The following is a 57,671-nucleotide window of genomic DNA, read 5'->3' on the forward strand; positions in this document are numbered from 1 at the left end:
TTTTACTATAACAATTTATTGTATTGTAGATTTATAAATATATGGATTAAATTTACATTGCCGATATTCTATTGGAGCATATTTTTATAAATAAATGATCTATTGTTATTGTAATCTACCGTGAAATTGCATCTGTAATGAACTATAAAATTTAATGCGGGAATTTACCAAAGTTGTTTGAGAACAACCTGACTCTTCGATATGTTCGAATTCCAAAAAAATCAGTCAGCGGGGATTGTCGCGTCTGACATTCCGCACACAAGTGACGATAGACAATCTTGTGCGCCCGGCGAGCCGGCCCGTTTGCGTGGATGGCTGGGGCGGGAGGATTCGAACCTCCGAATGGCGGTACCAAAAACCGCTGCCTTACCACTTGGCGACGCCCCATCGACGCAAGGCCGCGCGTTGTCTAGACGCCGCGTCGGCCCGTTGCAACAGCCTGTTCGCTCCGGCCGACCAGGAAATGGAGAGCGCGCATGTCGAAGCGGATCGCGATCGTCACCGGGGCGGGGTCCGGGATCGGCCGGGCTGTGTCGCTCGGGCTCGCGCGAGCCGGGTTCGATCTGGCTCTGGCCGGGCGTCGAGGGGGGCCGCTCGATGAGGTCGCGGATGCCGTGCGTGCGATCGAAGTCGAGGCCTTGCCGGTGGAGACCGATGTCGGCGATGCCGCCTCTGTCGAGCATCTCTTCGCAGAGGTGAAGGCCCGGTTCGGTCGCCTCGACCTCCTGTTCAACAATGCCGGCCTGTTCGCCCCGTCCGTGCCGCTGGACGAACTCACCCTGGCGCAATGGCAGGCCGTGGTGAATGCCAACCTCACCGGCGCGTTCCTGTGCACGCAGGGCGCCTTCCGGATGATGAAGGCGCAGAGCCCGCGCGGCGGCCGTATCATCAACAACGGGTCGATCTCGGCCCAGGTGCCGCGTCCGAATTCGGCGCCCTATACGGCCACGAAACACGCGATCACCGGCCTGACCCGATCCACCTCCCTCGACGGACGCGACCACGACATCGCCTGCGGGCAGATCGATATCGGCAATGCCGAGACGGACATGACCAAGCCGATGGCGGCCGGCATCCGCCAGCCGGACGGATCGCTGAAGGTCGAGCCGGTGATGGATGCCCGTCACGTGGCGGATGCGGTGGTCTACATGGCCGGATTGCCCCTCGACGCCAACGTGCAGTTCATGACCGTGATGGCGACGAAGATGCCCTATATCGGGAGGGGTTGAGGCCCCACGCTTTCGCCCGGTCCCCGTTCGCACTACAGACGGGGCACGCACCCGACCTTGTACAGACAAGCCCGCCCCGGCGGACGAGAGAAGCAACCGCCCGCGATGTTGATGCAGACAGAACCCAAGGACGCGACCGGCAAGGATGCCGACAGGGCCAAGGATCCCGTCGCCCGCCGCCGCACCTTCGCGATCATCTCCCACCCGGATGCGGGCAAGACGACGCTCACCGAGAAGCTGCTCCTGTTCGGCGGCGCGATCCAGCTCGCTGGCGAGGTCAAGGCCAAGCGCAACCGCGTCTCGACCCGGTCCGATTGGATGGGCATCGAGAAGGAGCGCGGCATCTCGGTCGTCACCTCCGTGATGACTTTCGAGTACGGCGACTGCGTCTTCAACCTGCTCGACACGCCGGGCCACGAGGACTTCTCGGAGGATACCTACCGCACCCTGACGGCCGTCGATTCGGCGGTCATGGTGATCGACGCCGCCAAGGGCATCGAGGCGCGCACGCGCAAGCTGTTCGAGGTCTGCCGCCTGCGCGACATCCCCATCGTCACCTTCATCAACAAGCTCGACCGTGAGGCGCGCGACCCGTTCGAACTCCTCGACGAGATCGAGAAGACCCTGGCGCTGGATGTGGCGCCGGTCACCTGGCCCATCGGCCGCGGGCGGAGCTTTGCCGGCACCTACGACCTCGGCAACGGCCGCGTGCGTCGGCTGGATGCGGCGGATGACGCCGGCACCGTGGCCGTGTCCGGTGTGGACGATCCGCTCTTCGACCAGTTGCTCACCGAGGAGGGCGAGGTGGCAACGTGGCGCGAGGAGGCGGAGCTCGCCGAATCCGGCCTGAAGCGCTTCGATCTCGAGGCGTTTCGCGAGGGGCATCTCACGCCGGTCTTCTTCGGCTCGGCCCTGCGCAATTTCGGCGTGCGCGACCTCATCGACGGGCTCGCCCGTTTCGCACCGCCCCCGCGCGGGCAGGATTGCGACAAGCGCCTGGTGGAGCCCACCGAGCCGAAGATGACGGGCTTCGTGTTCAAGATCCAGGCGAACATGGATCCCAACCACCGCGACCGCATCGCCTTCATGCGGGTCTGCTCGGGCAGGCTCAGCCGCGGGATGAAGGCGAAGCTCGTGCGCACCGGCAAGCCGATGTCGCTCTCCGCGCCGCAATTCTTCTTCGCGCAGGACCGCGCCATCGCCGACGAGGCCTTTGCCGGCGACGTTGTCGGCATCCCCAACCACGGCACCCTGCGCATCGGCGACACGCTCACCGAGGGCGAGGAGATCGTGTTCCGCGGCGTGCCGAGCTTTGCCCCGGAAATCCTGCGCCGCATCAAGCTCACCGACGCGATGAAGGCCAAGAAGCTGCGGGAAGCCCTTCAGCAGATGGGCGAGGAGGGCGTCGTCCAGGTGTTCCGCCCGCATGACGGCTCGCAGGCCATCGTCGGTGTCGTCGGCGCGCTGCAGCTCGACGTGCTGAAGGAACGGCTCCAGGCCGAGTACGGCCTGCCCATCGATTACGAGCCGACGCGCTTCTCGATCTGCCGCTGGATCGAATCGGATGTGGAAACCGACCTCGATTCCTTCATCGGCTCGCATGGCTCGGCCATGGCGAGCGATCTCGACGGCGCGCCCGTCTTCATGGCGACCACCGCCTTCTCCCTCCGCTACGAGGAGGAGCGCGCGCCGAAGGTACGGTTCACCGACATCAAGGATTACCAGAAGCGCGCCGTCTGAATCTCGGCGGTGCCTGAATGGAAAAGGGCCGCGCGGTTTGCACCGCGCGGCCCTTTCTTGGTTTCAGCCGATGCCGTTGAGGCGTTCAGCGGCCCTGCTGGATCGCCGAGAGGATCCAACGCCCGCCGCGCTCGCGCACGAAGGTCCAGAGCTCCAGGGCCTCCGGCTCGCCGGTCTCGACGGTCTGGTTGGTCCGGAGGTCGACCGTCACGTCGGTGATGGCGTAGCGCATCGCCACGGTGGCGTATTCCATCCGGCCCTCGCTCCAGGCTTCCGACAGGTCGCCCTGCAGCAGCTTCACGTTCGAGATCCGGTTGACGACCCCACGGGATTCGTTGCCGCGGAGTTCTTCGGTGAAGTAGCCCGCCATTTCCGGTGTCGCGAGGTTGCGCAGAGCGGCGACGTCGCCACGTCCATAAGCCGCCTGCACGTCGTTGAGGGCGATCTCGAAGCTCTGGAAATCGCCGGGGCCGATATCGACCTTGCCCACGGTCGGCTGAGGCGCGCCGCGCGGGGTAGCCCCCATCGCCGGCCCAGGACCGGTGGCCGAGCCCGGAGCGGAGCGGTAGTTGCCCGGGGTGGAGTCGCCCTGGAGAGCGGACCGGGACATGCCGGCGGGAGCCGGATTGCCCTGGCGACGGCGGAACCAGCGCACGGCGAAGGCGACGACCATCACGATGAGGCCGACCTGCAGGAGGAGGCCGATCATCGAGGCGATGCCGCCGAGTCCACCGAAGAAGCCGCCGCCGAGGAGCGCGCCGAGCAGGCCCGCACCGAGCAGGCCGGCCATGAAGCCGCCGCCGAAGCGGGGACGCTGCGTGGCGGCGCTGGTCATGCCGGGATTGCCCATGGTCGAGCCGGGCTGCGTCTGCGAACGCTGGATCGGCGCCGCGCCCGGTGCCGTGGCCGTGGAGGAGGGGGCGTTGTACGTCTTCGAGCCGCGCGAGCCCATGCCGCCGCCGCCGCCCGGACGGGCCTCGGCAACGGGCGCTGCGACGGCCAGCACCGCGGCGAGCGCGAAGATGGTCGCGGCGCGGGTGCGACGCGTGGAGGAGATGAACATGAATACGCCTCTGAACGAAGTCTGAGAGAGTCCCGGCGGGAATGCCGGACCTTATATGGTGACGTCCGGCGACAAGTTTTAGTCCGTCTTCGGCGCCGCTTTTGTTCCGTGGACGACGATGGGAAGAGCCGTGACGCCTCAGCCGGCGGCGGGGAAGATCATCCGTACCGTCGTTCCCTCGCCGGGCTTGCTGTCGAGGGAGACGGTGCCGTTCTGGCGCTTCACCAGGCCGTGGACGATGGCGAGCCCGGTGCCGCGCCCGGCCTCGCGCGTGGTGATGAAGGGAGCCAGCGCTCTCGCTGCCATCTCCGGCGACATCCCATGCCCGGTATCCCGCACCGAGATGCCGATGGCGCCGTCTCCCTGCCGGCGGATCGCTGGGTCGCTCGACGGCACCAGGAAGCTCGTGATTTCGACACTGCCGCCGGCCGGCATCGCCTCGCAGGCATTGGCGACGATGTGAGAGAGGGCGAGATCCACCTGGGTCGGGTTGGTGAGGCCGTTGGGTAGATCCGGCGCGGTGTGGACCGTCAGTGTCACTCCGGGCGGAAGCGTCCCGCGCATGCGCGTGCCGAAAGCGGTGATGAGGGCGTTCATGTCGACGGGGCGGACATCCGGCGCGATCCGGCGCGAGAAAGTCAGCAAATGCCGCGTCAGGATCGTCGCCCGCTCCACGGCATCGGTGGACCGGGTCACGGCCCGCTGGATGAAGGGTTCTTCCCGGTCGCCGAGACGCCGCTTCAGCCCATCGATATAGCCGATGAGGATCTGCAGGAAGTTGTTGAACTCGTGGGCGACGCTGTTGGTGAGCAACCCGAGGGCCTCGCGTTGCCGGGACAAAGCGAGCGCCCCTTCCGCGTCCCTGCGCCGGGTCACGTCGACCAGTTGCGCGAGGAGAAGACCGGTATCCGGCAGGGGCACCGCGAAGATCTCGGCCCAGAAGGTCGAGCCGTTTCGGCGCCAGGCCAGTACCTCGATCCCTTCCGGCCGCGTACCCGCCAAGGCCGCGGCGAAAGCGCTTCCGGCGTCCTTATCGGTATTGGCGCCGAGAAGGAGATGGACGTCGCGTCCGGCGAGATCGCCGGTCTCATGGCCGGTGAGCAGCGCGAAGGCTGGATTGGCCGAGACGATCCTCGCCGTCGCCGGGTCGATCAACAGGGCCGGTACGGCGCTGGCCTCGAGGCCCGAGCGAAAATCGATGCGCGAGTCCGGAGGATCGCCTGGTTCGCCGTCCTGATCATGCAACGCCATGCTCTATCCAGGCCTGTCGGAGCGAAACGGGCTCCAGCGTGAGTCGCATCGGGTGCGGGTGCCAGGATCGATCGGCACGGCGGCTCCCGGCGATGGCTATTGCCGCACCCACATCACCCGGGCGATCCAGGCGATCTCGGCCACTTGGACGATGCGTTCGGGGTGGTTCGGGTTGAGAGAGAGCAGCTCGATGGTCCGGGCGGTCTTGCGGCGCAGTTCCTTGGCCAGCACTTCGCCGCTCGCCAGACGCACCACCACGCGGTCGCCCTTGCGGACACTGGCGGTGGGAGAGACGATCAGCACGTCACCGTCGCGATAGAGCGGCTCCATGGAATCGCCCTGCACTTCGAGGGCGAAGGCACGATCCTCGCCGAGATCGGGAAACTCGATCTCCTCCCAGCCCGGGCCGCCCGTTGGCATGCCTTCCTCGGTGAAGAGCCGGCCGGCGCCGGCCTGCGTCATGCCGATCAGCGGCACCATGGCGCGCGGCATGCGTTCCCGTGGCTCGATGAGGCGAAGGAAATCGTCGAGCGTCGCGTTGGTGGCCGCGAGCACCTTCGACACGGATTCGGTGGAGGGCCAGCGCTTGCGCCCATCCGGCCCGATCCGCTTCGAGCGATTGAAGCTCGTGGCGTCGAGGCCCGCACGGCGTGCGAGACCGGAGGCCGAGAAGCCGTGGCGTTCCGCGAGGCGATCGATCGCGGTCCAGATCTGCTCGTGGGACAGCATGGCGAGACTCGATCAGAATGGCTAAGACATCCAGCCTAGCTTTAGGAAAGTAGAACTAAACTACGCCGGAAGCAACGGCACGCCGCCATTATCCAGAAGGTGTAGGAACTCGGAAAGGACGACTTGAGGTAGCGACCGATCGTGGTTGCGACGGATGCCGACCCGTTCTATCGCGTGGACCGTCGAACCGGAAGGCAACGCGCGATGCCCGTGATCTACAAGATTTGCCCGCGCGCCCTCTGGCGCGAGGCGGAGGAAGCGGGGCGGTTCGCGGGTGCGCCCGTCGACGAGGCCGACGGGTTCATCCATTTCTCCACCGCCGACCAGGTGGCTGAAACGGCCGCCCGGCACTTCGCGGGTGTCTCCGATCTCCTCCTCATCGGCATCGAGGCCGAGGCGCTGGGCGAGGCCCTACGCTACGAGCCCTCCCGCGGCGGAGCGCTGTTCCCCCATCTCTACGGCGATCTGCCCCTCGACGCCGTCATATCCGTGACCGAGCTTCCGATCGGGCCGGACGGACGGCATGTGTTTCAAGCTGATCTTATCTCGTCCGCCAGCCCCGCAACCGGAGCATCGGTATGATCGGCGCTCTCTTTCCCCTCGCAAAGCCGATCCTGCACGGTCTCGACGCCGAGACGGCGCACAACCTCACCTTGCGCGGGCTGGGGCTTCTGCCTCCGCGAAAGCCCAGTCCGGATGATTCGGGGCTCGCGGTCACCGTCTTCGGCCGCCGGTTCCCCAATCCGGTCGGCCTGGCGGCGGGGTTCGACAAGGGCGCGCAGGTGCCCGATGCCCTGCTCGGCCTGGGCTTCGGCTTCGTCGAGGTCGGCGGCGTGGTGCCGAAGCCGCAGGGCGGTAATCCGCGCCCGCGCGTGTTCCGCCTGAGCGCCGACGGTGCCGTCATCAACCGCTTCGGTCTCAACAGCGAAGGGCTCGACGTCGTGCGCGGCCGCCTCGCGGCCAGAGGCGGCCGGACCGGTCTGGTGGGCATCAACATCGGGGCCAACAAGGATTCCACCGACAGGATCGCCGATTACGTGGCCTGCACCACGGCGCTGGCGCCCCATGTCGCCTTCGTCACGGTCAACGTCTCTTCGCCGAACACCCCCGGACTGCGCGACCTCCAGGGCGAAGCCTTCCTCGACGATCTGTTGGGACGCGTGGTCGAGGCCCGCGACAAGGCCTCGCCCGAGACCGCGATCCTGCTCAAGATCGCCCCCGACATCTCGCTCGAAGCCCTCGATTCCATCGTCGCCACCGCCTTGCGCCGCAAGGTGCAGGGCCTCGTCGTCTCCAACACCACCATCGCGCGGCCGACCAGTCTCACCGAAGCCTCCCTGGCGACGGAGCCCGGGGGCCTGTCCGGCCGCCCGCTTTTCGAACCGGCGACCCGCCTTCTGGCGGAGGCCTACCTGCGTGTCGGCGGTACCATCCCGCTCATCGGCGTCGGCGGGATCGACTCCGCCGAGGCGGCTTGGACCAAGATCCGTGCCGGAGCGAGCCTGCTGCAGCTCTACTCGGCCCTGGTCTATGCCGGCCCCGGCCTCGTGAGCACGATCAAATCCGGCCTGCTGCGCAAGCTCGGCACGGAGGGTGCGCGCGACCTGTCCGCCATCGTCGGCCGCGATGCCGCGGCTCTGTCCAGGCTCGGCCTCGACGCCAGGTAAGCGAGGGGCGGGCCGAGGGACATGGCGTGACCTGCTCCCGCATCGCGGTGGAAGTCTCGGCAAGGCCGGTTTCGGATCGGGCCGGCAGGTCCGATCCCGGCGCCATTCGCATGCGTCTTCTGCGCTGGGATCGGGGGTGAGTTTAGAACTCCGTAAGACTGCTCGGTTTCATGCCATGACATGTCCACAGGCGCATGACTGGCCCGCGTTTGCCCCTGATTGAGTGACCCTTGTGCGGTGCGATATCGCTGGTGGAATCGACGGTGGCCTCGCCCTGCGACGGCACTGTCCCATCCCTTATTTGCCGAACCAGGATCGTTCATGGATCACCCGGTCGCGTCCCCCAAGCGTTCCTCCGCCGCCGGCGGGTGGGGCGCGCTGAAGAGCTGCGGCAAGCACCTGCTGAGCAGCCGCGCCCCGCTCTCCGGGGCCCGCGCCATGCTCAAGGCCAACCAGCCCGACGGGTTCGATTGTCCCGGCTGCGCCTGGGGTGATCCGGCGCACGGCTCGTCGTTCGAGTTCTGCGAGAATGGCGTGAAGGCCGTCTCCTGGGAGGCGACCGACAAGCGCACGCCGCCGAAGTTCTTCGCCAAGCATACCGTCTCGGAGCTGCGTGGCTGGACCGACTACGCGCTGGAAGGCGAGGGACGCCTGACGCACCCCATGCGCTACGACGCAGGCAGCGACCGCTACCTGCCCGTCAGCTGGGACGACGCCTTCGCCGAGATCGGCGCCACCCTGCGCGGCCTCGACAGCCCGGACCGTGCCGAGTTCTACACCTCCGGTCGCGCCTCCAACGAGGCGGCTTACATCTACCAGCTGTTCGCCCGGCTCTACGGCACCAACAACTTCCCCGACTGCTCCAACATGTGCCACGAGGCCAGCGGCATCGCCCTCCAGGCGGCCATCGGCATCGGCAAGGGCACCGTGCTGCTCGAGGATTTCGAGAAGGCGGACGCGATCTTCGTGGTTGGCCAGAACCCCGGCACCAACCATCCCCGCATGCTCGGCGACCTGCGCAAGGCGGCGACCCGCGGCGCCCGCGTTGTGGTGTTCAACCCCGTGCGCGAGCGCGGGCTCGAACGCTTCGCCGACCCGCAGAACACGGTGGAGATGCTGCGCGGTGCCAGCGCCCCGGTGGCGAGCCACTATTACCAGCCCCGTCCGGGCGGCGACATGGCGGCGTTCCGCGGCATCGCCAAGGCGGTCTTCGCGGCGGACGACGCGGCTCGCGCCGCCGGCCGTCCATCCGTCCTGGATCGCGCCTTCCTCAGCCACCACGCCGAGGGCCACGAGGCCTATCGCGCCGTCGTGGAGGCGACGAGCTGGGAGGCGATCGAGGACCAGTCCGGCCTCTCCCGCGCCGATATCGAGGTGGCTGCCGACGTCTATCTCGGCGCCGACAAGGTGATCTGCACCTGGGCCATGGGCGTCACCCAGCACAAGCACTCGGTGGCGACCATCCGGGAGATGACCAACGTCATGCTCCTGCGCGGCAATATCGGCCGTCCCGGCGCGGGCCTCTGCCCCGTGCGCGGGCATTCCAACGTGCAGGGCGACCGCACGGTGGGCATCAACGAGAAGCCGCCCGCCGCGCTGCTCGACGCCCTCGAGCGCGAGATCGGCTTCGTCGCCCCGCGCAAGCACGGTCACAACGTCATCGGCGCCATCGGCGCCATGCTCGACGGATCGTCGAAGGCCTTCATCGGGCTCGGCGGCAACTTCGCCCGCGCCACGCCGGATACGGCACTGGTGGCCAAGGCGCTCGCCTCCTGCGAGCTCACCGTCCATATCGCCACGAAGCTCAACCACTCGCATCTCGTGCCCGGCCGCGTCGCCTACCTGCTGCCCTGTATCGGCCGCACCGAAATCGACCGGAACTCGAAGGGCAAGATCCAGATCGTCACGGTCGAGGATTCAATGAGCATGGTCCACGGCTCGGGCGGCATCAACAAGCCCGCCTCGCCGGAACTGCGCTCCGAGATCGCGATCATCGCCGGCATGGCAGCCGCCACCGTCGGCTCGGACAAGGTCGATTGGGCGGCCCTCGCCGACGATTACGACGGCATCCGTGCGCTGATCGAGCGGACCATTCCGGGGTTCGCCGGTTACAACGCCCGCGTCCGCCGTCCGCGCGGCTTCATGCTGCGCAACCTCGCCGCCGAGCGCAACTTCGAGACGGTGAACGGAAAAGCGAACTTCTCCGCCGATGCCCTGCCGGAGGCGACCGAGCATCAGCAGGCGAGGGCGATGGGCGACACCTTCGTGCTCCAGACCTTCCGCAGCCACGATCAGTACAACACCACCGTCTACGGCCTCGACGACCGCTATCGCGGGGTCTACGGCGAGCGTCAGGTGTTGTTCGCCCATCCCGACGACCTGGCCGAGATCCGTGCCGTCGCCGGCGACCGGGTGGACATCGTCGGCACCCACGACGACGGCGTGGTGCGGGTGGCCGAAGGCTTCCGCCTCGTGCCCTTCGACATGCCGCGCGGCAGTCTCGCCGGCTACTACCCGGAGCTCAACGTCCTCGTTCCCCTGTCGTCCTTCGGCAAGGAGAGCGACACGCCGACCTCGAAATCGGTGATGGTCTCGATCCGTCGCCCGGCGCAAGCCGCGTGAGCGAGCCGCCCGCCGACGCCGAGACCTTCCTCGCCGTCACCGATTCCATCGCCGATCTCCAGCCCGGCCTCTCCACCCTGGAGGCCGGGTTGCTGGCGGGGCTGCACCTGAAGCTCGCCGCCGACAGCCGCAGCTTCGCGCGGGTGTTCGGCGTGGAGCATGCCCTCGTCCTGCGCGCCGTGGAGACCCTGTCGGGGGAAGCGGAGCTTCTGGCGATCACCGAGCGCAACCAGCGCACCCAGCGGACCCGCTACGAGGCGACGCCGGCGGGGCTCGCCATCCTGGACCACCTGCACGGCTGATCTCGCATTCAGCTTCCGTAGCTCTGGATCAGCGAGCCCGCGACCAGGGTCCAGCCGTCCACCAGCACGAAGAAGATCAGCTTGAACGGCAGTGCCACCGTCGCCGGCGGCACCATCATCATGCCCACCGCCATCAGGATCGAGGCGACGACGAGGTCGATGATGAGGAAGGGGATGAAGAGGAGGAAGCCGATCTCGAAGGCCCGCCTGAGTTCCGAGATCATGAAGGCCGGCGTGACGATCTCGAGGCCGATGGCTTCCGGCCCGGCAGGGGCGGGGGCCTTCGCCATGTCGAGAAACAGCTTCAGATCCTTCTCGCGCACGTTGCGCAGCATGAAGGTCTTGAACGGGGCCGAGGCCCGCTCGAACGCCACGCTCTGCGTGATCTGCCCGGCGATCAGCGGTTCGATGCCGGTCCGGTAAGCCTCCCGCGCCGTCGGCGCCATGACGAAGGCGGTGAGGAACAGGGCGAGGCTGGTGATCACGGCATTGGGCGGCGCACTCTGCGTGCCGAGGGCCGAGCGCAGGATCGACAGGACGACCACGATCCGCGTGAACGAAGTCGCCATCACCAGCACGGACGGCGCGAGCGCGAGGACGGTGATGAGGGCGACGAGTTGGAGCGCCCGCTCCGTCACCCCGCCCTGGCCGAGATCGACCGAGAGGCTCTGAGCCATGGCCGCACCGATGCCGGCGGCCAGGAAACCGCTCGCCGCCAGGACGAGGCGGGCGGTGCGGATCGGGACGGTGACGGATCGGAGGGAGGGTGTCATGGCGGCGGCAACCTGCGTCGAGCCGTGCGCGGGCGCAAGCGATGATGTCCCGCAGATGCCGTCCACAGGCGCACGCATGTCACCGCAAAACCACGCGGGGGCTTTGCGCTCGTTCCCTCCGATGGCTACGTTCCGGCCGAGCCAGCGGCGCACGATTTCGAAGGACGACCATGACGAGCACCACCATCCGGGACATCGGACCGTTCGCGGAGCCTGTATGGGACACGCCGTTCGGCCTGCCGCCCTTCGACAGGATCCGGCCGGAGCATTTCCTGCCCGCCTTCGAGACGGCCCTGGATTCGCACGATGCCGAGATCGCGGCCATCGCCGAGTCTTCGGAGCCGGCGACCTTCGCCAACACGGTGGAGGCGATGGAGCGCGCGGGCCTCGATCTCGACCGCGTCGCTTCCGTCTTCTTCAACCTGAGCGGCAGCAACACCAGCCCGGACCTCCAGGCCGTCGAGCGGGCGATCACGCCGCGTCTCGCCCGCCACGGCAGCGCCATCTACCTCAATCCCCGGCTCTGGGCGCGCATCGCCGCCGTCGACGCGGATGCGGAGACGCTCGGCTCGGAAGAGCGGCGCGTCCTCGACCGCTACCGCACACGCTTTCGCCGCGCCGGTGCCGATCTCGCTCCCGAGGCGAAGACGCGGATGGCCGAGATCGCCGGGCGGATGGCCGAGCTCGGGACGACGTTCAGCCAGAACCTGCTGGCCGATGAGAGCGCCTTCATCCTCCCCCTCGAGGGTGAGGCGGACCTCGCCGGCCTGCCCGAGTTCCTGAGGGCGGCCGCCGCCAGCGCGGCCAAGGACCGGGGCGGCGAGCACGGTCACGTCATCACCCTGTCGCGCTCGCTGATCGAGCCGTTCCTGGTCTTCTCCGCCCGGCGTGACCTGCGCGAGAAGGCCTACGAGGCCTGGACCCGCCGTGGCGAGAGCGGGGGCGCCACGGACAACAAGGGGATCATCGCCGAGATCGTCGCCCTCCGCGCGGAGCGGGCTCGGCTCCTCGGCTTCGACAGCTTCGCTCATTTCAAGCTCTCCGACACCATGGCCGGCTCGCCGGACGCGGCGATGGAACTCCTGCGCAACGTCTGGACGCCGGCCCATGCCCGTGCGGGCGCGGAACGCGACCGGCTCCAGGCGCTGGCGACGGCGGAAGGGGCCGACTTCGCCATCCGCGCCCACGATTGGCGCCACTATGCGGAGAAGCTCCGGCGGTCCGAGCACGATCTCGACGAGGGCGAGATCAAGCCCTACCTGCCCCTGGACGGCGTCATCGCGGCCTCCTTCGACACGGCCTCGCGCCTGTTCCACCTGCGCTTCGAGGAACTCACCGACTTCCCCCGCTACCATCCCGACGTGCGGGCCTGGACGGTACGCAATGCCGACGGATCGGAGGTCGGGATCTTCCTCGGCGATTACTTCGCCCGGTCGTCGAAGCGCAGCGGCGCCTGGATGAGTGCCTTCCGCTCACAGGAGCGGCTCAACGGCCCGATCACGCCGATCATCGTCAACGTGATGAACTTCGCCAAGGCGCCGGCGGGCGAGACGCCGCTTCTGTCCTTCGACGACGCGCGCACCCTGTTTCACGAGTTCGGCCATGCCCTGCACGGCCTCCTCTCCGACGTGAAATACCCGCTTCTCGCGGGCACGGCGGTGGCGGGCGATTTCGTCGAACTGCCCTCGCAGCTCTACGAGCACTGGCTCGAACAGCCGGAAGTGCTGCGCGCCCATGCACGCCATTACCGCACCGGCGAGCCGATGCCGGAAGACCTGCTCACGCGCATGCTCGCGGCGCGTGCCTTCAATCAGGGCTTCGCCACCATCGAGTACACCGCCTCGGCGATCGTCGACATGACGCTGCATCTATCGAGCGGCGGCGAGGACGGGCTCGACGTCCTGGCCTTCGAGGCCGACGCCCTGCAGCGCATCGGCATGCCGGCGGAGATCTCCATGCGGCACCGCTCGCCGCATTTCGCGCATATCTTTTCCGGCGATAGCTATGCGGCCGGCTATTACAGCTACCTCTGGTCCGAGGTGCTGGATGCCGATGCGTTCGACGCGTTCCGCGAGGCCGGCGACATCTTCCACCCCGAGACGGCGGCGCGCCTGCGCAAGTTCGTCTACGGGGCCGGAAACCTGCGTGACCCCGGCGAGGCCTACACCGCCTTCCGCGGCCGCCTGCCGAGCATCGATCCGCTGCTGCGCCAGCGCGGCCTGGCGGCGGCCTGATTCAGGAGAGGTAGTTCGTCAGCGTCAGCTTCGAGAGCATCGAGGTTACCTGGTAGCTCGCCTGAAGCTGGTTCTGGAGCGCCAGGAGCTTCGCTGTCACTTCCTCGAGGGAGACCGTATCGACGCCGTCGAGACTGTCCTGAAGGGTGGCCCTGGCGGCGCGGTTGTCGGCCTTCGTCTCCGTCATGGTCTTGGCCGCGAGGCCGAGATCGCTGGCGATGGCCTGTAATCCCTCGCGCCCGTTGGTGGAGGTGAGAACCGAGCGTGAGCGTTCCGCGACGGCGAGGTAGCGTGCGGCCTCCGACGTTCCGGTCTGCGTGGTGGTGAAACTCTGCACCGCGACCTGCGCGATCCCGGCGAGGACCGCGCGGATCGGCGCCTCGTTGGCCTGGGCTCCGATGCCGATCTTTCGGTCCGAGCCGATCTGCACCGATGCCGTCGCCCGTGGATCGGTGGAGGTATCGTCGCCGGTGTACCAAATGACGGTCGTGGCGCTGGCCCCTTCCGCGTAGCCGTTCCCGTCCGCCGATACGCGGCGCGGCGCAAGACCCTCGGTCTTCGACCCGGCGAAGAAATCCTGGGTGGCGCGCGACGCCGAACTCGCCGAGAGGGTCGTCCCCGCCGTCTCCTTCAGCGCGTTCGACAGGGCGGTGGAGATGTTGGCGGCGACGTCACCGGTCAGCGAGAACTCGGTGGTGGACTTCGCATCCGCATTCGCCTTCGCGGTCAGCGTGATCGTCTGCGTGGTGCCGTCGCGAAGCGCGAGCTTGAAGGTCAGCGTGTCCCCCGCCGCCGGAGGGGTCTTCACGTTGAGCTCCACCGAAGCCGGCGTGCCGGCGCCGAAATTCGCCGCGAGCCCGAGGGAGGCCTTGCCCTGGATGCTGGCAACGGGCTGGCCCTGGAACTTCTTGGTGAGGGCGGCGGCGGTCTCGGCGGCCGTACCGAGCGGGATCGTGTTGGTGGAATCCGCCGGAGGATTGGCGGTGACGATCAGGTCGGTGAAACTCTGGGTTCCGTCGGGCTGGTTGATCGCCACGCGGATGCGGTCGCCTTCCGCCGGCGCATTGGCCACGGAGAAGGTGACGTCCGGGTTCGTGCGCGCCGTCATCGGCCCCGCCGTGATGGCCGCCGGGTTCGAACTCGCCGCAGAGACGAGGCTGAAGCCGAAATTCGCACGCGCCTCCGTGCCTCCGGCTCCGGTACCCTCTTCGCTGACCGTCACGGTGGAGCCCGACACGCTCGTGGCGATGCGGCCATTGCCGTTCGGGCCGAGATCGGCGGCGATCTGCTCGCTCACCACGGTCTTGAGGCCGTCGAGGTTGCGGCTGGGCACGCCGTTGAGGATCGCATCCGACGAGGCGACGGGCGGGGCGTCGGAATCGCGACCGCCGAAGATGTAATTACCGGCGACGTCCTGGTTCAAGGCGTCCACGGCGGCGTCCAGGCTGTTCCTGGCTACCTGCACGGCGTTCGAACCGGACGCGATCGACCCGCTATTCAACGAACCCTGGACGATGCCGCTGAGGTTGGAGAGCTGTGTCACCGCCGAACTGGCGACCGTCACCCGCGTGGTGTTCGCGTTGATCGCGGCATCGTAGCCATCGAGCGCGCTAAGCGAGGCGTGGGCAGAGAGGCTGGTGGTTCGCGCAGAGCCGATGCCGCCATACGTCTCCGCATTGCGTCCGGTGCTGAGCTGGGTCGTCAACGCATCGAGGCGCGCCTTCTGGCTGACCAGATTCGCTGTGTTGCGATCCTGAAAATAGGTGCCTGCCGTGAAGGCGCTGATCGTCATCGTGACCTCGGCGAAAGGGTCTTCACGGGTATGACCGTTGGAAGACGCCGGACAAGTGACCCGAACCGTGGAGCCCACGTTTCGGAAGAACGAAATGCGGAAAGAAGACCTGGAGCAACCTCACGGACAGGAAGTCCGTGAGGAATCTCTAGATCCGGAGAAGCGTGTCCAGCATGTCGCGCGCGGCCGTGAGGACGCGGGCATTGGCGGTATAAGCCGTCTGCAACCCGACGAGCTTCGACATCTCCTCGTCGATCTTGACGCCGGATGTGCCCGCGAACCGACTCTGCGCCGTCGCCAGAGCGATGCTCTGCCCTTCGTCGAGAAACTGTGCGGTCGCGGTGGCGGCGCCCTGGGCGTCGATGATCTTCTGGGTGAAGTCCTGAACCGAGGTCGTGAAGGGGGCGCTGATGCCGCCGATTCCGCTCGCCGCCGAGAAGGTCCGGTTGGCGGTCGTGAGGGCGTTGTGGAGGTATTGCGGTCGCGATACGTCGTTGGCGGGAGTGGATGACGACATCTTCACCAGCGATTCGGTCTTCGCCGCCACCGCCGGGTTCACGCCGATGCGTTGAGCAAAGCCCGTCAGCTGCGAGCCGCCATCGAACGAGCCGGTGAAGAGACGGGCCTGGCCGCCGCCATCGACGAAGAGCGGGATCTGCGGCTTGCCATTCGTCACGTCGTCGGCTGTTTTCGACTGGGTGACGCTGGCGCTGATCCCTTGGATCGTCGTGGTCCCGTTCGCCGGGGTCAGGATTCTGACCGCGCCTTCCTTGCCGACAGTGCCGTTGGACGTCACGGTGAATGACGAGCCGAGGGCAGCGGCGATCGAGGCGCCGAGCTTGGCCGGGTCGCTCTCCAGCGTGAACGGCACGATGGTCGCCAGCGGGTCGGCGACATCGGTCCGGTTCACGGCGGCGGGCGGATTCAGTTTGGACGGAACCAGGATCAGGTTGCGCTGGGCGCCCTTGTCATCCTTGAGGCTGATCGTGATGGCGTTGCCGGCGCTGAGGCCGGTCAGGTCGATGTCAAAACCCGCTCCGGTCGTCGTGGAGGCGGGCGTGCCCACCGCCGACGTATCGGACAGCGACCGCGACAGGCCCGCCGCGAGATCGTCGAGCTGGCGCTGGGCCTGGGGCAGAACCGTGTCGCGCAGCTCGATTCCGGCGGCCAGCGAGCCCGAGCGGATCGCGTTCGAGGCCACCAGATCGATCGTTCCGCCGCCCGGCGTGGTCGCCGTGATGGTTCCGACGCCGCGCTGGGCCGGGTCCGCGGAGTAGCTGTCCTCTGGACCGAGCGTGCCGCGGCCGTCGAAGCTCAAACTCGCCGCGCTGGCCCGGTCCACCAGGGTCATGCCGGAATTGGTCATGACCGTGACGGTCCCGTCGCGCTGCACCGAGGCCTGCACGTCGAGATAGCCGGAGAGGGAATTGAGGGCCTGGTCGCGCTGGTCGAGCAGGGCGACCTTGGACCCATCGTCGCTGGTGGCCGCGATCTTGACGTTGAGTTGGGCGATGGACGAGAGCAGGCCGCTCGCCGCCGACGTATCGTTGGAGAGCTGGCTCTCGGTCGCGGTGCGCAGGGATTGGACCCCCTCTGCGATGCTTCCGATCTTCGTCGCGAGGTTCGATGCCGCCGCGACCACGGCGGAGCGGGCGGGCGCGGAGTCCGGGGCAGCGCCGAGGGTCTGGAGCGCCAGGGTAAAGCTGTTCATCACCCCGTCGAGGGCGCTCGTCGTGCCGGGCGTGCCGTAGAGCTTGTCGAGCTGGGTCCGGACGTCCGCCATCATGCCCGTATAGGACGCGCCGGACGTCTCCAGCCGCAGCTGCTTCAACGAATTCTCGTCGAAGACCCGGTCGATCGTGCCGAGGGCAACGCCGGAATTGCCGGGCCCCTGGGCGACAGTGTCGAGCGAGCGCTTGACATAGCCGGTGGTGCCGACATTCGCGATGTTCTGCGAGACGATGCCGATGGCGGCCTGAGTGGTCTTCAGGCCGGCCATGGCCGTGTTCAGGGCTGATAACGACACGCTTGCCCTCCCTTTACGTCACCGGAAACCTCGGAACTCAGCGGATGATATTGATCAACGAGGACATCATGTCCTGCGCGGTCGAAATGACCTTCGTGTTCGCAGAATAGGCCTGTTGGGTTACGATCATCTTAGAAAATTCGCTCGCAATGTCCGTATTCGACTGCTCGATATTCTGGCCTTCGATCGTCGTGCCATTGAGGCCAACCAGGGGATTCCCTGAATCGAGCGTCTGCCGATAATTTCCTGATGAGTCTGCCTTCAACCCGTCGGGGTTTGTGAACTGCACAACCTTGACTTTAGCAATAGTAACAGAATTTCCGTTGCTGTAGTTAGCAACGACATCTCCATCTTCGCTGATATAGCTGTCTTTGTATGAGCCTGATGTAAATCCGTCCTGATTAAGCTTCGATGTTACAACTTCCCCTTTTCCGAAAGCCGTTAATCCCTGGCCATAATTGATGGTGATCGGTCCGAGAGCCACACCGTCGATCGTCGGCGCGGCGAGCGTGATGGATCCCCCATCTGGCTTCAGGAGCGTGCCGCCCGCGTCGAATTCGAAGGCTGTTCCCGCGTTCTTCCATGAAGAGTCCGCACCGCTCACCGTAGTGTCGTTGGCGTAGAATAAATTCCATACGGCATTCTTTGCGGGAACTGCAGTTGTAGTGCCATCATCGTTCGTAATCGTTGTGGCTGCAGCTGCGTCTTGAATTTTTGTCCATACTGTTTTCAGGTCTACAGGTGCTCCAATGGCGGAGTATGTCGTCAGCATTGGACCTGCCATACTGCCGTCCATGAGTTTTTTTGCCTCAACTCCCGAGGCAACGGTTCCGCCTCCCACTCCCGTCAGTACGATCGGATTAGGGTTGCCAGCAAGGCCCGTTCCAACCAGATCTTTAGAGGGGGCTTGTGGAAGCTCCGCCGCATAGTTGATCGCGCTCGTTGCCTTACCGGGGATAGGCAATTTCGAGATCTGGATCGGACCTTGGCTTGTGGCGTTGCCCGTGATGGGGTTCAGATTGGTCCCGGTGAGGTAGGCGCCGCCACCGTTGCGGAGATAGCCTTCGTCGTCCGGCTTGAAGTCGCCTCGGCGTGTGTAAAGATTTTCCGGCGAGAACGAGGTCTGGCCGTTGACGTCACTGGTCTTCGTCTGCACGGCGAAGAAGCCCGGTCCATTCAAGGCAATGTTGGTCGGTGTCTCGGTCGCGATGATGTTGCCCTGGATCGAGTTGGTCAGGACGGAATTCGCCCTGACGCTGCCAGAGACCTGACGGCTGGGTGCCTGCTCGGCGACGAGGTCGACGAAGCTGGTATCGACCCGCTTGAAGCCCGTGGTCTGCGAGTTGGCGATGTTGCCGGAGATGTTCTCGAGGGAGAAGCCCTGGGCCTTCATGCCCGAGACCGCCGTCTGCAACGCGGAAAACACATCCATGACCGGCAACCTTTGTTGAAAATAATGTGGACCGAGATCGGTTCATGCCATCATCCGCAAGCGGGATGCCAAATCTAACTCATTGAAAATACAAGATTAGTTCTTTAGATGGCCGGCAAGAACCGACATTTGCCTGGAATGCCCCGGCAGCTTTTGCCGGTTTCGTGATAGAGTGCCGGCGTCGTTTACCCAGCGTTATGCCCAGGTCGGTTATCGTCGGGCCGTTGGCGCAACGGAGAGGGATCATGAAGAGCAAGCGGACGACCCTCGTCCATCTCATCTATTTCTCGCGCCTCAATCTCGCCGCCGATGCGGCGGGCCGGACTCGCCAGCTCGGCGAGATCACGCGGCAGGCGCAGAAGAAGAACGAATTCTCCGTCATCACGAGCTTCCTGCTGGTGGAGCAGAATTTCGCCGCCCAGATCATCGAAGGCGAGCGCACCTCCGTGAACGACACCTTCGGACGGATCAGCAACGATACCCGGCATCGCGACGTGCAGATCGTCGAGTGGCGCGAGATCGTGAAGCGGGAATTCGTCAATTCGTTCGTGACCGTCATCCGCAACCCGGCGAACGACGCGATCTTCCAGAAGGCCGGCCTGCTGCCGATGTTTCAGCGCGGCACTCCGAAAGGCGGGGTGATCCATTCTCTCGCCGTTGCCCTGCAGGCCGAATCGCTGGCCAAACAGGGCATCGACCATCTCTTCGTCTGATGCTGCGTCCCAGCCTTCCTGATGTCGGATATCCGACTTTGAGCTTCGAAAGCCCATGAGTGAGACCCCACCGATCCTGATCGTCGACGATCAGGAGAAACTGCTGAAGCTGGTCATCCTGCTGATGACGCGGATCGGTTTCCCCGATGTCGACGGCGTGACCAGCGGTCCCGAAGCGCTGGAGCGTTTGCGCGAGCGCAAATACGCCCTTGTGATCTCGGACCTGATGATGGAGCCGATGGACGGGCTGACGCTCCTGCGCGAGATCCGCGGCGACGACGCGCTCATGAACACGCCCTTCATCCTCACCGAGGCGTCGTTCGATTTCGAGGACATCAACCTCGCGCACCAGGCCGGCGCCGATGCCTTCATCCTGAAGCCGTTCGACATGTCCGTGCTGAAATCGAAGCTGAAACAGGTGATCAACCGCAAGCCGCGCCGGCGCGAGGCGCCGCTGGCCGCCGAATCGGCCTTGAACGTCGATTTCCCGATGCTCGGCAAGTTCTGAACGATTACGGCCGTCGCCCCTGCGGCGGCCCCGCCTGGACAACCACACGGCGTCGTCGTCCGGGCGGGCTTCAGTCCAGCGCCCGTGCCATCGCGACGAAGCCCGAGACTGGCACCTCTTCCGCCCTGGCCGTCTCGGGGATCCCCGCCGCGTCAAGCAGGCGCGCCGGGTCGGGCGTTGCCGCTTTCAGGCTCTGGCGCAACATTTTGCGGCGCTGGCCGAACGCCGCCCGTGTCACCCGTTCGAGTGCCGTCACCGAACAGGGCAGGGGGGCGAGCCTCGGCCTGAGGTGCACGACGCTCGATGTCACCTTGGGGGGCGGCACGAAAGCCGAGGGCGCCACGTCGAACAGGATGTTCGCCTCGGTGCGCCAGCCGCACAGGACGCCCAAGCGCCCGTAATTCGCCCGGTCGGATTCGTCCGCGACGATCCGCTCGGCGACCTCGCGCTGAAACATCAGCGTGAGGGAGTCCCACCATGGCGGCCAGGCCGCTTCGGTGAGCCAGCCTGTCAGCAGGGGGGTTCCGACATTGTAGGGAAGGTTGGCGACGATCCGCACCTTTCCTTCACCGACGAGGGGGCGCGGATCGAATTTCAGCGCGTCGGCATCGACCACGTCGAGGCGGCCCGGATAATGCGCGGCGATCTCGGCCAGCGCCGGCAGGGCGCGGGGGTCGCGCTCGATGGCGACTACGCGGGCGGCACCGGCAGAGAGGAGGGCGCGGGTCAGGCCGCCGGGGCCCGGCCCCACCTCCACCACCGTGACCCCTTCCAGCGGGCCGGCGGCGCGGGCGATCCGCCCGGTGAGGTTGAGGTCGAACAGGAAGTTCTGCCCCAGCGCCTTCTTCGGAGCGAGATCGTGCTTCAGCACGACCTCGCGCAGGGGGGGAAGCCCGTCCTCGCTCATGCCTGTTGCCCCGCGAGTCTGGCGGCGAGCCGCAGGGCGCCCGTCAGACTGTCCGGCCGCGCCACGCCCTTGCCCGCGATGTCGAAGGCGGTGCCGTGATCGGGCGAGGTCCGGATGAAGGGCAGACCCAGCGTGACGTTGACGCCATCGTCGAAGGCGATGGTCTTGATCGGGATCAGGGCCTGGTCGTGGGTCGGCGTCAGCGCGACGTCGTAGGCCGCCCGGGCGCGGGGATGGAACAGCGTATCCGCCGGAAGCGGGCCTCTGATGTCGATCCCTTCGTCCTGGAGCTGCGCCACGGCGGGTTCCAGAACGTCGCGGTCTTCCGTCCCCATCGTGCCGGCCTCACCCGCATGGGGGTTCAGCCCCGACAAGACGAGGCGGGGATGGGGGATGCCGAAGCGTTCCGTCAGGTCCCGCGCCACGATGCGTGCCGTCCGGACCACGAGGTCCTGCGTCAACAGATCGGGCACGCGGCGAAGGGCGACGTGGATCGTCACCGGAACCACCGCCAGCGTCTCGCTCCACAACATCATCACGGGGAGCGGCGCGGCCTTGCCGGGCTCCGCCGCCAGGGCCGCGAGGAACTCGGTATGGCCGGGATAGGCGAAGCCGACGCTGGTCAGGACGTATTTCGCGATCGGATTGGTGACGAGGGCGATCGCTTCGCCGGACCGGACCAGACCGACCGCCGTCATGATCGATTCGAGGGTCGCGCCGGCATCGGCCGCGCTCGGCCGTCCCGCCACGGCGCCGACACGCGTGCCGCTCGGCAGGGGCATGACCGGGAGCGCGCGCGAAAAGACCTCGACCGCGAGATCGGGTCCGACCTCCGCCACCGGCACCTGAAAGCCGAGGCTGCTCGCCCGCGCCTCAATGAAATCGGGATCGCCGATGAGGAAGAACGGCGGAAGCCCGGCCCCTTCGTCCCGGGCCAGCCAGGCCATGAGGGCGATCTCCGGCCCGATACCGGCGGGATCGCCCATCGTGAGCGCAATGGGTCTGTGCACCGTCATGGCCTGCTGTCGTCGCCGGAAGAAGGCGAGGCCGGGTTCTCGCCCGATCTCACCGGGTCGCCGCGATGCCGTCGGCCGTGCTCGCGATGTTGACGTTCTGCCGCAGGTCGACTTCGCCGAGGGTCTTCAACTCGACGCGCAGCAGCACGGTGCGGTTGCGCTCCGTGACGCCCAGGGCCGCGGCCGTCGGAGAGACGATGTAGTTGAGCGAGAAGGTGGTGCACTCGTCCTGATAACCGCCGCCGATGCTCAATCCGGCGAGGTTGGCGCGGCCGGGATTGGTATAGACCGGCGCCGCGCCCACGGGATTGGCGAGATAGGAGGTGTAGGCGTTGGCGAAATTATCGCGCACGTCGAGATAGTGCGTGAGATCGACGAGGGCCGAGCCGGTGACGAACCAGTTCGGGGTAATGTGGTAGGTCGCCGAGGCGGTCAGGCCCTCTCTGCGGTTGTTGAAACCGAGCAGGGGCTGGGCGGCGTAGTAGGAATAGAACATCGACAGGTCGATGGGCGCGAAGGGGTTGAGGCGCGCGATGACGCCCGTCTCCAGGCGGTTGACGGTGAAGTCCCGCTGCTCGAACCGCGCACGGGTGACGAAGCTGATGTTCTGGTTGGGCGAGAGCTGGAAGCGTCCGACATAATCGGATTCCCGGCGCTCCAGGCCGGAATCGAGGCCGACATTGGCCAGATCGCCCCGACGGAACGAGTTGACCCCGGCGACCTGGATGGATTCGCCGAACATCACGTTCGCGTACCAGCCCGACGGCGTCACCACCGAGTATTGCGCGCCGAGATTGGTGCGGACGCCGCCTTCGACACGGTCGTAGCCGGAGAACTTGTCCCACTCGAACAGCGACGTGTCGTCGAAGACGAGGCTCTGCGCGTCCTCGTTGGGCAGGCGGCCGATATGCGTTTCGCTCGGACGGATCACGACCTGCGCGATGGGTTCGAGGGTGTGGACGCCGAGGGGGCCGAAATTGCTCACGAAGGGATAGCGGTAATCGAGACCCACCGCCGGCATCACCCGCCCTGAGAAATCCGAATCCGTGGTGCTGATCGTCTGCGCGAGGGCGTTCTGATAGCCGGAATTGCGCGGATCGACGAAGAAGGCGTCCGTGCGCAGATAGGCGAACGGGGTGAAGACCTGGCCGGCATCGTCGATGAAGGTCCGGCGCCATGACAGCTGCGCGGATGCGCGGGTGTTGCTCCCCGACAGGCCGCGGATGATGCAGGTGCTGCGCGTGAAGGTGGTGCAGGTCTCGTAGAGCGAGTAGGTCGTCCCGTTGACCGTGGGATTGAAGTAGTAGGAGCCCGTGCGCGGAATCGCCTGGAAATCCGTGGCTTCACGGTCGAGATGGGTGATGTTGGCCTCGAAACGCACTTCGCCGCCGAGGAAGCCCGGACCGTTGATGCGCTTGTCGTAATCGATCACCGGCGCGACGACCGGCTGCTCCTTCTGCCAATCGTAGCTCGACAGACCCTTGAAATAGTAGGCGCGCGCCTCGAACCAGGAGCGGTCGCCCTGGCCGATCAGGTAGGCCGTCGAGACCGCCTCACGGAAGTAATCCGTGGTGATGCTCGAATTGCGGACGCGGTAATTGTCGAGGAACCACTTGTCGGTGACGCCGACCACGTCCCAGCCCGTGCGCCACCGGTCGTTGATGTAGAACTGGCCCGTGGTCTCGATCGAACCACGGAAGTCGCGGTCTCCCGCGCCGAGCGGCCCGGGAAGGAAGGCGCTGGGCGTCGTTTGGAAGATGCCGCTGGCGCGGATGGTGTAAGTTCCGGTGTCGAGCCGGTGACGCAGCTCACCCTGGCCGAGGATACCCTGCTCGCTCAGGAAGGACGGCGTCAGGGTGATGTCGAAATTCGGCGCGACGTTGATGAAGAACGGCGTCGAGATGCCACTGCCGAGGGCGGTGGAGGTGATGAAGCGCGGCGTGAGGAAGCCGGTCTTGCGCTTCACCGTCGGGTCCGGCGCCTCGAAATAGGGCAGGTAACCGACGGGGATACCGGCGATCTCGAGGGTCGATTCCTCGAACCCGATCGTGTGAGTCTCGTTGTTGTGGATGATCTTGGCGGCGCGCACCTGCCACAGAGGCGGCGTCTCCGGATTGTTCTTGCACGGCTCGCAGGCGGTGTAGGTGCCGGATTCGAAGGTCGTCTGTTCGCCGTCCACCCGCTCGCCGCGCGGCGCGGAGAAACGCGTGCGGACCGGCTGGCCCCGCATTTCCACGGTCTGCTGGATGCGCAGGGCGTCGACGAACCCGTTCCGGAAATCGTCCGTCAGTTCCATCGTGTCGCCGGTCACGACGGCGCCGGTCTCGTCGGTGAGACGGACGTTGCCCTCGGCGAAGACGCGGCTGCTGGCCCTGTCATAACGCACGCGGTCGGCCTGCAGGGTGCGCGGGCCGTAATGCAGTTCGGCATTGCCGCGCGCCGTGACGGTGTTGTTGTCGTTGTCGTAGATCAGCTCGGCGGCCTCGACGAGGAGCCGCTCGGCCGGCTTGCCCGTGGGGGCAGGAGCGGGCTGCGCGGCGGCCTTGGGTGCCACAGCGGATTTGGGCGCCGCAGCCTTGCGGGCCTGGCCCCTGTCGCTCTGGCCGGCAGCCTGCGCGCTCGCACCATCGGAGCCGAGCGTGAGCGCGGCGCCGGAGACGAACGCCAGTAACCCGGCGAGCTTCGCGATGTCGGAGACTGTACGCAACCCGTGTCCCAACCTCTGCCTCGGCCTCGTTTCGCGTCCCGTCACCGACAACGGCATCAGCCGTCCTCCTGATAGAGAAGCGTGAGCGTACCGAGAAGACTCCCTACCACGGCCGGGAACCATGCCGCCACCGGGGGCGACACGATGCCTGATGCGCCGAGGCCTTCCATGACCTGCCGCGCGACGTAGAGGAAGAACCCCGCCGCCACACCGCCAAGCACAAGCTTGCCCACTCCACCAAAGCGGAAGAACCTTAAGGAAACGCTGGCTGCCACGAGCACCATGGCAACAAAGAGAACGGGCCTCGCCATGAGGACATCATACTGGAGTCGGTAGCGCGTCGCATCCAACCCCGCCCTCTCCGTGCGTGCGATGGTATCGTTCAGTTGCCAGAAAGGCACAGATTCCGGGGGTGTGAAGCGCTGCTTCACCTGTCCGGCGTCGAGGTTCGAGGCGAGAATGTAGGTGTCGTAACTCTCGGGGGGCTGGCCCTTGGTGAGGAGCCGCGCGTCCTGAAGGGTCCAGTATCCGTCATGCAGCGTCGCGCGTGCGGCCTCGATCTGCGACACGAAGACCCCGGCCTCGTCGAACGTATAGACCGACACGCCGGCCAGGGTGGTCGTGCCCTCGATCGCCGTCCCGGCACGCAGGATCGCCTGGCCGTCGAGGCTGTTCTGGCGAATCCACAGGTCCTTGCCGGAATTCGCCTTCGTGGATTTCGCGAAGATCCTCGCCTCGATTTCGGTGGATCGCTGCTTCATCGCGGCGGAGACCGGATTGTAGATCCCCACCGTGAAGGCGCCGATGGCCAGCGCCACCAGGATGCCGGGCTGGAGGAACTGCCAGGCCGAGATGCCCGCGGCCCGCGCCACCACGAGTTCGAGCTTGCGCGACAGCTGGAGCAGCGCCGCCATGGAGCCGAACAGGATCGCGAAGGGCAGCACGCCCTCGGCCACCGCCGGGGTGCGATAGAGCGAGAGCTGCGCCATCAAACTTGTGGACGCGCCCTCCGTGTCGCCCGCCCGGCGCAGCAATTCGACGAAATCCAGCGTGTAGACCAAGGCGAAGACGGTGATGAACACGCCGAGCACCGTGCGCAGGAAGCGCAGGGCGAAGTAGCGTCCGAGGGTGAAGCCGATCATCATGGCGGCGTCCTCACCCGTCGCCGAGGCGCGGTCGACGCATCACGGCGCGGCCGAGATTCGAGAGGGTCCTGGAGACGCGCGCGTTCCAGTCCCGCACCGCGGCACCGTTGAAGACGATCAGGCAGGAAATCGCCAGCGCCAGGGCGGGGGCGGCGTAGATCGCGACGACGGCGCCCTGGCTTCGCACCGCCGCGCTGCTGGCCGCGAAGCCCGCGATGCGCAGGACGATGACGGCGACGACGGCGCCCGCCATGGCGAGGCCGCGCCCCTGGCGCGTGGTGCGCGGGTCGCCGAGTGCCGCGAAAGCGATGAGGGTCAGGGCGAGCGGGTAGAGCCAGGCCGAGAGCCGGTCGTGCACTTCCGCGCGGAAGCGGCCCTTCTGCGACTGGTAATAGGTCTCGGTCGTATCGGGGAAGAGAAGCTGCGCCGTCGACCGTTCGCGCGGCTTGTAGACGGTCTCGCCGTCCGGGGGGGTGAAGGCCGCGAGGTCCACCGTGTAGCGCTCGAAGGTGATGATCGAGGAATCCCGAGAATCCTTCTGCTGCCGGTGGATGCTGCCCTTCTCAAGGGCGAGGTAGCTCTGGCCCTCGTAATCCACAGCCTGACCCTGCTCGGCGAGATAGACCACCGTCTTTCCGGCCTCGCGCTTGTCCTGGATGAAGATGCCCTGCAGCGTTCCGCCCGGGCCGCGCTCGCGGAAATGGAAGGTGATGCCGCTGTCGAGCTCGGTGAACTGGCCCTCCTTCACCACGTTCGCGATGAAGTCGCCGCGCACGCGGGTCAGCACGTCGCGCAGTTCCTGGAACGAGGACGGCATCACCTGGATGGTGAGGAAGGCGACGCCGGCGCTCACGATGAGCCCCAGAGTGAGGAACGGGCGAAGGATGCGCCGCGGCTGCATGCCGGCCGCCGACATGACAATGAGCTCGGAATCGCCGTTCAGCCGGTTCAGGGCGTAGACCACGGCGATGAACAGGGCCACGGGCGCGATCACGGTGATCAGCGTCGGCACCGATAATCCGGTGATCAGGAAGAAGACGATGAGGGTCTGGCCCTTGGCCGTGATCAGGTCGAGTTCGCGCAGGGCCTGCGTCACCCAGATCGTGCCCGTGAGGCCGATCAGGCAAGCGAGGAAGGCCCCGGCCGCGATCCTGAATATGTAGCGCTCGATCTGCGTCATCGGATCTCGTGGCGGGCCTTACGCGCGGCTTGCGTGGGACGCGTCCCACGGGCCTTCCTCATGCCCCCCGGCATCGCACCCGTCCACCGATGTCGATCGCCTTGGGGCGCTTCAAATCAGGCGCTTTCGCGGCGGCCGGATCGCGTTGCGTTCTTCGCATCAACGGGTACACAGGGAGCGTCGCGGCGCCGTGTGTCGGGCCGCACGGACCAATTCAGACCTTCGGAAAGCGTGACTTATGGCGGACGGTATCACGATCGCATTCGGGCCGCTCGGCCCGGTCGGCCACGGCGACATCGTTCTCTTCGTCGGAGATGATCTGGCCCTTTCGCCCACGGTCGCGCAGGCGCTTGGCCGCGGCGCGGCCGACCTGCTGGCGCGCGCCGCCGCGAGCGAGCGGTTCAAGGGCAAGTCGCTGACGTCCCTGGCACTCCCGGCCCCCGCCGGGATCGATGCCGACCGGCTCCTCGTCATCGGCCTCGGTTCGGAGAAGGACCGCGCCAAGATCGATTGGCCGGCTCTGGGCGGCTATGCGGCCAGCAAGGTGAGCGGCCGCCAGGCCCATGTCGCCCTCGATTGGCCAGGCTCCTCGGTGAGCCCCGCGAACGCCGCCGATTTCGCCCTCGGCGCGCGTCTGCGCGTCTACAGCTTCGACCGCTACAAGACGAAGAAGAAGCCGGAGGGCGAGGAAGCCCGCGTCACCGCGCTCACCCTCATGGTCGCCGATCCCTCGGCGACGGAGGCGGCTTCCAAGGTCTCGGAGGCCGTGGCCGGCGGCGTCCTCCTGGCGCGTGAACTCATCAACGAGCCGCCGAACGTTCTCTATCCCGAGGAATTCGCGCGGCGCGCCGAGGAACTGACCAAGCTCGGCGTCGAGGTCGAGGTTCTCGGTCCCGGCAAACTCGAGGCCCTCGGCATGGGAGCGCTCCTCGCCGTCGCGCAGGGCTCCACGCGCGAGGCCCGCGTCGTGGTCATGCGCTGGAACGGCGGCGACGATGCGTCGGAAGCGCCGATCGCCTTCATCGGCAAGGGCGTCTGCTTCGATTCCGGCGGCATCTCGATCAAGTCCGCCGGCGGCATGGAAGACATGAAAGGCGATATGGGCGGCGCCGCCTGCGTCGTCGGCACGATGTTCGCGCTCGCCTCGCGCAAGGCGAAGGTCAACGCCATCGGCGCCATCGGCATCGTCGAGAACATGCCGGACGGCAACGCCATGCGCCCGGCCGACATCGTCACCTCCATGTCCGGCCAGACCATCGAGATCATCAACACCGACGCCGAGGGGCGCCTCGTCCTCGCCGACGTGATCTGGCACGTGCAGAGTGCCTACAAGCCGAAATTCATGATCGATCTGGCGACCCTCACCGGGGCGATCATCGTCGCCCTCGGCCAGGACATCGCCGGCATGTTCTCCAACGACGATGCGCTCGCCGCCAAGATCGCCGCCGCCAGCGAGGCCACCGGCGAGGCGGTGTGGCGGATGCCGCTGATCCCGGCCTACGACAAGGCCATCGACTCGAAATTCGCCGACATGAAGAACACCGGCGGGCGCCATGGCGGCGCGGCCACCGCCGCGTCCTTCATCAAGCGCTACGTCAACGACGTGCCGTGGGCGCATCTCGACATCGCCGGTGTCGCGATGTCGTCGAGCCCCAGCGAGATCAATCGGAGCTGGGGCGCCGGCTGGGGTGTGCGTCTCCTCGACCGGCTCGTGCGCGACAATTACGAGGCGTGATGGCGTCCGGCGGCGCGTCCGCGGTGCTTGTCCCGGCCGCCGCCTCTCCTCCCGCAGCCGCGGCACTGTCTGTCATGGCTGCGGCACTTCCGGTCATCGCTGCGGTGCTCGCGGTCTGCGCCACGGCCCTCGCCGGCCTGAGCCAGGCTTCGGCGCTGCCGCCCGATCTGGCGGCGCGGTTCTACGGGTTCTTCCTGCTGCAATACCCGCTCTTCACCTTCGCGCTGATCTACGCTCTCGCGCGGATCGTCGCGATGGCGGCGACGGGCACGGCGTCCCTGCCCAGGCGCATCGCCGGGGCCTTGGCGGGGGCCGCGCTGCTCCTCGCCCTCGGCCTCTATCCGACCTTCGGCGGTCTCGTTCTCCGGGCGGGCTTCGCCACCGGCGGCATGACCTTCCTCACCTACCAGCCCATGAATGCCGCCTTTGCGATCGGCGCCGCGGCGTCGGCTTTCGTCTTCGGGTCGGCCTTGGCCGTGAGCCGGATCCTGATCGGCGGTGGTGCGTCCGCCCCGTCATGGGGCCGCCGCCTCGCGATCGGTCTCTTCCGCTGCGGAACGGGCTTTCTCGCCCTCTGGTTCGCCTTCGCGGTGATCGGGCAGGCCCATCCGGCCGGTTTCGGGCCATGGCCCCGCCGCGCAATGTCGGCCGGCGAGGCAGGGATGGGCATGTCTCTGGTTCTCGCCGCGTTTCTGCCTCATGCCATACTGGTCTGGCTGGCGCTTCGTGACAGATCGCGTCGGAAGAAACCCGATACACTCTCCGTTGTGGATTGATCCGGTGACAGAGTCGCCGAAAAGATAGTTTACATATGAACAAACGCGGCACAAAGCCGCTGCGCGGATAACAATCTGCCGCGCACATCAGAGGGAGGATCGAGATGATCCAAGGCACGGCCCCCGGGCCGGTTTCCGTGCGCCCATGGCTCTCCATGTATCCGCCCGGCATACCCGCCGAGATCGACGTCGCCAGCCAGCGCACCCTCGTGGACATCCTGCGCCTCAGCACGACGGAATGTGCCGCCCGCCCGGCGATCCGCTGTTTCGGCAAGTCCATCACCTATGCCGAACTCGGCGCCTCCGCCGACGCGATCGCGGCCTGGCTGGTGGCCGAAGGGTTCGGCAAGGGCGACCGGATCGCCGTCATGATGCCGAACGTGCCGGCCTATCCGGCGGCGATCTACGGGATCCTCCTGGCCGGCTGCGTCGTGGTCAACGTCAACCCGCTCTATACCCCGCGCGAACTGACGGTTCAGATCAACGATTCGGGGGCTCGGGCGCTCTTCGTCCTCGAGAATTTCGCCCATACCGTCGCCAGCGCGGGCGCCGATATCGATCTCGGCCGCATCGTCGTCGCCGGACCGGGCGACGGGCTCGGCCTCAAGGGGCGGATCGTCGATCTCGTCTCGCGCCACATCAAGAAGGCGGTGCCTCCCTATCGTCTGCCCGAGGGCAAGACGCTGCGCTTCGAGACGGTCCTGCGCCGCGGCCGAAGCCTGCCGAAAGCGTCGGTGTCGGTCGGGCCGCAGGACCTCGCGTTCCTGCAATATACGGGGGGGACGACGGGCGCCGCCAAGGCCGCCATGCTGACCCATGCCAACGTCGTCGCCAACGTGGCTCAGTGCCGGGTCTGGTTCTGCGTGTCGGAAACCGACGGGGTCGACCGGGTGATGGTCACGGCCCTGCCGCTCTATCACATCTTCGCCCTCACCGGATGCTTCTTCCTGTTCATGAGCATCGGCGGATGCTGCCTGCTCATTCCCAATCCCCGCGACGTGGACGGGTTCGTGAAGACCCTGAAGGGCAACCGCTTCACCCATTTCTCCGGGGTGAACACGCTGTTCAACCTGCTCAACAACCATCCGAAGATCGCGGAGGTGGATTTCTCCAGGATTCATTTCGTCATCGCCGGCGGCATGGCCGTGCAGGCTCCCGTGGCGGCCAGGTGGAAGGCGATCACGGGCAAGTCCATCGTCGAGGGCTACGGGCTTTCCGAAACCTCGCCCGTGGTCTGCGTGAACGACCCTCGGGCGGATTGGACCGGCACGATCGGCTTCCCGGTTCCCTCCACCGATGTGGCGATCCGCGATGCCGAGGGCAGGGACGTCCTACCGGGCGAGCCCGGCGAGCTCTGCGTGCGCGGCCCGCAGGTCATGGCGGGCTACTGGAAGCGGCCGGACGAGACCGCGCGGGCGACGACCGGTGACGGCTATTTCCGCACCGGCGACGTGGCAATCCTCCAGGCGGACGGGCAGGTGCGTATCGTCGACCGGATGAAGGACATGATCCTGGTCTCGGGCTTCAACGTCTATCCGAACGAGGTGGAGGAGATCCTCGTCGGCCATCCCGGCGTGCTCGAATGCGCCGTTATCGGCACGCCATGCGAGGAGACCGGCGAAATGGTCGTCGCGCATGTGGTGCTCAAGGACAGCAGCGTCGGCGTCGAGGCGCTGCGGACCTACGCGCGCCAGCAGCTCACCGGCTACAAGGTGCCGAGGCGCGTGGTCTTCCACGACGCGCTCCCGAAGACCAATGTCGGCAAGGTGCTTCGCCGAGCCCTGCGCGACGCGGCGCCGAGCTCCTGACGAGCCGCCCGATGTAACCGGCGACGGCGTCTCGCCGAACGGTGACGATAAGCCCCGCTTGCACGGATGGGCGGCGGGGCCGATCTTCGTGGGACGAGGCCGCCCTGCGCGGCCATCCCTATTCTTGTTCGAGGACGCCACATGTACATCAAGCGCCGTAGCGGCTGGGAAATGCCTGAGCGCCTCGCCACGCCCGAGAGCGTGTTCCTGAACCGCCGCGCCTTGCTCGGCGGCGCCGCCGGCCTCGCCGCGACGTCCCTCGTGGGCGTCGAGGGCGCCTTCGCCGCCGCCGACCCGACGAGCGGCCTCTACCCGGCCGCGCGCAACGAGGCCTATACGCTGGACCGTCCGCTGACGGCCGAGAAGTTCTCGGCGGATTACAACAACTTCTACGAGTTCGGTACGTCCAAGACCGTGCTGCCGGCGGCCAACGCCCTGAAGACCCGGCCCTGGACCCTCAAGATCGACGGCCTGGTCGAGAAGCCGTTCGAGATCGGGATCGACGATCTCGTCCGCAAGATGACCCTCGAGGAGCGCCTCTACCGCCACCGCTGCGTCGAGGCCTGGTCGATGTCGGTGCCCTGGACGGGCTTCCCGCTCTCGAAGCTCGTGGCCCTGGCGAAGCCCGCATCGGGGGCCAAGTACCTCCGCATGGAAACCTTCATGGACAAGTCCATGGCGCCGGGACAGCGCTCGTTCCTGTATCCCTGGCCCTATGTGGAAGGGCTGACGATGGAGGAGGCCAACAACGACCTCGCCTTCATCGCCACGGGCATCTACGGCAAGCCGCTGGCCAATCAGTTCGGCGCGCCGATCCGCCTCGCGGTGCCGTGGAAGTATGGCTTCAAATCGGTGAAGTCGATCGTGAAGCTGTCCTTCGTCGCCGAGCGGCCGAAGACCTTCTGGGAAGGACTCCAGGCCTCGGAATACGGCTTCTGGGCCAACGTGAACCCGGCGGTCTCACATCCGCGCTGGAGCCAGGCCTCGGAGCGTGTGCTGGGCACCGACCAGCGAGTGCCCACACTGATCTACAACGGCTACGGCGAGCAGGTGGCCGGGCTCTACAAGGGTCTCGAGAACGAGCGCCTGTTCGTCTGAGCGGGCTGCCGGTCAGTAGGTCCAGCGCTGGGCCTTGGCCACGAGGAAGTCGCGGAAGGCCTGCACCCGGGCGACTGAGCGCATCTCCTCGGCATAGACGAGGTAGGACTCCATATGCGGCATCTCGACGTCGCGCAGGACCTGCATGAGGCCGGTCTGCCCCTCCACGGCGTAGTCGGGGAGGATGCCGATGCCGGCACCGGTCTCCATCGCGTTCTGCAGGGCCGCGATGTTGTTCACCGTGAAGTGAATCGTCCTCCGTTCCTGGCCCTCGCGGCCCACCGTCGAGAGCCAGTGGGTCGCCAGCAGGTAGGACGGCTCGTTGCCGCCGAAGGACACGAGGCGGTGGTTGTCGAGATCCGCGATCGCCTTGGGTTCGCCGAACCGCTTCACGTAATCGGCCGAGGCGAAGGCATGGTAGTGGACCGTGAACAGCCGCCGCTGGATCAGGTCGGGCTGGGCCGGGCGCCGCATCCGGACGGCGACGTCCGCTTCGCGCATGGCGAGATCGAGTTCCTCGTTGGTGAGGATGAGTTCGACGCGCACGTCGGGATAGAGGTCGAGGAATTCGGCGACGCGCTGGGCGAGCCACGAGGTGCCGAGGCCCGTCGTCGTCGTCACCTTGAGGTCGCCGCTCGGCCGCTCGCTCGTCTCCACGAGACGCGCCCGGGTGTTCTCCAGGCGCAGCTTCATGTCCCGCGCCGCCCGGAACAGCAGGTCGCCCTGCTCGGTCAGGATGAGGCCCCGCGCATGGCGGTGGAAGAGAGGGGCCTTCAACTCCCGTTCGAGGGCGCTGATCTGCCGGCTCACCGCCGATTGGCTCAGGCCGATATCGTCGCCGGCACGCGTGAAGCTGCCGGCTTCGGCGACGTTGAGGAAGATCCGGATCTTGTCCCAGTCCACGGCGTCCAACCCCCTCACGCAGCCCCGTGCCGATAGCCGGTCGCCAGATGCCGGACCCTGTACGGTCAGGCATCGGCCCTTGCCGTGTCTCGGCGTGCCCGGCCGCCGTTTCATTCGGTTCGGCCGGGCAACATGGGACGCCGAGCCGATGAAACTCGGCTCGTGCTGGTTTTAGGACAACGATCTTGCGATTAGGTTGATGCCCGACGCAAGGCGCCGAACAAAGATTTCCCTATTCCGCTGCAGCCTGCTGTGGGGTTTCGCCGAGTTCGAGGGCCGCGATGTACTTTTCGGCCTCCAGAGCCGCCATGCAGCCCATTCCTGCCGCGGTGATCGCCTGCCGGTAGACATCGTCAGCGACGTCGCCGGCGGCATAGACGCCGGGGATCGCCGTTTCCGTCGTGCCCGGCTTCGTCTCGATGTAGCCGCCGTGACGCATGGCGAGTTGTCCCTCGAAGATCCCCGTCGCCGGCTGATGCCCGATTGCGACGAAGACGCCGTCCGCCTTGAGCTCCGTGATCGCGCCCGAGCGCACGTCCTTCAGGCGCAGATGCGTGACCGAAGGCGGTGACTGGGTGCCGCAGATCTCCTCGATCGCGTGATGCCAGACCACTTCGACGTTGGGATGCTTGAACAGGCGCTCCTGGAGGATGCGCTCGGCACGGAACTCGCCCCGGCGATGCACCACCGTGACCTTCGCGGCGAGGTTGGCGAGATAGAGCGCCTCCTCGACGGCGGTGTTGCCGCCGCCGACGACCACCACCTCCTTGCCGCGAAAGAAGAACCCGTCGCAGGTGGCGCAGGCCGAGACGCCGAAGCCCTGGAACTTGGCCTCGGAGGGAAGGCCGAGCCACTTCGCCTGAGCGCCGGTGGCGATGATGAGGGCGTCGCAGGTGTAGGTCTCGCCGGAATCCGCCTCCAGATGGAACGGTCGCGCCTGCAGATCGACCTTAGTGATGTATTCGGACACGATCTTGGTGCCCACATGCTCGGCCTGGAGCCGCATCTGCTCCATCAGCCACGGACCCTGGATCGGGTCGGCGAAGCCCGGATAATTCTCGACATCGGTGGTGATCATGAGCTGGCCGCCGGGCTGGAAGCCGGAGATCAGCAGCGGCTCGACCATGGCGCGGGCGGCATAGATCGCGGCGGTGTAGCCGGCGGGGCCTGAGCCGATGATGATGAGCTTGGAATGGTGGGGGGCCATGGTTCGGACGTCTCCTACGGCCGCGGCGCAGGTGCCAGCCCGGCGCGGTGCTCGACAAAGGCACGGGCCAGAGCTTCCGCGATGGCCGGTGTCGCGTCGAGGGGGGTGTAATGCAACTCTTCCAGACGACCGGTGAAGGGCTTCAGGGCGCCCGCCATCGCCAGTCCGGCAAAGAGCCGCCTGTGCCGGATGTAGGTCTTCGGGAGATCGAAGAGAAGCACCGGCGCACCGCTGCTCACCGCTTCTCCCACCATGTTGGCGGAATCCGACGTGACCACGATGGCGTCGGCGAGGGCGAGCAGGGAGACGTAGGGGTTCGCCCCCGAGCCGTCCCAGAAGAAGCCGCCCTTCTCCGCGACGAGGCGCTGAAGCGCCGTCCGCAGGGGAGGCGGCGTCCGGCGGGACACCGTGAGCATGAGCGACGATCCGCCATCGGCGAGTTTCGTCAATTTGGCGAGCAGCCGCTTCATGTCGGCTGAACGATAGCTGAGATGGCGGCTGTCGCCGCCGATCAGCACCGCGACGCGAGGCTTCGGCAGTTGCATCAGGCGCGGGTCGGGGGAACGGCGCGCCGCCGCCAGCCGCGCCGCCGTCACCTGATGCGGCGCCGTCAGGGTCGTGAACACGTTCGGCCCGCGAAGGTCGTCGTAATCCGGCACCCAGATGAAATCCGCGGTGTCGTGCCCCGTCCGGGGATCCTTCAGGAAGGCGGTGAAGGTCCGGCCCTTCGATGCCTTGCGGATCGCGCGGAGATAGGGGACCGCGCGGCGTCCCGAGGCGATCACGATCTCGGGAAACGGGCCGGCCAGGGCGCCGCCGCGATGACCGGGTCGGTCGCGCGGGTCGATCGGTCCCCACGGGGCGAGCCAGCCGAAGGGGGGACGGGGCGTGACGCGGTGGATCTCGAAATCGAGGCCGAGGGTTTCCGCGAGGCCGATACACTGGTTCTCGTCACCGGCTTTGCCATCGGTGACGATCCACGCTCCCACATGAGCGAGATCGGGGGCATGGCCGGTGCCGAGTTTCTCTCCAGCAGATCGCATCACGCCGGACGCTCCCGATATCGACATGGCGGCGTCAGTTCGACGGAAATGCCCGGCGCAGCCAGCCGGCATAATGCTGTGCGATCGCGGCGACGCGGCGACGTTCCGAATCCGGATCGTACCACGCCCCGCCCGAGCTCGACGGCAGCGCGGACAGCTGCGGATGCCGGGCCAGCACCTCGCCGCGTCGACCGACGATCAGGGCTTCCCCGTCGAGATAATCGGATTGCGAGCCGCCGCCGAAGCCGCTGCGGCCTCCTTCGCTCCCGGTATAGGGCCGGAGCGACAGGCTCTTGATCCTCACCACGAGAACCGGCCCGGCGCCCCCGATCCTGTCCGCGAATTCGCGGTTCAGCGCGCCGAGGAGATCGTCACGCAAGGCTTCCGCCGGGGCGCCGCCACCTTCCGCCAGGAGCGGCCCCACATCGACGCGGATCGCCGAGAGCCGCGTGGCCCCGAGGGACGACAGACCCTCGGCCAGGGCAGGGGACGTCATGGCCAGGACGGCGACGAGGCCGATCCATGCCCGCCGCCAGCCCGTGACGGACCGGCGAAATACGGTCTGGCGCATGGTCCGAGCCTCGGGCGTCAAACGCCGTACTGTACCGCGACGACCTCGTAGGACTTGCCGCCGCCGGGGGTCGTCACCTCCACCGTGTCCCCGACGCCCTTGCCGATGAGGGCGCGGGCGATGGGGGAGGTGATCGAGACCAGCCCCGAACGGACATCCGCCTCAGGCTCGCCGACGAGCTGGTAGGTCTTCTCTTCCTCGGTATCCTCGTCGACGAGCTTCACCGTGGCGCCGAACTTGATCTTGGTGCCCGACAGCTTGGTGACGTCGATGACCTCGGCCCGGGCGATCATGCTCTCGAGTTCCATCACCCGCCCCTCGTTGTGGGACTGGGCCTCTTTGGCGGCATGATACTCGGCATTCTCCGAGAGGTCGCCGAGCGCCCGAGCCTCGGAGATGGCCTGGATGATGCGCTGACGCTCCACCTGCTGGCGATGCTTCAGCTCGGCTTCCAGCGCAGCGAACCCGCGCACCGTCATCGGAACCTTGTCTATCGTCATCGTCTCGCGCCACAATGAATAGGCCCGGTCGGGAGCGGGACGCTCCCTCCGGGCCAGAGTAAGATGGTCTTGAAGCTTGGCATCTGCCGTGTCCGTCAAGACGGACACCACATCAAATGTTAAGCCGCGAAGTATTCCTGCAAGGCGCGCACCTGGAGATCACCCTCGAGATAGGCCTTGATCCCCTCGGCCGCCGCCATCGCTCCGGCTAGAGTGGTGTAGTACGGCACTTTATGCAAGAGGGCCGCCCGGCGCAGGGAGCGCGAGTCCGCCAGGGCGCCTGCGCCTTCCGTCGTGTTGAACACGAGCTGGATGTCGCCGTTCTTGATCGAATCGACCACGTGCGGCCGACCCTCCAGCACCTTGTTCACCCGCTCCGTCGGGACGCCGTTCTCCAGGAGATAGCGCTGCGTCCCGCTGGTGGCGACGATGACGAAACCGGCCTCAGACAACTCCCGGATGGCCGGCAGGATGCGGGCCTTGTCGGCGTCACGGACCGAGACGAATACCGCGCCACTCTTCGGCACGAGGGTGCCCGAGCCGAGCTGGCTCTTGGCGAAGGCGACGCCGAAGCTCGAATCGAGGCCGATGACCTCGCCGGTGGAGCGCATCTCCGGTCCGAGCAGGACATCGACGCCGGGGAAACGGGCGAAGGGGAACACGGCTTCCTTGACGGCGATGTGGTCGAGGACCTTGGGCTCGAGCCCGAAACTCGCGAGCGGCTCGCCCGCCATGACGCGCGCCGCGATCTTGGCGATGGGCTCGCCGATGACCTTGGCGACGAAGGGCACCGTGCGGGATGCCCGTGGGTTCACCTCCAGCACGTAGATCGCGCCGTCCTTGATGGCGTATTGCACGTTCATCAGGCCGCCGACCTGCAGGGCCAGCGCCATCGCCCTGGTCTGGCGTTCCAGTTCGGCGATGGTCTCGGGCGAGAGCGAGCGCGAGGGCAGCGAGCAGGCGGAATCGCCCGAATGGATGCCGGCCTCCTCGATGTGCTCCATGATGCCGGCGATGTAGACGTCCTTGCCGTCGCAGATGGCGTCCACGTCGATTTCGGTGGCATCCGAGAGATAGCGGTCGAACAGGAGCGGGTTCTTGCCCAGCACCGTGTTGATCTGGCCGGTCTTGTCGTTGGGGTAGCGCGATTTCACGTCCGACGGGATCAGGCTCGGCAGGGTGTCGAGGAGATAGTCGGCGAACTGGACCTCGTCGCGGATGATCGCCATGGCGCGGCCGCCCAGCACGTAGCTCGGGCGCACCACGAAGGGCAGGCCGAGATCGGAGGCCACGAGGCGGCTCTGCTCGACGGAATAGGCGATGCCGTTCTTCGGCTGCTTCATCCCGAGCTTGTCGAGGAGCCGCTTGAACTGGTCGCGGTCCTCGGCGAGGTCGATGGCGTCCGGTGAGGTGCCGAGGATCGGCACGCCGGCCGCTTCGAGGGCGCGGGCGAGCTTCAGCGGGGTCTGGCCGCCGAACTGGACGATGACGCCGTGCAGCGTGCCGGCCTGCCGCTCGGTCTCGATGATTTCGAGCACGTCTTCCTGCGTCAGCGGCTCGAAATAGAGCCGGTCGGAGGTGTCGTAGTCGGTGGAGACCGTCTCCGGGTTGCAGTTGACCATGATGGTCTCATAGCCGGCCTCGGTGAGCGCGAAGCAGGCGTGACAACAGCAATAGTCGAACTCGATGCCCTGGCCGATGCGGTTGGGTCCGCCGCCGAGGATGATGACCTTCTTGGCGTCGGTGGGCTGCGCCTCGTCGACCACGGCGCCGGCGAAGGGCGCCACGTAGGTGGAGTACATGTAGGCGGTGGGCGCCTTGAACTCGGCCGCGCAGGTGTCGATGCGCTTGTACACCGGGCGGACGCCCAGCGCCCGGCGGGCGGCGCGGACGCTGTCCTCGTCGGTCTTCGCGAGCACGGCCAGACGGGCATCCGAGAAGCCCGCCGCCTTGAGCTGGCGTAGGGCGCCGGGTGTGGTGGGGATGCCGTGGGCCTTGACCCGGTTCTCCAGGTCGATGATCGCCTGGAGTTGCTCCAGGAACCACGGATCGATCTTGCACGAGGCGTGGACCTCGTCATGGCTGACGCCGAGGCGGAGCGCCTGTCCCACCTTCAGGAGGCGATCCGGGGTCGGCGTGCCCAGGGCCGCCTTGATGGCGTTGTGGTCGTCGCCCTTGCCGAGCCCCTCGATCTCGATCTCGTCGAGGCCGGTGAGGCCGGTCTCCAGGGAGCGCAGGGCCTTCTGCAGCGATTCGGCAAAGCAACGGCCGATGGCCATGGCCTCGCCCACCGATTTCATCGCCGTGGTCAGCGTCGGCTCGGCGCCGGGGAACTTCTCGAAAGCGAAGCGGGGGATCTTGGTGACGACGTAGTCGATGGTCGGCTCGAACGAGGCCGGGGTCGCGCCGCCGGTGATGTCGTTGGCGATCTCGTCGAGGGTGTATCCCACCGCGAGCTTGGCCGCGACCTTGGCGATGGGGAAGCCCGTGGCCTTGGAGGCCAGCGCCGACGAGCGCGAGACGCGCGGGTTCATCTCGATGACGATCATCCGGCCGGTGGCCGGGTCGATGGCGAACTGCACGTTCGAGCCGCCGGTCTCCACGCCGATCTCGCGCAGCACCGCAAGCGACGCGTCGCGCATCACCTGATATTCCTTGTCCGTGAGCGTCAGGGCTGGGGCCACGGTGATGGAATCGCCGGTATGGACGCCCATCGGATCGATGTTCTCGATGGAGCAGACGATGATGCAGTTGTCGTGTCTATCGCGAACGACCTCCATCTCGTATTCCTTCCAGCCGAGGACGCTCTCCTCGATCAGGACCTCGTTGGTGGGCGAAGCGTCGATGCCGCGCTCGACGATGTCGAGGAATTCTTCCCGGTTGTAGGCGATACCGCCGCCGGTGCCGCCCATGGTGAAGGAGGGGCGGATGATGGCCGGGAGGCCGACCTCGGCCAGCGCGATCAGCGCCTGCCCGATGGCATGCTCGCCGTAGCGCTTGCGCCGGTCGGACTCGCCCGCGTGCCACTTCTTCTCGAACGCGGCGAGGGCGGCCGGACGAGCGGCCTCGTCGGTGGAGGTCTCGATCCGGGCGATCTCGGCGAGGTACTTTTCGCGATCCACCTTCTTGGCGGCGGACGCGTTGGCGACGGCCGATTTCGGCGTTTCCAGGCCGATCTTCGTCATCGCGTCGCGAAACAATTGCCGATCCTCGGCCTTGTCGATGGCCTCGGCCGTGGCGCCGATCATCTGGACGTCGAATTTTTCGAGTATGCCCAGCTTCTTGAGCGAAAGGGCGCAGTTCAAGGCCGTCTGGCCGCCCATGGTCGGCAGCAGGGCGAAGCCGCCGGGAAGGACGTGGCGCTCCTTCTCGATGATCTTGGCGACGATCTCCGGCGTGATCGGCTCGACATAGGTCGCATCCGCCATGTCCGGGTCGGTCATGATGGTCGCCGGGTTCGAATTGACCAGGACGATCCGGTAACCCTCCTCGCGTAGCGCCTTGCAGGCCTGCGTCCCGGAATAGTCGAACTCGCAGGCCTGCCCGATCACGATCGGACCGGCACCGATGATGAGGATCGTGGAGAGGTCGGTGCGTTTCGGCATCGGGCGCCTTGGCTTGCGGACGCGCGCATCCGTCAAGCGCGGCGCCACAATCTGGAGCGGGCCGGATATGGACGCGAGCGGCGTGAATGATCGTTAGCGCTCGCGTCTACACGCGGCGGGAGGGTTTTGGAAGAGCGCCGAGAGGCTTGGCGTCGATTGTGCCCGCCCCGGAGGACCGCCGGTCCATCATCAAGGACAATCAAACTATAATAACTATAAATCTAAGAAGATACGAAATATTGCGCCCTCGATGGAGCCGTGTAATTGAGGCGATCGGCGCCTTGTCGATCTCGAACAAGACTAAATCGAGGATAAGAATGATAAAGCTAGGAACGCTCGTGGGCACGCTGGCCCTGTGCATCGCCGCCGGCCCAGCCGCTTTCGCCGCCGAGATCACCGTGAAGACCCTCAACAGCGGGCCGGGTGGTATGATGGTCTTCGACCCTGCCTTCGTGAAGTTGGCGCCGGGCGACAGCATCAAGTTCGTCCCCCAGGACAAGGGGCACAATGCCGAGCTGATCAAGGGTATGGCGCCCGAGGGAGCGGAGACCTTCAAGACCGTCCTGGGCAAGGAGGAGGTCGTCAAGTTCGACAAGCCCGGGGTCTACGGCATCAAGTGCTCGCCGCATTACCTCATGGGCATGATCGCCGTGGTGGTGGTCGGCGACAAGCCGGAGAACCTCGAGGCGGCTAAGGCGGTGACGCACAACAAGCTCGCCGCCAAGCGGTTCGAGTCCCTGCTCGCCCAGGTTCAGTGACGTGAGAGAGGAGGCGGCGCCAAGCCGCCTCCGACCTCCCGCTTTGTGCCGTCAGAGGCCGATATAGAGGGCGGCCACCGCGCGATCGATGGAGAGATAGAACACGCCGAAGGCCACGGCGGCGGCCGCGGCGAATTCGAGGGCGACGTTGGGCAGGGTCTGCGAGCGGCGCAGGATCTCGCGGCCGAAGAACAGGCTGAGCCAGGCGATGGTGAGGACGACGGGCAGCACGAACAGGAAGGACCAGGTGCTCTCGACGGTCTGGGCGCCGCCGGCCGGGTCGATGAGCGCGCGGATGTTGCGGACCCAGGGGGCGTAGCAGGCCGAATACAGGGCGGTCATCCAGGCGAGGGCGACACCCACGCCGAGATGGAACGTGAAGACCCGATGCAGGCGCGAAAAATCATCGCGCGCGTCGTCGAACGTCATGTGGAAAACCCCGTGCTCATGGCAGCAGGACGATCGTCGCGGCGTCGTCACCGTGCCGATCGTCGTTGGCTTCGGGGAGTGCCGGTCAAAGCCGGGTTTTTTGTGACGGGCGCGGGAACCATTTCGCGAATGCCCCGGCGGCGATCCGCCAGAGCTCGTTGGAAGGCGCAAAAATGCGCCCGGCGCGGTGAGCGATACGGCCCTACGCGGCGGTGGTGGGGGCCGTCTCCGCCTTGCCGCTGCGCATCAGCGCCACGAACCGCTCGAACAGGTAGTGGCTGTCGCGCGGGCCCGGCGAGGCTTCCGGGTGGTGCTGAACCGAGAAGGCCGGGCGGTCGGTGAGGGTGAGACCGCAATTCGAGCCGTCGAACAGCGAGACATGCGTCTCAACCGCCGTCTCGGGCAGGCTGGCCGGATCGACGGCGAAACCGTGGTTCATCGAGACGATCTCGACCTTCCCCGTGGTCTTGTCCTTCACCGGGTGGTTGGCCCCGTGATGGCCCTGAGCCATCTTCACGGTGCGTCCGCCGAGCGCCAGGCCCATGAGCTGGTGTCCGAGGCAGATGCCGAAGGTCGGCACCTTTTCGTTCAGAAGCTCGCGGATCACCGGGACCGCATATTCGCCGGTGGCGGCCGGATCGCCGGGACCGTTCGACAGGAAGACGCCGTCGGGCTTCATCGCCATGATCGCGGCGGCGGAGGTGGTGGCGGGCACGACGGTGACATCGCAGCCGGCCTCGGCGAGCAGGCGCAGGATGTTGCGCTTCACCCCGTAATCGATGGCGACGACCTTGAGGCCCTCGCCGATCTGGCGGCTGCCGTAGCCGCCCTTCACAGCCCAGGTCGTCTGCGACCAGTCGGACGTCTCGCGGCTCGTGACCGGCGGGACGAGGTCGAGACCCTCCATCGGGGCGAGGGCGGCGGCGCGTGCCTTCAGTGCCTCGCGGTCGAACCGGCCCTCCGGATCGTTGGCGATGACGGCGTTGGGCATGCCGTGGTCGCGGATGAGGGCGGTGAGCGCCCGCGTGTCGATCCCGGTGATGCCGACGATGCCGCGTGCCTTCAGCCAGGCGTCGAGATGGCTCGACGAGCGCCAGCTCGACGGGTTGGTGACGGCCGAGGCGATGACCGCGCCGCGCACGCCGGAGGCGGGGGCCGCGTCGAGGCTCTCCAGGTCTTCGTCGTTGGTGCCGGTATTGCCGATATGCGGAAACGTGAAGGTGACGATCTGGCCGGCATAGGAGGGGTCGGTGAGGATCTCCTGGTAGCCGGTCATCGCCGTATTGAAGCAGACCTCGCCATCGGCGGCCCCGGTCTGGCCGATGCCGAATCCTTCGAGGACGGTGCCGTCGGCCAGCACGAGGAGGGCTGTCGCGACGGGCTCGGCCCAGGGTGCGGGCGTGGAGGAGGATTGCGCCGGGGCGCCTTCGTCTTGCAGCATCGTCGCGATCTCGCTTATGTCCGGCCGACCCATCGACGCCGGTGCGACGGCGCGTGCGGGTGGCGCATTGTGCGGCGCTCATAACGAGCGGGCCGTGATGGGGTCAATGTGGCCCCTGTTCCCGACCGGCTCAACCACCTCGGTCGGCCGATCACAGCAATTCGCAGACCATCCGGGCGTCGAGCCCAGCTATGACATTCCGCCAAGGCGATTTTCAGGAGACGACCATGCTGCGCGCGCGCCTCACCACCGAGATGAAGGAGGCCATGAAGGCCGGCGACAAGGCCAAACTCGCCACCGTGCGGATGATCCAGGCCGCCTTGAAGGACAAGGACATCGAGGCCCGTGGCCTCGGCAAGGAGCCGGCCTCCGAGGAGGAAATCCTCGCCCTGCTGCAGAAGATGATCAAGCAGCGCAACGAATCGGCCGGTGTCTACGACCAGGGCGGTCGCCCCGAGCTCGCCGAGACCGAGCGGGCCGAGGCCGCGATCATCGCGGGCTACCTGCCCCAGCAGATGGACGAGGCCGAGACCCGCGCCGCCATCGAGGCCGCCGTGGCCGAGACCGGCGCGGCCGGCCCGAAGGACATGGGCAAGGTCATCGCCGCCCTGAAGGGCAAGTTCGCCGGCCGGATGGATTTCGGCAAGGCGAGCGGTTTGGTCAAGGACGTGCTCAACGCCAAGGCCTGAATGCCGGCATCCATCGAACGGACGGTGATGAGGCCCACTCGTCACCGTCTCGTATCGAGGCGCGAGGGGCGGATGCGTCGAAGCGTTCGGGACTCCTTAAACGCTGTAGGCTAGACTGCCGGCCTGCAAAGGTCTGGTTCACCCGTGCGCTACCCACCCCACATCCTCGAAGAGATCAGGGCGCGGCTTCCCGCTTCCGACGTGGTCGGGCGGCGCGTGCGGCTGAAGAAGGCTGGCCGCGAGTGGCGCGGCCTGTCGCCGTTCAATTCGGAGAAGACCCCGTCCTTCTACGTCAACGACCAGAAGCAGTTCTATCACTGCTTTTCGTCCGGCAAGCACGGTGACGTCTTCACCTTCCTGATGGAGACCGAGGGCCTCAGCTTTCCCGAGGCGGTGGAGCGCCTGGCCGGGGAGGCGGGGGTGACCCTGCCCGCGCCCAGCGCCGATGCGCGGGAGATGGAAACCAAGCGTACCGGCGCTTTCGAGGTCATGGAACTGGCGGCCGCCTATTACGAGGACCAGCTCAAGGGTCGCCTCGGCACCAGCGCCCGCGCCTATCTCGACCGGCGCGAACTCGGCCCCGAGATCCGCTCGCGTTTCCGGCTCGGCTACGCCACGTCGGAGCGCTACGGACTGCGCGACCACTTGGCCGCCAAGGACGTGGACAAGGAGCTGATGGCCGAACTCGGCCTGCTCGTCAGCGGCGACGACATCGCCGTCCCCTTCGACAAGTTTCGCGACCGGGTGATGTTTCCCATCACCGACAGCCGGGGCCGGGTCATCGCCTTCGGCGGGCGCGCGATGCAGGCCGACGCCAAGGCGAAGTACATGAATTCGCCGGAGACCCCGCTCTTCCACAAGGGGCAGGTGCTCTACAACCTGCATGGCGCCCGCAAGGCGGCCCATGATCGTGGGACGATCATCGCCGTGGAAGGCTATGTCGACGTCATCGCCATGACCATGGCCGGACACCCGAACGCCGTCGCCGGCCTCGGCACGGCCTTGACGGAGGAACAGCTGGCGCTGCTCTGGCGCCATGCCGACGAGCCGATCCTGTGTTTCGACGGCGACGGCGCCGGCCAGCGCGCGGCGTTCAAGGCCCTCGACGTGGCGCTGCCGGGCCTGACGCCGGGCAAGTCGCTTCGTTTCGCCCTCCTGCCCCAGGGGCAGGACCCCGACGACCTGCTCCGCTCGGCCGGCGCCTCGGCCATCGACCGGGTGCTCGACGGAGCCCGCCCCCTCGTGGAGGTGTTGTGGTCGCGCGCCACCGAATCGACGCCGACGGATACGCCCGAACGCAAGGCCGGCCTCGCCAAGAGCCTGCGCGAGATGGTCGCCTCGATCCGCGACGAGACGGTGCGGCGGTTCTACAAGGACGAGATCGAGGGACGCCTGCGCGCCCTTTCTCCCGGAGGCGGTGGCGGTGGCGGTGGCCAGCGCCGGACCGGCTACGAGCCCCGGAGCGGAGGAGGCTCGACGTTCCAGCGCAAGCCGAGGCCGGGAGACCCGCCTCCCTCGCCGCGAATCACCACGAAGTTCAATCCGCTCTTCGCCGGGTCGACGAACTCCGGCGGGACGGCTATGTTCAGGGATCGCGAGGCGATGATCGTCTCCAGTCTGCTCGCCCACCCGGAATTGTTGGGGATAGAAGCCGAGGATCTTGCGGCTCTGGAACTCGACGATCCCGACGCGCAGGCGCTGCGGTCCCTCCTGCTGGACCAGGCGGCGGACGCCGATCAGCCCGATGTGGAGGTTCTGGAGAGCCGATTGCGGAGGGCGGGGCTGGACGGCGCGGCCACGCGGCTTGCGACCCATGTTCGTCCGGGAGACCGCTGGACACTCGATTCGCACGCGGACCGGATGCGTCTGGAAGACGCATTGCGTCAGGCCGTGATCTTGCACCGGAAGTCTGGCGCGCTAAATAGCGAACTTCGCGCTGCCGAGAGAGCACTGGCCGAGGAGGGATCCGAGGCCAACTTCGCTTGGCTATGTGACGTCAAGGAACGTATGGCCGTGGTCGCAGGGGCGGAGGCGGACGCCGAAGTGCCAGAATCGGACGATACGGCGGCCGCGTAACTGCGACGAACCGGAATTTAGGGTGCCGCTTGCGGCACATGGTTAACAGTCGGTCAAGCGTAGCGCTTGTAGACCGGGACATGAGATATCGACGCGGTCGCTTCGTGCGCGCCGCACATCAAAGAGAATGGCGGCGTGGACGACGCGGAGTGAGCCGAACGCTCCCGCTCAACGCGACCAGGGCAACAATAGGCGGACCATGGCGACGAAGGCAACGGAACGGGACGAAACGGATGCTGCTCCTGAGCAACAGACGGACGGACCGCTCCTCGATCTGACCGATGCCTCGGTCAAGCGGATGGTGAAGCTCGCCAAGAAGCGCGGCTACATCACCTACGAGGAGATCAACGAGGTGCTGCCCGAGGGCCAGTCCGATCCGGACCAGCTCGAGGACGTGCTGTCGCAGCTCTCCGAGATGGGCATCAACGTCGTCGAGGCGGAAGAGACCGAGGATGCCGGCGGCGAGAAGCCGGCCAACGGCGAAGCCTCCGACGACGACGAGGCCGCCGAGGGGACGGAAGTCGCCGAGATCGCGCCGACCAAACCCCTCGCCGTGCGCGAGACGACGGCCAAGGAGCCTACCGACCGGACCGACGATCCGGTGCGGATGTACCTGCGCGAGATGGGCTCGGTGGAGCTTCTCTCCCGTGAGGGCGAAATCGCCATCGCCAAGCGCATCGAGGCCGGCCGCGAAGCCATGATCGCGGGACTCTGCGAGAGCCCGCTGACGTTCCAGGCCATCATCATCTGGCGCGACGAGCTCGTCGACGGCCGCGTGCTCCTGCGCGACATCATCGATCTCGAAGCCACCTATGCCGGCCCGGACGCCAAGAACGCGCCGCAGCTCACCGAGGGTGAGGACGGCGACGAGGCCGAGGCGGAGGCACCGATCCCCGCCGAGGGCGGCGACGACGAAGACGACATGGAGAACAACGTCTCGCTCGCGGCCATGGAAGCCGAGATCAAGCCGCGCGTTCTCGAGACGTTCGACAACATCGCCAACAACTACAAGAAACTGCGCAAGCTCCAGAACGAGCATGCCGACCTGAAGGCCGGCGGCGGCACGCAGACCTCCGCCCAGAGCCAGAAGCAGTCCGATTTCAAGGACACCGTCGTCGCCGACGTGAAATCACTGTCCCTGAACTCGAACCGCATCGAGGCGCTGGTCGAGCAACTCTACGACATCAACAAGCGCCTCATCAGCCATGAGGGCCGCCTCATGCGCTATGCCGAGAGCCACGGCGTCGCCCGCGACGAGTTCCTGCGCCACTACCAGGGCTGGGAGCTCGATCCGAACTGGATGGAGCGTGTCGGCAAGCTCGGCGGCAAGGGCTGGAAGAACCTCGTCGAGAAGGGCGCCAAGCAGGTCGCCGACCTGCGCGAGCAGATCCTGACGCTCGCCTCCGAGACCGGTCTCGAGATCGGCGAGTACCGCAAGATCGTCAACATGGTCCAGAAGGGCGAGCGCGAAGCCCGTCAGGCCAAGAAGGAGATGATCGAGGCCAATCTCCGCCTCGTGATCTCCATCGCCAAGAAATACACCAACCGCGGCCTGCAGTTCCTGGACCTGATCCAAGAGGGCAATATCGGCCTGATGAAGGCCGTCGATAAGTTCGAGTATCGCCGCGGCTACAAGTTCTCGACCTACGCGACCTGGTGGATCCGGCAGGCGATCACTCGCTCCATCGCCGACCAGGCGCGCACCATCCGCATTCCGGTGCACATGATCGAGACGATCAACAAGATCGTCCGGACCTCGCGCCAGATGCTGCACGAGATCGGCCGCGAGCCCACTCCCGAGGAGCTGGCCGAGAAATTGGCCATGCCCTTGGAGAAGGTCCGAAAGGTCCTGAAGATCGCCAAGGAGCCGATCTCCCTCGAAACGCCCATCGGCGACGAGGAGGATTCGCATCTCGGCGATTTCATCGAGGACAAGAACGTCGTTCTGCCGATCGATGCGGCGATCCAGTCGAACCTGCGCGAGACCACCACTCGCGTGCTGGCCTCGCTGACGCCGCGCGAGGAGCGCGTGCTGCGCATGCGCTTCGGCATCGGCATGAACACCGACCACACCCTCGAAGAGGTCGGTCAGCAGTTCTCGGTGACGCGCGAGCGTATCCGCCAGATCGAGGCGAAGGCGCTGCGCAAGCTCAAGCACCCGAGCCGTTCGCGCAAGCTGCGGAGCTTCCTCGACAATTGAGGGCGGACCGGCCCTCTCCTTCGCGACGAGGGACTGTCTATCGGAAACGACAATGGCGCACCGAAGGGTGCGCCATTGTCGTTTCAGGTCACGTCTTCACGCCAGGGGAGGCTACACGTCGCCCCCGATCCCTTATTGGTTCCCTGCCCGGGCCGGATCGAAGCCGCTCTTGCGCGAATAGATGCTTTCGGCGTCGGGCATGACGGCGCCCGCCACGGGGGTCACGCGCCCGGCGACGCGCTGCTTCTGTCGAGACCCATCCGTCCTGCAACCCGTGCAGAGAGACGCGATGGCCCGTTCCCCGCGACGGGCGATCCGCTCGTTGAAGACCGTCTGACGCCGGCTGCTGGCTTCGTTGGACTCCGAAAAGCTCGACGTCGTCGGAATGCCGGCTTCGTCCCGCGATGCGGGGGGAGCCTGCACGGGTGTATTGGCGGCGGGAAGCAGGAGGGGGCCGGCCTGCGCGGCCCCGGCAAGCGCCATGGCGATCACGAGGGCGACGGCACGGGGTGCGATAGGCATGGGTGGTTCCGATGACGGGAGTAGAATCTCGGCGTCATGATGAGCCGGTATTGGTCATTTTCACCTTATCATGGCACCAATGGGACGATATTGACTGTCGGACCTGGTGACGAACGTGGCGGCACCCGTTGCCGCCCCGCCCCCTCCGACCCACTTTGGCAACATGCTCGATCTTGGCCCGCCTCATCCCTCGCCGACTGCCGAAGCGGATGGGTCGGAGGCGAACGACGTGCCGTTCGGGTCCCTGCAGGAATGTGTCGCCCTGAGGGATTGGCTCCTGATCGAAGGGGCGCGCCTGCCGCAGGCGGACGACCTCCTGGCGGGGATGTCCGAGCGGCTGATCGCCCTCGGCGTTCCGGTCGACCGGGCATCCACCGCCATCGACACGCTTCATTCCGAGTATTCCGGGGTCGGTCGATTCTGGACCCCCGAGAGCGGATCGACCGTGCGCCTGTTTCCGCACGGGGAGGCGTCCGACAAGGCCTATCACGACAGTCCGTTCTTCACCGTCCACGAGACCGGCGAATGGCTGATGGTCGACCTGAACGACGCGGATGATCTGCGATACTCGATCATCGGCGATCTCAAGGCCGGGGGCTACACGCATTACATCGTGGCGCCGCTGTTCTTCACCAACGGGTCGCGCAACGGCATCACCTTCGCGACCCGCGCCCCGGACGGATTCCGCGACGAGGACATCGCCATACTCCGGTTCGTCATGCCGACCCTGGCTGCGGTGATGGAGATGCGGATCGTCAACAAGACGTTGGATCAGGTTCTGCGCATCTATGTGGGCGACGAGCCGCACCGGGCGATCCTGTCCGGCGACATCCGTCGCGGGCAGGTCAAGCGCATCCGCTCGGCCATCCTGTTCGCCGATATGCGCGACTACACCCAGATCTCCGCCGACATGACGCCCGAGGAAGCCGTCGACCTCCTCAACATCTTCTTCGATTGCCTGGTGCCGGCGGTGGAGCGGGAAGGCGGCGAGGTTCTGAAATATCTCGGCGACGGGCTGCTGGCGATCTTCCGCGAGCGCGGCGACGATCTCGGCGGGGCCGCCAAGGGCGCGCTCATCGCCGCCCGTTCCGCCCTCTCCGCCCTCGACGAGGCGAATGCCATCGGGCGTTTCGCGCAGCCGGTCGTTGCCGGCATCGCGCTCCACCACGGGGAGGCGGCCTACGGCAATGTCGGGTCCGGCGCGCGCCTCGACTTCACCGTCATCGGCCGCGACGTGAATCTGGCGAGCCGCCTCGCGCGCCTGAACAAGATCCTCGGCGAACCGCTCCTCATGTCGAAGCCCTTCGTCGATTTCCTCTGGGACGAATCGGAATCCCTCGGCGAGCACGCGCTCGACGGGTTCGCCGAATCGATGGGCGTCTACCGGCCGGGGCGGACACCGGCGGCACTCTGACACCGGCTGGCATATCAAACGGCGTCGGCGGGGATTGACCGGAGCGTGGTCCTTGCCCACATCTGGGGTGTTCCAGGGAGATCCCCGTCAAGGGGCTGAGAAACCGATGAGCGTGGACCTCGAGGTCGCGCGGCGCGGAAATCCTTCGAACCTGAACCGGCTCATACCGGCGTAGGGATTGGACCGTGGGTTTTCTGTTCAAGGAAGCCCGGCACGCTTCGGATCGGAAGCTGAAGGACACCAATCTCTGCGGATCATCGCGGAGGTTGCCCTTGGACGTCTCAGCCACCCCGAATACCCTGTCGCGCCGGTCCACCGGTCTCATCATCGACGGCAACGCTCTGCCCGCACGAAGCGACGTCGTGATCGTCGGCGCCGGTCTGATCGGCCTTTCCGCGGCCTGGCGCCTGGCTCGGGCGGGTCTCACCGTCACGGTGATCGAGCGTGACACCGTGGGCGCCGGGGCGAGTCTCGCGGCCACGGGGATGCTCGCGCCCGCGGCGGAACACGAACCGGGCTCCGATCCCCTGCTCCCCCTGGCCCTCGAGAGCTTGGCGCGCTGGCCCGGCTTTCGCGACGAACTCCAGGCCGCCTCCGGTATCGGCATCGATTACCGGGAGGAGGGGACCCTCGTCCTCGCGATCGGCCGCGACGAGGTGGACCGCCTGCGCTTTCGGTACGATCTTCAGATCCGCTCCGGCCTCACGGCGCGCTGGCTGTTGGGGACGGAAGTCCGTGCCCGCGAGCCGGCCCTTCGTCCTTCGGTCACCGCCGGCTTGTTCTGCGCGGAGGATCATCAGGTCGACCCGCCCCTCGTCATGGCGGCGCTCACCCGCGCGGCCCAGGCGGCCGGAGTGACCATCGTCGAGCGATGTCCGGCCGAAGCGCTGGATTGGGAGGGGGGGCGCGTCCGGGGCGTCGCGACGCCGCGCGGAACCGCATCGGCCGGGACCGTGATTCTCGCGGCGGGCGCATGGAGCGGGGAGGCTGGCCTCCTGCCGGAGGACCTCGCCCTGCCGGTTCGGCCGATCCGCGGCCAGTCGCTGGCGCTGAAGACCACGGCCCGGACGGGCAACCTCTCGCACATGGTGTGGACCGAGCAGGTCCACATGGCCCCGAAGGCCGATGGCCATCTCATCGTGGGGGCCACGGTGGAGGATTGCGGCTTCGTTCCCGGCGTCACCGCCGGCGGTCTCTACGCGCTCCTCGAAGGGGCGCGACGCGTGTTGCCCGGCATCGAGGAGATGAAAGTCGAGGCGGTCTGGAGCGGTTTCCGGCCGACGTCCGACGACGATGCGCCGATCATCGACACGCTGGCGCCCGGCCTCGTGGCGGCCACCGGCCATCACCGCAACGGATACCTCCTGGCTCCCGCCACGGCCGACGCCGTCTGCGCCCTTCTCACCACCGGCGCACTGCCCGATTTCGCGCGCGGCTTCGGCCTCGCCCGGTTCCGGCGGCCCGTGCGGGCCGAGAGGAGGGCTTTCGTATGAGGCTCACCATCAACGGGCACCCGCGCGAGGTCGAGGCGGCGGACCTGTCGACCCTCTTCCAAGTCGAGGCGGAGGAGACGGGGATCGAGAGCCCGCAGGGCATCGCCATCGCGCTGAACGGCACCGTCATCCGCCGTCGCGACTGGGAGACGACCCCTGTCGCCGAGGGCGACAAGGTCGAGATCGTGCGCGCCATGCAGGGCGGATAGTCGAGGGATCGGGATCATGAACGGACACACGATCGAAGCCGCTGCCGACGACGCGCTGGTCATCGCTGGCGTGAGCTTGGGCTCCCGCCTCTTCATCGGCACGGCGGGATATCCCACGCAGAGCATCATGGTCGATGCGGTGGAAGCCTCCGGGGCGGAGGTCGTCACCGCCTCGATCCGCCGGGTCTCCCTCCAGGGCCATGGCTCGGATACGGTGCGGCGCCTGAAGGGGTATCGCTTCCTGCCCAACACCGCCGGCTGCGAGACCGCCCGCGACGCGATCATGACGGCCGAACTGGCCCGCGAGGCGCTCGACACCAACTGGATCAAGGTCGAGGTCATCGGCGACCGCGAAACGCTCTATCCGGACGTGGCCGAGTTGCTGGAAGCCTGTCGCCACCTCGTTGATGACGGGTTCGTCGTGCTGCCCTATTGCAACGACGATCCCGTCGTGTGCCAGCGGCTCGCCGATATCGGCTGCGCCGCGGTGATGCCGATGGGGTCGCTCATCGGGTCGGGGATGGGGGTCGCCAACCCCGCCAATCTCGAATTGATTTGCCGCCGCGCCAGCGTGCCGGTCATCGTGGATGCGGGGATCGGCACCGCCTCCGACGCCGTCGTGGCCATGGAACTCGGCGCCGCCGGCTGCCTCCTTAACACTGCCGTCGCCAAGGCCGACGAGCCCGTCCGCATGGCCCGCGCCATGCGCCACGCCGTCGAAGCCGGCCGGCTCGCCCATCTCGCCGGACGCATCCCCAAACGGGGACGCGCCGAACCGTCGAGCCCGCAGCTCGGACTCGTCGGTTCGTGATGCGTAACCCATCGGGGCTGCTTCTGGTCACCGACCGGGCCGGAAGCCCGATGGGCTTGGTCGAGAGGATCGAGGCGGCGCTGGCGGGCGGCGCCCGCTGGATCTGGTTCAGGGACCGCGACCTCGACGCAGTCTCGCGCCGTGTCCTCGCCGAAGAGCTGATGGGGCCGGTGCGGGAGGTGGGGGCAAGGCTCATCGTCGGGGGAGATGTGGCCCTCGCCCGCGCCATCGGTGCCGATGGAGTCCATCTCGGCGGAGGGGCGATGCCCCCGGACATCGCGGCGGCACGGCGGGATCTTACGCCCGGATGCCTTCTCGGAATCTCGGCCCATTCACCCGTGGAGGTGATCCGGGCCGCCGAAGCGGGCGTGGATTACGCCACCCTCAGCCCCATCTTCGCGACCCTGAGCAAGCCGGGATATGGGCCGGCGCTCGGCCCGGACGTCCTCAAGCGCGGTCCCAGACCGACAATTCCGGTCTTCGCCCTTGGCGGCGTCACTCCGGCGAATGCGGGAGCCTGCCGCGACGCCGGGTTTTCCGGGATCGCCGTCATGGGCGGGGTCATGGGGGCGGTGGATTCACGAGCGGCGGTGGGCGCCTATCTCGATGCCTGGGAGACCCGGAACTGAGCGGGCCTCGCACAGGAATTCGCCGGTTCCGCGTCTTGGAACCGGCTGATTCCCAGGGGCTGAACGAATGGAATCGGCTCAGTGCCCAGCGGGGCCGTAAGGGGGGCGTGGGATGGCCCGGTGCGCTGCGCGCAGGGCCGCGGACCAGCGCTCGCGCAGATCGTGGAAGTAGGATTCTCCCGCCTCGATCCGATGGCTCACTTCGAGGTCGAGCGCATTGCGACGGGCCACGGCGATGTCGATGGGCAAACCCACGCCGAGATTCGACCGCATGGTGGAATCCATGGAGACGAGGCTCACTTTCAGGGCATCGTAGAGGTCGGTCTCGAACTTCACGGCCCGATCGAGGATGGGTTTGCCGTATTTGTGCTCACCGATCTGCAGGAACGGCGCATCGGTGCTGCACTCGATGAAATTGCCCGCCGAATAGATCAGGAACAGGCGCATGGGCTCGTTGCCGATCTGACCGCCGAACAGCAGCGAGATCGAGAACCGGAGATTGGCCGCCTCGAACCCGGCCTTCTCGATGGCGCGGACACGACGGATCGCCTTGCCGATGAGCTGCGCGGCCTGGAACATCGTCGTGGTTTCAGTGAGCTTCAGCGTCGGCTCGCCGTCGTCGCCGGCAACGCCCTCGGCGAGCATGCTGAGCACCGATTGGGTCACGGAGAGGTTGCCGGCCGATGCCAGCATCATCACGCGCTCGCCGGGGACGTTGAAGTGATGCAGCTTGCGGTAGGTCGAGATGTCGTCGAGGCCCGCATTGGTGCGGGTATCGGCAACCATCACGAGCCCTTCCTCGACAAGGAGCCCGACGCAATAGGTCATGATACCGATACCCCTGATGGCCCGAGACTCTCAGGCCATTCTTGATGCTGTGACGGGCTAGACCTGGACGGCGGCCTGAGCCTGTTCGACGCGAAGCTTTACTTCGAGTGTTTCAGTCCCGCCACCCATCCGGCTGCCTCTGATCGGGGCCGCACCTAAATAATCCAGCCCGATGGCGACGCGGATATGCGCCTCCGTCGTAGCGATACCATTGGCCGGGTCGAAACCGACCCATCCCAGACCGGGCACCAGAGCTTCCGCCCAAGCATGCCCCGATCCCTGGTCCTCCTCGCTGTCGGCGTGGAAGAAATAACCGGAGACGTAGCGGGCGGGAATCTCCAGATGCCGCGCTGCGGCGATGAAAATATGGGCAAGATCCTGGCAGACGCCCTTTCCGGCGGCGAAGGATTGCGCGGCGGTGGTGCTGGCGCTGGCCGGACCCGGCTCGAAGGCGACCGTGTCGAAGACGGCGGCGAGGAGACGGTGAAGGCAGGGGAGAACCGAGGAATCACCCTCGTCGACCACGCTCTTGGCGAAAGCCTGAAGCTCGCCATTGGCCGTCGCGAGATCGGAATCGCGCAGATAGAACACGTCGGGCAGGCGTTCCACGGTGCCGCGGACGATGCCGTGCATCTCGTTGGTGTCGACTTCGCCGGTCACCCGGATCGTCAGGGCGTCGGCCGGCTCGTCGGCCGTGAACCAGTGGGTGACGTTGCCGAACCCGTCCTCGCGCTCGCTGATCCGCCCATCCACCGAGGGCTCGATCCGCCAGCGGCGGACATATTGCCCGTCATGGTCGCGCGGTCGAAGGCGAAGGAGTTGGATGAGACCCCGGGCCGGCTGCTCGTAGGTGTAGTTGGTCTCATGGAAGACGCGGATGCGCATGGACGTCTCTTGTAGAACTCGGGATTCGACGAAACCCTACACCAGATATTGCTCGATGACCGCCGCGCCGAGACGATTGTTCTCGACGATGAAGGCGGTCACGAACTCGTGCAGACCCGACCGGAAGACCCGATCGATGTTCTCGCCTTCCAGGCGTGCGAGGGTGTTGCTCGCCAGGCGCTGGCTCGCGCCGCGGCGGCCATAGGCGTCGGCGATGAGATCGAGATGCTCCACCAGCATGCCGTAGCAATTGGTCAGGGAGCGCGGCATCTGCCGGTTGAGGATCAGCAGGTCGGCGACCAGCAGCGGCTTGACGCTCTCGCGATAGACCCAGTGATAGGCGTTGAAGGCCGAGACCTCGCGCAGGATCGTGGTCCACTGGAAATAATCGAGGCTGCCGCCGACCTTCTCCGTGGCCGGCAGCAGGATGCGATACTTCACGTCGAGGATGCGGGCGGTGTTGTCGGCCCGCTCGATGGCGGTGCCGAGCCGCGTGAACCAATAGGCGTCGTTGCGCAGCATGGTGCGGTAGGCCGAGCCGTCGAAGGCGAGGGACACGCCCTTCACCCATTCGAGGAAGCGGCTGAACTCGTCGCGATTGAGATCGCGGCCTTCGTAGTTGCGCAGTTCGAGCCAGGCACCGTTGATCGCGTCCCACATCTCCGTGGTCAGCGCGGTGCGGACGGACCTGGCGTTCTCGCGCGCGGTCTCGATGCAGGAGCGGATCGAGGACGGGTTGTGGGGCGAGAAGGCCAGGAAGTTGCACACCGTCGCTTCGTTGACGCTGTCATAGAGCGGCTTGAACACCTCCGGGTCGCCCGCGGAGGCCAGGGCCGACGCCCATTCGTTGGTCTCGCCGCCACCATAGCTCGAGGGGAGGGCGGCGAGCCGATGGGCCGCATCGAGGATGCGGGCGACGAACTCGGCCCGCTCGGCGTAGCGCGAGAGCCAGTACAGATTGTCGGCGGTCCGGGACAGCATGGGCTTCCGTTAAGGCGATGGGCGAGAAAACGATCCACCCCGCTTCCGGGGTGGGCTTTGACGTAGCGTCAGGCGTCCAGCACCCAGGTATCCTTGGTGCCCCCGCCCTGGCTGGAATTGACGACGAGCGACCCTTCCTTGAGGGCGACGCGGGTCAGGCCGCCGGGAACGATCCGGATCTCGTCGGAGCCGCATAGCACGAAGGGCCGCAGATCGACGTGGCGCGGCGCGACGCCGGACGCGACGAAGGTCGGGCAGGTGGACAGCGCCAGGGTCGGCTGGGCGATGAACCCGTCCGGCGCGTGGCGCAGCTTGCGGCTGAAATCCTCGATCTCCCGCTTGGTGGCGTGCGGGCCCACCAGCATGCCGTAGCCGCCCGATCCGTTGACTTCCTTCACGACGAGGTCGGCGAGGTTGTCCATCACGTAGGAGAAGGCCTCCTTCTCGCGGCAGCGATAGGTCGGCACGTTGTGCAGGATCGGCTCCTCGCCGGTGAAGAACTTCACGATCTCCGGCATGTAGCTGTAGACGGCCTTGTCGTCCGCGATGCCGGTGCCGACCGCGTTGGCGAGGGTCACCGTCCCGCGCTCGTAGGCGTTCATCAGGCCGGGCACGCCGAGCACCGAATCGGGCCGGAACACCAGGGGATCGAGGAAGTCGTCGTCGAGGCGGCGATAGATCACGTCGACCCGGCGCGGGCCTTCCGTGGTGCGCATGTAGACCACGTCGTCCTTGGTGAAGAGATCGGAGGCCTCCACCAGATCGACGCCGAGCTTGTCGGCCAGGAACGAGTGTTCGTAGAACGCGGAATTGTAGCGTCCCGGAGTGAGCAGCACGACGGAGGGGTCGCGCGTCGCCGTCTGCGGGGCGAGACTGCGCAGGGTCGCCAGGAGCGCGTCGGGATAGTTCTCCACCGGCGCCACGCGATGGCGCGAGAACAGTTCCGGGAAGAGCCGCAGCATCACCTCCCGGTTCTCCAGCATGTAGGAGACGCCGGACGGCGTGCGGGCATTGTCCTCCAGCACGAAGAAGTCGTTCTCGCCGGTGCGGACGATGTCGATGCCGGCGATGTGGACGTAGAGGTCGTGCGGGACTTTGAAGGCCCGCATCTCCATCCGGTAATGCGGGTTGCGATAGACCAGATCGGCTGGAATGATTCCGGCCTTGATGCATTCCTGGGCGCCATAGATGTCGCTGAGGAAGGCATTGATCGCGGTGACGCGCTGCTTCAGCCCACGCTCGAGGAAGCTCCATTCCGGCTTCGTGATCACCCGTGGGATGATGTCGAAGGGGATCAGCCGTTCGGTGGATTCGTTGGCGCCGTAGACGGCGAAAGTGATGCCGATGCGCCGGAAGAGCATCTCGGCCTGGCTGCGCCGCGTGTTGAAGTGCTCGGGCGGCGTCGTCTCGAGCCACGATTTCAGGCTGTCATAGGCTTCGCGAACCGAGGCATCGCCCAGGGCGGCTCCCGGTATCCCATTCATTTCGTCGAACGCAGCGAGCGCCATTCGCGCCTCCCCTTTTATCCCGGCATCTTCGCAAGAGGCGCGCCACCAGGACGATGTGCGCTTCGCAGCAGACCGATGGTGTCGTCCGATCGCCGCGAAGCGAACGATCCGCCGCGATCCGATCGTCAGAGTAGCACGTTCACATCAGCTTCAACCCCTTCAGGCTCGCGTGTCCATCCCGGCCGAGGATGACGTGGTCGTGGACGACGATCCCCAGCGGGTCGAGGGTCGCCACGATCTCCCGCGTCATCCTGATGTCGGCCGCCGAGGGCGCCGGATCGCCGGAGGGGTGGTTGTGCGCGAGGATGATGGCGGTGGCCGAGAGTTCGAGGGCGCGGCGGGCCACCTCCCTCGGATAGACCGGGGTGTGATCGACGGTGCCGCGGCCCTGGACCTCGTCGGCGATGAGGTGGTTGCGCTTGTCGAGGAACAGCACGCGGAACTGCTCGCGCGGCGAGAACGCCATGGTGGCGCGGCAATATTCGAGGAGCGCCGCCCAGGAGGAGAGCAGGGGGC

At 66.7% G+C, this 57,671-nt stretch carries 48 protein-coding genes, 1 tRNA gene and 1 riboswitch (1 of these 50 running past the window's edge); of the genes, 22 read left to right on the forward strand and 27 right to left on the reverse strand.

Features of this window, described 5'->3' with window-relative positions; genetic code table 11:
* Window positions 1-312 precede the first annotated feature (312 nt).
* Window positions 313-387: transfer RNA gene (locus tag FV220_RS02210), tRNA-Gln, on the reverse strand.
* An 89-nt stretch (window positions 388-476) separates the two neighbouring features.
* Here FV220_RS02210 and FV220_RS02215 point away from each other — a divergent pair.
* The gene (locus FV220_RS02215; RefSeq protein WP_147829408.1) at window positions 477-1,229 is read left to right on the forward strand and encodes an SDR family oxidoreductase; all 753 of its coding nucleotides are present in this window, start codon (window positions 477-479) and stop codon (window positions 1,227-1,229) included.
* 105 nt (window positions 1,230-1,334) lie between these two features.
* On the forward strand, window positions 1,335-2,969 hold the full coding sequence (locus FV220_RS02220; RefSeq protein WP_147829411.1) for a peptide chain release factor 3: 1,635 nt from the start codon (window positions 1,335-1,337) through the stop codon (window positions 2,967-2,969).
* An 85-nt stretch (window positions 2,970-3,054) separates the two neighbouring features.
* Here the strand turns inward: FV220_RS02220 and FV220_RS02225 are convergent, their stop codons facing one another.
* The 3 genes from FV220_RS02225 to FV220_RS02235 all read right to left on the reverse strand — a co-directional run bounded on the left by FV220_RS02225 (window position 3,055) and on the right by FV220_RS02235 (window position 6,012).
* Entirely contained in the window at window positions 3,055-4,032 is a 978-nt protein-coding gene (locus FV220_RS02225) for a TIM44-like domain-containing protein (protein ID WP_147829413.1), read from the reverse strand.
* Between the two features lie 138 nt (window positions 4,033-4,170).
* Window positions 4,171-5,283, reverse strand: coding sequence for an ATP-binding protein (locus FV220_RS02230; RefSeq protein WP_147829415.1), 1,113 nt, complete (start codon window positions 5,281-5,283; stop codon window positions 4,171-4,173).
* A gap of 96 nt (window positions 5,284-5,379) precedes the next feature.
* Window positions 5,380-6,012, reverse strand: coding sequence for a helix-turn-helix transcriptional regulator (locus FV220_RS02235; protein WP_147829417.1), 633 nt, complete (start codon window positions 6,010-6,012; stop codon window positions 5,380-5,382).
* A gap of 204 nt (window positions 6,013-6,216) precedes the next feature.
* Between FV220_RS02235 and FV220_RS02240 the strand changes: the two genes are divergently transcribed.
* The 4 genes from FV220_RS02240 to FV220_RS02255 all read left to right on the forward strand — a co-directional run bounded on the left by FV220_RS02240 (window position 6,217) and on the right by FV220_RS02255 (window position 10,603).
* Window positions 6,217-6,594 (forward strand): DUF952 domain-containing protein, encoded by a 378-nt coding sequence (locus FV220_RS02240; RefSeq protein WP_056148052.1) that lies wholly within the window; start codon window positions 6,217-6,219, stop codon window positions 6,592-6,594.
* On the forward strand, window positions 6,591-7,679 hold the full coding sequence (locus FV220_RS02245; RefSeq protein ID WP_147829420.1) for a quinone-dependent dihydroorotate dehydrogenase: 1,089 nt from the start codon (window positions 6,591-6,593) through the stop codon (window positions 7,677-7,679). The genes FV220_RS02240 and FV220_RS02245 overlap by 4 nt, the downstream gene beginning before the upstream one ends.
* A gap of 321 nt (window positions 7,680-8,000) precedes the next feature.
* Complete coding sequence (locus FV220_RS02250) at window positions 8,001-10,301, forward strand: FdhF/YdeP family oxidoreductase (protein ID WP_056161893.1); 2,301 nt, start codon at window positions 8,001-8,003, stop codon at window positions 10,299-10,301.
* Window positions 10,298-10,603, forward strand: a complete 306-nt coding sequence (locus tag FV220_RS02255) for a hypothetical protein (RefSeq protein ID WP_018044876.1) — start codon at window positions 10,298-10,300, stop codon at window positions 10,601-10,603. Before FV220_RS02250 ends, FV220_RS02255 begins: the two co-directional genes overlap by 4 nt.
* 8 nt (window positions 10,604-10,611) lie before the next feature.
* On the opposite strand, the gene fliP is transcribed toward FV220_RS02255, so the two are convergent.
* Complete coding sequence (fliP, locus tag FV220_RS02260) at window positions 10,612-11,376, reverse strand: flagellar type III secretion system pore protein FliP (protein WP_056148808.1); 765 nt, start codon at window positions 11,374-11,376, stop codon at window positions 10,612-10,614.
* Between the two features lie 170 nt (window positions 11,377-11,546).
* Here fliP and FV220_RS02265 point away from each other — a divergent pair, with 170 nt between their 5' ends.
* Complete coding sequence (locus tag FV220_RS02265) at window positions 11,547-13,610, forward strand: M3 family metallopeptidase (protein WP_147829422.1); 2,064 nt, start codon at window positions 11,547-11,549, stop codon at window positions 13,608-13,610.
* 1 nt (window position 13,611) lies between these two features.
* Here FV220_RS02265 and FV220_RS02270 read toward each other — a convergent pair whose 3' ends face one another.
* The 3 genes from FV220_RS02270 to FV220_RS02280 all read right to left on the reverse strand — a co-directional run bounded on the left by FV220_RS02270 (window position 13,612) and on the right by FV220_RS02280 (window position 18,860).
* Complete coding sequence (locus FV220_RS02270) at window positions 13,612-15,402, reverse strand: hypothetical protein (protein ID WP_018044873.1); 1,791 nt, start codon at window positions 15,400-15,402, stop codon at window positions 13,612-13,614.
* 148 nt (window positions 15,403-15,550) lie between these two features.
* Complete coding sequence (gene flgK / locus FV220_RS02275) at window positions 15,551-17,428, reverse strand: flagellar hook-associated protein FlgK (protein ID WP_147829424.1); 1,878 nt, start codon at window positions 17,426-17,428, stop codon at window positions 15,551-15,553.
* A gap of 37 nt (window positions 17,429-17,465) precedes the next feature.
* A complete protein-coding gene (locus FV220_RS02280; RefSeq protein ID WP_147829426.1) occupies window positions 17,466-18,860 on the reverse strand; it encodes a flagellar hook-basal body complex protein in 1,395 nt (464 codons plus the stop codon).
* A gap of 245 nt (window positions 18,861-19,105) precedes the next feature.
* Here FV220_RS02280 and FV220_RS02285 point away from each other — a divergent pair, with 245 nt between their 5' ends.
* The gene (locus FV220_RS02285) at window positions 19,106-19,573 is read left to right on the forward strand and encodes a BLUF domain-containing protein (protein ID WP_018044868.1); all 468 of its coding nucleotides are present in this window, start codon (window positions 19,106-19,108) and stop codon (window positions 19,571-19,573) included.
* Window positions 19,574-19,628: 55 nt separating this feature from the next.
* Complete coding sequence (locus tag FV220_RS02290) at window positions 19,629-20,081, forward strand: response regulator (RefSeq protein WP_056148076.1); 453 nt, start codon at window positions 19,629-19,631, stop codon at window positions 20,079-20,081.
* A 70-nt stretch (window positions 20,082-20,151) separates the two neighbouring features.
* Here FV220_RS02290 and rsmA read toward each other — a convergent pair whose 3' ends face one another.
* From rsmA to lptF, 5 genes are read right to left on the reverse strand one after another with little or no spacing between them, the layout of a single operon-like run.
* Window positions 20,152-20,988 carry a 16S rRNA (adenine(1518)-N(6)/adenine(1519)-N(6))-dimethyltransferase RsmA gene (gene rsmA, locus FV220_RS02295; protein WP_056148080.1) on the reverse strand — a complete coding sequence of 279 codons (837 nt, stop codon included), beginning with the start codon at window positions 20,986-20,988 and terminating at the stop codon, window positions 20,152-20,154.
* Window positions 20,985-22,004 carry a 4-hydroxythreonine-4-phosphate dehydrogenase PdxA gene (gene pdxA / locus FV220_RS02300; protein WP_147829428.1) on the reverse strand — a complete coding sequence of 340 codons (1,020 nt, stop codon included), beginning with the start codon at window positions 22,002-22,004 and terminating at the stop codon, window positions 20,985-20,987. The genes rsmA and pdxA overlap by 4 nt, the downstream gene beginning before the upstream one ends.
* Before the next feature lie 49 nt (window positions 22,005-22,053).
* Window positions 22,054-24,711: an LPS-assembly protein LptD gene (locus tag FV220_RS02305; RefSeq protein WP_056148086.1), complete on the reverse strand. Its 2,658-nt coding sequence runs from the start codon at window positions 24,709-24,711 to the stop codon at window positions 22,054-22,056.
* 56 nt (window positions 24,712-24,767) lie between these two features.
* Window positions 24,768-25,856, reverse strand: coding sequence for an LPS export ABC transporter permease LptG (gene lptG, locus FV220_RS02310; protein ID WP_147829430.1), 1,089 nt, complete (start codon window positions 25,854-25,856; stop codon window positions 24,768-24,770).
* 10 nt (window positions 25,857-25,866) lie between these two features.
* Window positions 25,867-27,036 carry an LPS export ABC transporter permease LptF gene (lptF, locus tag FV220_RS02315; RefSeq protein ID WP_056148089.1) on the reverse strand — a complete coding sequence of 390 codons (1,170 nt, stop codon included), beginning with the start codon at window positions 27,034-27,036 and terminating at the stop codon, window positions 25,867-25,869.
* Window positions 27,037-27,274: 238 nt separating this feature from the next.
* Here lptF and FV220_RS02320 point away from each other — a divergent pair, with 238 nt between their 5' ends.
* From FV220_RS02320 to msrP, 4 genes are all read left to right on the forward strand, one after another.
* Entirely contained in the window at window positions 27,275-28,771 is a 1,497-nt protein-coding gene (locus FV220_RS02320) for a leucyl aminopeptidase (RefSeq protein WP_147829432.1), read from the forward strand.
* Between the two features lie 74 nt (window positions 28,772-28,845).
* Window positions 28,846-29,547, forward strand: coding sequence for a hypothetical protein (locus tag FV220_RS02325; RefSeq protein ID WP_246689364.1), 702 nt, complete (start codon window positions 28,846-28,848; stop codon window positions 29,545-29,547).
* A gap of 104 nt (window positions 29,548-29,651) precedes the next feature.
* Complete coding sequence (locus tag FV220_RS02330; RefSeq protein WP_147829437.1) at window positions 29,652-31,355, forward strand: AMP-binding protein; 1,704 nt, start codon at window positions 29,652-29,654, stop codon at window positions 31,353-31,355.
* A 141-nt stretch (window positions 31,356-31,496) separates the two neighbouring features.
* Complete coding sequence (gene msrP / locus FV220_RS02335) at window positions 31,497-32,453, forward strand: protein-methionine-sulfoxide reductase catalytic subunit MsrP (RefSeq protein WP_056148098.1); 957 nt, start codon at window positions 31,497-31,499, stop codon at window positions 32,451-32,453.
* A gap of 12 nt (window positions 32,454-32,465) precedes the next feature.
* Here msrP and FV220_RS02340 read toward each other — a convergent pair whose 3' ends face one another.
* From FV220_RS02340 to carB, 6 genes are all read right to left on the reverse strand, one after another.
* A complete protein-coding gene (locus tag FV220_RS02340) occupies window positions 32,466-33,356 on the reverse strand; it encodes a LysR family transcriptional regulator (RefSeq protein WP_026176123.1) in 891 nt (296 codons plus the stop codon).
* A 232-nt stretch (window positions 33,357-33,588) separates the two neighbouring features.
* Complete coding sequence (gene trxB / locus FV220_RS02345; RefSeq protein ID WP_147829439.1) at window positions 33,589-34,563, reverse strand: thioredoxin-disulfide reductase; 975 nt, start codon at window positions 34,561-34,563, stop codon at window positions 33,589-33,591.
* A 14-nt stretch (window positions 34,564-34,577) separates the two neighbouring features.
* The gene (locus tag FV220_RS02350) at window positions 34,578-35,606 is read right to left on the reverse strand and encodes a mitochondrial fission ELM1 family protein (protein WP_018044855.1); all 1,029 of its coding nucleotides are present in this window, start codon (window positions 35,604-35,606) and stop codon (window positions 34,578-34,580) included.
* Between the two features lie 34 nt (window positions 35,607-35,640).
* Window positions 35,641-36,177, reverse strand: a complete 537-nt coding sequence (locus tag FV220_RS02355) for a hypothetical protein (RefSeq protein ID WP_147829443.1) — start codon at window positions 36,175-36,177, stop codon at window positions 35,641-35,643.
* A gap of 17 nt (window positions 36,178-36,194) precedes the next feature.
* Window positions 36,195-36,671 (reverse strand): transcription elongation factor GreA, encoded by a 477-nt coding sequence (gene greA, locus FV220_RS02360; RefSeq protein WP_187273304.1) that lies wholly within the window; start codon window positions 36,669-36,671, stop codon window positions 36,195-36,197.
* Window positions 36,672-36,796: 125 nt separating this feature from the next.
* Window positions 36,797-40,282, reverse strand: coding sequence for a carbamoyl-phosphate synthase large subunit (gene carB, locus FV220_RS02365; RefSeq protein WP_147829445.1), 3,486 nt, complete (start codon window positions 40,280-40,282; stop codon window positions 36,797-36,799).
* Between the two features lie 317 nt (window positions 40,283-40,599).
* Between carB and FV220_RS02370 the strand changes: the two genes are divergently transcribed.
* A complete protein-coding gene (locus tag FV220_RS02370; protein ID WP_147829447.1) occupies window positions 40,600-41,040 on the forward strand; it encodes a pseudoazurin in 441 nt (146 codons plus the stop codon).
* A 51-nt stretch (window positions 41,041-41,091) separates the two neighbouring features.
* Here FV220_RS02370 and FV220_RS02375 read toward each other — a convergent pair whose 3' ends face one another.
* Both FV220_RS02375 and carA read right to left on the reverse strand, forming a co-directional pair.
* Window positions 41,092-41,469 (reverse strand): hypothetical protein, encoded by a 378-nt coding sequence (locus FV220_RS02375; protein WP_147829449.1) that lies wholly within the window; start codon window positions 41,467-41,469, stop codon window positions 41,092-41,094.
* A 202-nt stretch (window positions 41,470-41,671) separates the two neighbouring features.
* Complete coding sequence (gene carA, locus FV220_RS02380) at window positions 41,672-42,910, reverse strand: glutamine-hydrolyzing carbamoyl-phosphate synthase small subunit (protein WP_147829451.1); 1,239 nt, start codon at window positions 42,908-42,910, stop codon at window positions 41,672-41,674.
* Window positions 42,911-43,137: 227 nt separating this feature from the next.
* Here carA and FV220_RS02385 point away from each other — a divergent pair, with 227 nt between their 5' ends.
* From FV220_RS02385 to rpoD, 3 genes are all read left to right on the forward strand, one after another.
* Entirely contained in the window at window positions 43,138-43,599 is a 462-nt protein-coding gene (locus FV220_RS02385) for a GatB/YqeY domain-containing protein (protein ID WP_027174501.1), read from the forward strand.
* 144 nt (window positions 43,600-43,743) lie between these two features.
* Window positions 43,744-45,675: a DNA primase gene (gene dnaG, locus FV220_RS02390; RefSeq protein WP_147829453.1), complete on the forward strand. Its 1,932-nt coding sequence runs from the start codon at window positions 43,744-43,746 to the stop codon at window positions 45,673-45,675.
* Window positions 45,676-45,874: 199 nt separating this feature from the next.
* Window positions 45,875-47,875 (forward strand): RNA polymerase sigma factor RpoD, encoded by a 2,001-nt coding sequence (rpoD, locus tag FV220_RS02395; protein WP_018044846.1) that lies wholly within the window; start codon window positions 45,875-45,877, stop codon window positions 47,873-47,875.
* Between the two features lie 132 nt (window positions 47,876-48,007).
* On the opposite strand, the gene FV220_RS02400 is transcribed toward rpoD, so the two are convergent.
* Complete coding sequence (locus tag FV220_RS02400; protein ID WP_147829455.1) at window positions 48,008-48,397, reverse strand: hypothetical protein; 390 nt, start codon at window positions 48,395-48,397, stop codon at window positions 48,008-48,010.
* Between the two features lie 163 nt (window positions 48,398-48,560).
* Between FV220_RS02400 and FV220_RS02405 the strand changes: the two genes are divergently transcribed.
* The 5 genes from FV220_RS02405 (at window position 48,561) to FV220_RS02425 (ending at window position 52,953) form a co-directional block, all read left to right on the forward strand.
* On the forward strand, window positions 48,561-49,811 hold the full coding sequence (locus FV220_RS02405; protein WP_056148131.1) for an adenylate/guanylate cyclase domain-containing protein: 1,251 nt from the start codon (window positions 48,561-48,563) through the stop codon (window positions 49,809-49,811).
* A gap of 65 nt (window positions 49,812-49,876) precedes the next feature.
* A riboswitch (TPP riboswitch) is annotated at window positions 49,877-50,007 on the forward strand.
* A gap of 103 nt (window positions 50,008-50,110) precedes the next feature.
* Window positions 50,111-51,304 carry a glycine oxidase ThiO gene (gene thiO, locus FV220_RS02410; RefSeq protein WP_246689366.1) on the forward strand — a complete coding sequence of 398 codons (1,194 nt, stop codon included), beginning with the start codon at window positions 50,111-50,113 and terminating at the stop codon, window positions 51,302-51,304.
* The gene (gene thiS, locus FV220_RS02415) at window positions 51,301-51,513 is read left to right on the forward strand and encodes a sulfur carrier protein ThiS (RefSeq protein ID WP_056148134.1); all 213 of its coding nucleotides are present in this window, start codon (window positions 51,301-51,303) and stop codon (window positions 51,511-51,513) included. The genes thiO and thiS overlap by 4 nt, the downstream gene beginning before the upstream one ends.
* Window positions 51,514-51,529: 16 nt before the next feature.
* Window positions 51,530-52,324: a thiazole synthase gene (locus FV220_RS02420; protein ID WP_056148137.1), complete on the forward strand. Its 795-nt coding sequence runs from the start codon at window positions 51,530-51,532 to the stop codon at window positions 52,322-52,324.
* On the forward strand, window positions 52,324-52,953 hold the full coding sequence (locus FV220_RS02425; RefSeq protein ID WP_147829459.1) for a thiamine phosphate synthase: 630 nt from the start codon (window positions 52,324-52,326) through the stop codon (window positions 52,951-52,953). The genes FV220_RS02420 and FV220_RS02425 overlap by 1 nt, the downstream gene beginning before the upstream one ends.
* A gap of 78 nt (window positions 52,954-53,031) precedes the next feature.
* On the opposite strand, the gene FV220_RS02430 is transcribed toward FV220_RS02425, so the two are convergent.
* From FV220_RS02430 to radC, 5 genes are all read right to left on the reverse strand, one after another.
* The gene (locus FV220_RS02430; protein WP_018044839.1) at window positions 53,032-53,781 is read right to left on the reverse strand and encodes a peptidase; all 750 of its coding nucleotides are present in this window, start codon (window positions 53,779-53,781) and stop codon (window positions 53,032-53,034) included.
* 57 nt (window positions 53,782-53,838) lie between these two features.
* Complete coding sequence (locus FV220_RS02435; protein ID WP_027172321.1) at window positions 53,839-54,666, reverse strand: transglutaminase family protein; 828 nt, start codon at window positions 54,664-54,666, stop codon at window positions 53,839-53,841.
* A 36-nt stretch (window positions 54,667-54,702) separates the two neighbouring features.
* Window positions 54,703-55,647, reverse strand: a complete 945-nt coding sequence (locus FV220_RS02440; RefSeq protein ID WP_018044837.1) for an alpha-E domain-containing protein — start codon at window positions 55,645-55,647, stop codon at window positions 54,703-54,705.
* A gap of 68 nt (window positions 55,648-55,715) precedes the next feature.
* Entirely contained in the window at window positions 55,716-57,155 is a 1,440-nt protein-coding gene (locus FV220_RS02445; RefSeq protein WP_018044836.1) for a circularly permuted type 2 ATP-grasp protein, read from the reverse strand.
* Between the two features lie 139 nt (window positions 57,156-57,294).
* Window positions 57,295-57,671, reverse strand: partial view of a DNA repair protein RadC gene (gene radC / locus FV220_RS02450; protein ID WP_246689365.1) — the 3' portion only. Its footprint extends 343 nt past the window's final position; only the last 377 of its 720 coding nucleotides appear in the window; its start codon lies beyond the right edge, outside the window — the gene reads right to left on this strand; it ends in the stop codon at window positions 57,295-57,297.

Origin of the sequence: Methylobacterium sp. WL19, from assembly GCF_008040005.1 — a bacterium.
Classification (GTDB): domain Bacteria; phylum Pseudomonadota; class Alphaproteobacteria; order Rhizobiales; family Beijerinckiaceae; genus Methylobacterium; species Methylobacterium bullatum.

Coding starts and splice junctions, on each gene's coding strand:
- FV220_RS02245 (WP_147829420.1), top strand. CDS start 6,591: ATGATCGGCGCTCTCTTTCCCCTCGCAAAGCCGATCCTGCACGGTCTC.
- FV220_RS02400 (WP_147829455.1), bottom strand. CDS start 48,397: ATGCCTATCGCACCCCGTGCCGTCGCCCTCGTGATCGCCATGGCGCTT.
- FV220_RS02330 (WP_147829437.1), top strand. CDS start 29,652: ATGATCCAAGGCACGGCCCCCGGGCCGGTTTCCGTGCGCCCATGGCTC.
- rsmA (WP_056148080.1), bottom strand. CDS start 20,988: ATGAGCGAGGACGGGCTTCCCCCCCTGCGCGAGGTCGTGCTGAAGCAC.
- FV220_RS02235 (WP_147829417.1), bottom strand. CDS start 6,012: ATGCTGTCCCACGAGCAGATCTGGACCGCGATCGATCGCCTCGCGGAA.
- FV220_RS02375 (WP_147829449.1), bottom strand. CDS start 41,469: ATGACGTTCGACGACGCGCGCGATGATTTTTCGCGCCTGCATCGGGTC.
- FV220_RS02445 (WP_018044836.1), bottom strand. CDS start 57,155: ATGGCGCTCGCTGCGTTCGACGAAATGAATGGGATACCGGGAGCCGCC.
- FV220_RS02240 (WP_056148052.1), top strand. CDS start 6,217: ATGCCCGTGATCTACAAGATTTGCCCGCGCGCCCTCTGGCGCGAGGCG.
- carA (WP_147829451.1), bottom strand. CDS start 42,910: ATGCTGCAAGACGAAGGCGCCCCGGCGCAATCCTCCTCCACGCCCGCA.
- rpoD (WP_018044846.1), top strand. CDS start 45,875: ATGGCGACGAAGGCAACGGAACGGGACGAAACGGATGCTGCTCCTGAG.
- FV220_RS02370 (WP_147829447.1), top strand. CDS start 40,600: ATGATAAAGCTAGGAACGCTCGTGGGCACGCTGGCCCTGTGCATCGCC.
- FV220_RS02230 (WP_147829415.1), bottom strand. CDS start 5,283: ATGGCGTTGCATGATCAGGACGGCGAACCAGGCGATCCTCCGGACTCG.
- FV220_RS02430 (WP_018044839.1), bottom strand. CDS start 53,781: ATGACCTATTGCGTCGGGCTCCTTGTCGAGGAAGGGCTCGTGATGGTT.
- FV220_RS02420 (WP_056148137.1), top strand. CDS start 51,530: ATGAACGGACACACGATCGAAGCCGCTGCCGACGACGCGCTGGTCATC.
- FV220_RS02220 (WP_147829411.1), top strand. CDS start 1,335: ATGTTGATGCAGACAGAACCCAAGGACGCGACCGGCAAGGATGCCGAC.
- FV220_RS02405 (WP_056148131.1), top strand. CDS start 48,561: ATGCTCGATCTTGGCCCGCCTCATCCCTCGCCGACTGCCGAAGCGGAT.
- FV220_RS02285 (WP_018044868.1), top strand. CDS start 19,106: ATGAAGAGCAAGCGGACGACCCTCGTCCATCTCATCTATTTCTCGCGC.
- FV220_RS02290 (WP_056148076.1), top strand. CDS start 19,629: ATGAGTGAGACCCCACCGATCCTGATCGTCGACGATCAGGAGAAACTG.
- trxB (WP_147829439.1), bottom strand. CDS start 34,563: ATGGCCCCCCACCATTCCAAGCTCATCATCATCGGCTCAGGCCCCGCC.
- lptF (WP_056148089.1), bottom strand. CDS start 27,036: ATGACGCAGATCGAGCGCTACATATTCAGGATCGCGGCCGGGGCCTTC.
- FV220_RS02280 (WP_147829426.1), bottom strand. CDS start 18,860: ATGGATGTGTTTTCCGCGTTGCAGACGGCGGTCTCGGGCATGAAGGCC.
- FV220_RS02325 (WP_246689364.1), top strand. CDS start 28,846: ATGGCTGCGGCACTTCCGGTCATCGCTGCGGTGCTCGCGGTCTGCGCC.
- thiS (WP_056148134.1), top strand. CDS start 51,301: ATGAGGCTCACCATCAACGGGCACCCGCGCGAGGTCGAGGCGGCGGAC.
- FV220_RS02250 (WP_056161893.1), top strand. CDS start 8,001: ATGGATCACCCGGTCGCGTCCCCCAAGCGTTCCTCCGCCGCCGGCGGG.
- FV220_RS02355 (WP_147829443.1), bottom strand. CDS start 36,177: ATGCGCCAGACCGTATTTCGCCGGTCCGTCACGGGCTGGCGGCGGGCA.
- FV220_RS02385 (WP_027174501.1), top strand. CDS start 43,138: ATGCTGCGCGCGCGCCTCACCACCGAGATGAAGGAGGCCATGAAGGCC.
- FV220_RS02425 (WP_147829459.1), top strand. CDS start 52,324: ATGCGTAACCCATCGGGGCTGCTTCTGGTCACCGACCGGGCCGGAAGC.
- FV220_RS02320 (WP_147829432.1), top strand. CDS start 27,275: ATGGCGGACGGTATCACGATCGCATTCGGGCCGCTCGGCCCGGTCGGC.
- pdxA (WP_147829428.1), bottom strand. CDS start 22,004: ATGACGGTGCACAGACCCATTGCGCTCACGATGGGCGATCCCGCCGGT.
- FV220_RS02265 (WP_147829422.1), top strand. CDS start 11,547: ATGACGAGCACCACCATCCGGGACATCGGACCGTTCGCGGAGCCTGTA.
- lptG (WP_147829430.1), bottom strand. CDS start 25,856: ATGATGATCGGCTTCACCCTCGGACGCTACTTCGCCCTGCGCTTCCTG.
- FV220_RS02440 (WP_018044837.1), bottom strand. CDS start 55,647: ATGCTGTCCCGGACCGCCGACAATCTGTACTGGCTCTCGCGCTACGCC.
- msrP (WP_056148098.1), top strand. CDS start 31,497: ATGTACATCAAGCGCCGTAGCGGCTGGGAAATGCCTGAGCGCCTCGCC.
- FV220_RS02435 (WP_027172321.1), bottom strand. CDS start 54,666: ATGCGCATCCGCGTCTTCCATGAGACCAACTACACCTACGAGCAGCCG.
- FV220_RS02270 (WP_018044873.1), bottom strand. CDS start 15,402: ATGACGATCAGCGCCTTCACGGCAGGCACCTATTTTCAGGATCGCAAC.
- fliP (WP_056148808.1), bottom strand. CDS start 11,376: ATGACACCCTCCCTCCGATCCGTCACCGTCCCGATCCGCACCGCCCGC.
- FV220_RS02225 (WP_147829413.1), bottom strand. CDS start 4,032: ATGTTCATCTCCTCCACGCGTCGCACCCGCGCCGCGACCATCTTCGCG.
- carB (WP_147829445.1), bottom strand. CDS start 40,282: ATGCCGAAACGCACCGACCTCTCCACGATCCTCATCATCGGTGCCGGT.
- FV220_RS02350 (WP_018044855.1), bottom strand. CDS start 35,606: ATGCGATCTGCTGGAGAGAAACTCGGCACCGGCCATGCCCCCGATCTC.
- FV220_RS02215 (WP_147829408.1), top strand. CDS start 477: ATGTCGAAGCGGATCGCGATCGTCACCGGGGCGGGGTCCGGGATCGGC.